This is a genomic window from Parolsenella sp. LCP21S3_E11 (genome assembly GCF_052118165.1).
Classification (GTDB): domain Bacteria; phylum Actinomycetota; class Coriobacteriia; order Coriobacteriales; family Atopobiaceae; genus Parolsenella.
Map to the genome: position 1 here is coordinate 112,886 of NZ_JBQKHS010000005.1, position 40,517 is coordinate 153,402.

Sequence of the window (40,517 nt, forward strand, 5' to 3'; positions counted from 1 at the left end):
CAACCTCACCTCGATGCGGCAGCCGAGGGCATTGGCAACAGACTCGAGTGTGGCGATGGTTGCGTTACCATTGCCCTGCTCGAGCCGGCTCAGGCTGGACTGGTGGATACCGCAGATCTTCGCGACCTCGCCCTGCGTGAGGTTGGCTTCAGCGCGCGCCTCGGCGAAGGTTCGCCCAACCCTGTACATCAGTTCATCATCTTTGTAACGTTTTTGGCTCATCGGTACTCACCAACCTTTCGTTGGTGCTGAGGACCGGCTTGCTTCGGGGAGCGCGAGGCCTTTGGCCAGCGACGCTCCCCCCCCCCCGCACTTTTTTGAATGAGCCTTCAAACCACACTAACAAGCAGGCCCTTCGCTTGTGGACCCACTCGCTACTCTTACGATATTTTACGCAGCGTAGCAGCGGTTGCGGACATTTATAAAAGGTGTCCATGTGCCGGCCAAATGTTCAATCCAACTCGGAGTCCACCTTCACGACGCGCTCGCCTCGCTCGTGAGTTCGTACTCGTTCTCGAGCTGTCCTCCGTTGCGCAGATACCGCGCCCGAACCGAAACGAGGTCCTTGCTCTCAAGGGAGTGGATGGAGTTCCTGACGGTCCCCTCGCTACACGAGAAGTCGCGAGCCAGCCCGTTGATGCTCAGGACATGCGTCCCGTCACCGTCCGCGATTCGCTTGAGAATCGCCAGCTCACGCTCATTGAGGCGCACACCCGCGGCGGCACTCACCTTGGCTCTCTTTGTCATCTCGCTTCCATCCAATCTCTGGTCGTCAAAAGGGGCCGTCGCCCGCATACCCAGGCGACGGCCCACAAGTTCTCTAGTGCTCGCGACGGCGCAGCGCGATGCCCGCGCCAAGTGCGGCGAGAGAGCCACTCGCGAGAAGGGCCGGGAGTGCCACGGACGTCGTGTCGCCAGTCTGGGGCAGCTTCTTGTCAGGCGTCTTGTTGCCCGCGTCCGGAGTCGTCTGAGCCGCGGGGTTCTTGGTCCACCTGCCGTAGAGCGTCATGGAACCAGTAAGCTCGTCGCCGTCATTCCACTTGGCGGTGCAGGCCTCGTCGGTGTACCAGCCGTCGAAGGTGTAGCCATCGACCGGCTGCTGGGCCTTGGCGGTATAAGCGCCAAGTTCGAGGCCGGTATCGGCGCCGGGGACCTTGGCACCTTCGGGAACGTCGCCAACAAACTTGTAGTCAACGTTCACGAGGCCATGGGCCGCCTTGAGGGCAATGGCACCCTTGATCGTGCCGGGCTGGGTGAGCACAACGTGCTTGGTCTCGCCATGCGCAGACCAACGCGAAGTCGCAGCGTCGTCATACCAGCCATCGATCGCATGGTTGCAATCGCCAAGCACCCAGTCGGCGCCCGTCGAGTCAAAGTAGATGGAGCCCTTGCTGCAGATGTCGTCGCCAGACTTGCCGGCGTGGTTGTTGTAGATGCGGGCATCGGAGGGAAGAGTAAGCACGCCGGTGACGTAGTTGAAGACACCGCCACCGTTACCCGGATCGTGGTTACCCATGATGGTGAGCTTGGAGTCCTCGTCGAACGTGAAGGTGCCCTTGTTCTCGAGGCCGTTGCGCTGGTTGTCGCAGACCTCGACCACCGCACCCGCGGCGACGTGGCCATTGGCGGTAGACGACATCGCACGGAGGCCGCCGCCACCCTTTTGAGCGTTATGGTTTACCTTCAGGGACGACGTACCGTCGACGCCCAGGCTGCCGGTGAAATAGACGCCCGAGTACCCGTTGTCGTTGCAGGTGACCGTGGAGGAGCCGGCGATGGTAACGTTGCGGGCGGACATGCCATGGCCACCATTGCCGCTCACGTCCGCGACGGAGCCGTTGCGAACGATGTAGTCCGCGCCGTTCGAGCCGTTACCGCGGTTGTTAGAATTCGTGAGCCTGGAGTCATCGACCGTGACCTGGATCGACGCGGTGATACCCGCTCCGTTGCCCGAGACCTCCAGCTTGGATCCGTCCAGGACGTTGATCTCCGTCGTATAGGGCGTCGTCTTCGCGTCGCCGGCGGCGAAGCCGTTGGTCTTGAATCCCTTCACGGACATACTTGAGTTGTTGAGCGTCAGTCTAGCGCCGTCGTGGAAATAAACGCCGGTGTTCAAGTTGCCCGCCGGCGAAAGGGTAACGGTGGAGTTGTTGAAGACGAGGTCGCAGCCGTAGTTGAGGATGACAGCAGCCCAAGCCGCCTGGTTGCCAGACGCCAGGGCAGTGCCCTCCACGGGAGCCATGTTGAGGGTGACGTCGTTGAAGGTGAGCGACGCGGGCTTGCCGCCCTTGAGGGCATACACGCCGCGCTTGTTGGCGGTGATGACGTGGCCATTACCGTTGACCGTGAGGGCGATGCCATTGATGCCGAAGCCCTTCTCAGTCACGACATCATCGAGGAGATCGATGGTGTCGCCGTCGTTGGCGTCAGCAACGGCATCGTCGAAAGACGCGTAGGTCTTATCGCCAATCTTGGCGACAGGGTTGGAGACCGGCGTCTCCGCACCTGCGGTGGGCTGATCATCAGCGGCGCCCTCTGCTGCAAGCGTGACAGGCGCAGCAGCGGCGACGACATCCGTGTCGGCCTCAGGCTCATCGGCAGCCTGGGCGGCAGGATCCTGCTGCGTGGTCGCCTCGAGCGTAGTCGCAGGTGCCTCATCGGCCACGGCGACGGAAGGCGCAAGCACACCGAGAGAGGCTGCAAGACCAGCCGCGATCACGGCTGCGGCTACGCGACCGCATCCCGCAGCGAGGTGCGATTTGTTCATCTTCATTTAAGGCTCCTCTCACCCATTAGGTGGCGGATTCCTACGTCGCGCTACTCATGCTCATGCGTTATGAGAAAGAAAGAAGGGCATCCCCTCAGTCAAAATTAGGTAAATCCGCGCGTAACCAGGCAAAATATCGCTTATATGCATATTTAGGGAGTGATAGCCCGGGTACCCGCTTTTTCCTGCCGCATGAGCGCATGCTCACAATGCGTGACATGTCTATTTATCGATTGCTAAGCATCGGGTGTTACGGTCTCGCGACATCGTGAACAAGCGCTACGCACCCGCGACCCGATACCAAATTGCGACTATTCGACGCCAAATCGTGCGTCTTTAGGACACCAGATTCTGGTTCGATATTTAACGGATAGCGAAGGTGAGCAGCCAAATTATCATGGGAGAAGTAGACGGCCATCTCAGCTCATTCTCACCTGCGGTTTTGCGGCGAAAAACTGGGGGTCTACTCACGCCGAGCCCGATTGGCTGCTCACTTTCGCTATCCCTCAATTTATGAGGCCCAACTCAGGCGCAAAATGAGAGCCCGGCAGGCGAAATGCCTACCGGGCTCGTGGTTCAAACGCTATTTGCGAGCTTCGAGGTTACTTCCTCTTGCGGCTCACGGTCACGCCAGCAGCAATGCAGACAACGGCGGCGACGGCAAACACGATGGGGAGCGTCGCGTTGTTGGTGTCACCCGTCTGGGGAAGCTGCTTCGCGGGCTGCTCGGGCTCGCTGGGCTTAGTGGCGGGAGCGGTGTAGCTGTTGGTGAAGGTCGGGTTATTGCCCTCGACGGTAGCCTCGAGCTGACCCTCGCCTTTGTCGGCAACCGTAATCTTGACCGTGTGCTCGGCGGTGTCGTAGGTCATGCCCTCGACGTCACCGGCGACCTCACGCATGGTGAAGGTGTAGGTACCAGCCTGCTTCAGGGTGAGTTCGCGGAAGGCGACGTTACCCTCGGCGTCGTTGGTGGCTCGATCCATGACGTCACCGTTGTTGAGGAGCTCGAAGGTGAACTGGCCATCAGAGAGATCGGCGCCCTCGAGGACCTTCGTGGCCGTGAGGTTCACGGTTGCGGGAGCGGCGGCGTAGGTGTTGTTGAACACGATCGCGCTCGCGCCCTCGGTGCTCGCGACAAGCTGGCCCTCGCCATGGTCCTCGACGTTCACGGTAACCGTGTAGGCCTCCGGGTCGTAGGAAACGCCAGCAGCGTTGCCCTTGGCCTCGCGGATGGTGTAGACGTGCGTACCAGGCTTGGTGTAGTTCTGGGCGCCAAAGACCACGGTGCCGTCAGCCTTGTTTTTAGCGGTGGCAACAACCTGGTCACCCTCGACGAGCTCGAAGGTGAACTCGTCCTCCTGGAGGTCGCGGCCCTCGAGCTGCTTCGTGACGGAAACGTTCTGAGACACGCTGAAGTCGACAGCGGCAGCGGAGTAGGTGTTCACGAAGTTGAGGTCACCCTCGGTCTTGGCGGTGAGGTTACCCTCGCCGTCATCGGTCACGGTGATCTTGACGGTGTGAGCGCCGTCGTTGTCGACGCCGGGCTTGGAGCCGCTCTCGGTAACGGTGTACTCGAACGTCTTGCTCATCTCGTCGCCAAGGCCAGCCTTGGTGAAGGTGATATCGCCGAAGTGGAAGTGGCCGTCGGCGTCGTTGGAGACGGTCTTCTCGGTCGCAACGGCGGGCATGGGGGCACCCTCGGTAACGGGGGCGAGGGTGAACCAGTAGTCATCACCATTGAGCGCCGGGGCGGTGAGGCCGTCGGTGGCGGTGACGATGGTCTTGGTGCCGGTCAGGGAAACCGTAGCGTCCTTCGCGCCGTACTCGTTGACGAACTCGAGGCCGTCCTCGGGAAGCTTGACGTTCGCCTTGAGAGCGCCCTGCTCGTAGGTCACGTCGATCTCGACGGTCTTGGGAGACGTCTTGGCGCTGACGCCAGCATCAGCAGGAATCCTGCTGGTGTCCTCTGCCACCTCGTAGAGATAGGTGCCCGTCTTGGTGAAAGTGATGTCGCCAAAGTGGAAGTTGCCAGCGGCGTCGTTGGAGACGACCGTCTCGGTCGCGTTGGCGGGCATGGGAGCACCCTCGGTCTTGGCGGTGAGGGTGAACCAGAACTCGCCGTCGCTCAGAGCGCGGCCGTGGAGCGTCTTGTGGCCGGCGAGGTTCACGGCACCGTCAACAGTGACGGACGCAGGAGCGGCAAGCGTAATCGTCGGAACCTTGAAGCTGGCCGTCTTGAGATCGGAGTCGATGCTGCCCTGACCAGTCTGCGTCTGGACGGTCTTGTACTCGACGTAGCTCGCAGCGTCCACGTTCGTCTCGAAGGTCTTAGACTTGCCAGCCGCAGCGACCTCAGCCTTGGCCACGTCGCTGGGACGGATGGTGAACGTCACGGAGTAGGTGACACCCTTCTCGAGCGTACCGAGTTTAGAAAGATCCCAGCTGAGGTTGCCGCCGTTGATGGTAATGGCAGTAGCGGAAGGAGCGTCGTCCCACGCCGCGTCGTTCTTGGCATAGCGGACGTTCTCGATGGAGCCGTCCGCGGCCGTGCCCTCGACATACCGCGTGAGCTGGTCGACGATCTTGACGTCCTTGTAGCCAGCAGTCTTGGTGATAACCTGGCCGATCTGCGAGAACGCATTCGCGAGGTTGTCAGCCGTGGTGCCGTCGAGGAAAGTGCCGTTCGTATCGGTCGCGAAGGACTGCATCTTATCGGCATCCTTGGCGACGCTCACGACGAACAGGTTGGCGCCGCTGCGGCGGTTGGCCTCAGCCTTGGCGGCGGCGTAGCAGCGGCCGTCGTCCGTATCGGAGTTTCCGAAACCGTAGAGATTATCGTTTTCCTTGTGGTCGACCTGGGGATAGTACTTCCAGCCGAAGAAGCCTCCCTCGTCCGTTCTGAACAAGCCTCCCTCGTCCGTTTCCGTATAGCCCATGGGGCTCACGCGGTACGTCGGGTTGCCGTCGGAGAGGAACACGATGTGCTTCTCGGCACCCTCGCGGCCACTCGTCTGGGCGTTCGCGAGCTTGAGGCCGCCCTCCCAGTTCGTGCCCTGGTTCCCCTCAGCAGCCGTCGGGACAGCGTTGGCGACGACGCTCGGATCGCTCGTGAAGCCCGTGGCAACCTGGGCGTTCGTGCCAAACGTCACGACAGAGACCTGAATCTGCTTGTTGGCGTTCTCGCCGGTGAGTAGGCTGTTCGCAAGGGTGGCAGCGGCATCGTGCGCGGCCTTCATACGGCTCTTGCCGCGCCAACCGCTCACCGTGTCGTTCATGCTCGAAGACACGTCCACGACGAACACGACGTCAACCGGCTTGGCGGACGAGGACTGCTCGGTGTCGCCGGTCACGGACAGCGTGAGGTCATACGTGCCGTCCCCGTTGTCCGTGATGGTCTTGCTGTGGGCGGGCGCCCTATCAACCACGCTGCCGGCGTTCTCCGCCAGCGCCGCGGTGGGCGTCGCGATCCCAAGCGCGAGCATGACCGTAGCGGCTGCCGCAAACAGACAGCGACGCCACGAGCGGCTCGCGTGGCCGTTCGATTTCATACAAGCTCCTCTCCCCAGCGCTTGCGCGCCGATCGCGCGGAGCTGTCAAACTACATTTACGGTGGCCCCGAAGGGCGTCAAATAGACAGCTCCGGTTTAAGTTTGCTAAAAGAAGCTATCTACCTGCGGAAATATAGCTTATATGCATATTTGGGGACAGAATGCCGCCTACAGTCATGCGCGGTGCGGATGATGGGCCACACGCAACGGCATGACACGCGCGTCACACGGTCCACGCCAACGCCGAGCCTCGATGCAAGACATAGCGGTGCCACCACGCCTCGCGTAAGGCCCGCGCCAACGCCGAGACCAGACACAAAAGAAAAGCCCGGCAGACGCAAGCCTGCCGGGCAAAACGCAACTCTTTAGTTATCGCAAGACAAGCGCGAGCACCATGGCTCCGCGCCAGGCGCGCGCCTAACTACACGCGGGCCTCGTCGTTCCACCAGCTTCCGAGCTGGGCGATGTTGCCGCGGATGTGCTCGCAGCTCGCGTGGAAGGCGGCCTGCTCGCGCTCGTCGAGCGGCAGCTCGAAGGTCTCCTCGACGCCATTCGCGCCCACGACGCACGGGATGGACGAGAAGATGCCCTCCTCGCCGTGCTCGCCGGTGAGCAGCGTCGAGCAGCAGGTCACGTAGTGCTCGTTGCCGAGGACGGCCTGGACGAGACGGACCGCGGCGTTGGCAACGGCGTACTCGGTGCACTGCTTGCCGGCGTAGGTGACGTAGCCACCGTGACGGGCCTCGGCCTCGCACTCGGCCTGGTCAAAGCCGAAGCGCTCGGGCTGCTCGGCAGCGAGGTCCGCGAGCGTCTTGCAGCCGAAGCTCACGCAGGACATGGCGGCGAACTGGGAGGCGCCGTGCTCGCCCAGCATATAGGCGTTGATGGAGTGCTGATCGAGACCGACGCGCTTGGAGATGGCGTTGCGCAGGCGACCGGAGTCCAGGGCGGTGCCGGAGCCGACGATGCGCTTGGGGTCACAGCCGGAAAGGCGCCAGATCTCAGTGCAGATGACGTCGCAGGGGTTGGAGATGGAGACCCAGACGCCCTCGAAGCCGGCATCGGCGACGCGGGCGATGAAGGTGCGAGCAATCTCGGAGGTGATGAAGAGCTCGCCGTCGCGGTCCTTGGCGGCGGCGGAGACGTCACCGGCGGCGTTCACGATGACGTCGCAGCCGGCGAGCTTCTCGTACTCGGCGCCACAGGCGACGATCTTGCAGTTGTGGGGGTAGAACGAAAGGGCGTCCGTGAAGTCCTGGACCTCGCTCGTCAGCTTCTGCTCGTTGATGTCGCAGAGATAGAGCTCGTCCGCAAGACCCTGCATGAGAAGGGAGTTCGCGACGTGCGCGCCCACGTGACCCTGACCGATGACGCCGACCTTGCGGATGTATGCCATGTCGTATCCTTTCGTAAGGGGCGCCCCCGCGCCCGAGTGTGAGTAGCTACGCTAACACTCTCGTTTTACCGGTATGTAACCAATTCGCCATTAAGGCGTTTTGCAGGATGAGGAGACGCATGGGGTTCAAGACGTACACCTGCCCGATCGCCAAGAGTTGCGGCGGATGCGAGTGGCTGGCAGTGCCCTACCCCATCCAGCTCAAGCGCAAGCGCGAGGCCATCGCCACGCTCTTCTCGGACATCCTCCCGGCGGACATCATCGATGGCCTCGAGGTCTACGGCATGGACGCGGACGGCAACGAGCCCGTTCGCTATCGTCACAAGGCGGCGACGCCCTTCGCCCCCGGCCCGCATGGACGTGTGCGCTCGGGCTTCTACGCGCGTGGCACGCACCGCATCGTCCCGTGCGCCAAATGCCTGGTCGAGGCCCCGCACGCACGTGAGGCTCTGAACGCCGTCGCGCGCGCGGCGGAGGACATGCGCATCCCCGCCTATGACGAGGACCGCGGGCGCGGGCTCCTCCGCCATGCCGTGGTGCGCATGGGCTACGCGACCGACGAGTGCCTGCTCACCGTCGTCACCAACGGCAAGGGCATCGCACATGAGAGGGAGTTCGTACAGCGCGTCCGCGCAAGGACACCCTTCGTCACGGCGATGGCGCAGAACGTCAACCAGCGACGCACGAACGCGATTCTCGGCCACGAGTCCCGCCCGCTCTTTGGCAGCGGAAAGATGGTCGATGAGCTGCTAGGCTGCGAGTTCGAGATTGGCCCCACGTCGTTCTACCAGACGAACCCCGCCCAGACCGAGGTCCTCTACTCCCTCGCCATCGAGGGCGCCGGGCTTGAGAGCGGCATGCGCGTGCTCGACGCCTACTGCGGCATCGGCACCATCGGCATGTGTGCGGCCCGCCAGGTCGAGGGCCTCGAGGTCGTGGGCGTGGAGCAGGTGGACGGCGCCGTTGGAGACGCGCGTAAGAACGTCCGCCGCAACAACCTCGAGGACCGCTGCCGCTTTGTCTGCGCAGACGCAACCGCCTACATGAAGGATGTCGCCCGCGGCGACCGCGCGGGCTTCGACGTCGTCCTCATGGACCCGCCCCGCGCGGGTTCGACTCCCACGTTCATCAACGGCGTCCTGGGGCTCGCCCCCGAACGCGTCGTCTACGTGAGCTGCAACCCCGTGACCCAGCGCCGTGACCTCGAGCAGTTCCTCGCCGGCGGCTATAAGGTGGCGCGGCTCGACGTGGTGGACATGTTTCCGCACACCAAGCACGCGGAGACGGTCGCGGTGCTCAGGCGCAGGTAGGGGGCGAACCCAGCAGGCGACCGCCAAGGCGCGGGGTTCCCGCGACGAAAGCTTAGGCTCGCCCATGCGCCAAACGCAGCGTTAAACAGAAGGTCCCGGCCACCCTCGAGCGAGGATTGGCCGGGACCTTATCAAACCAAGGGCAGCGTGACTGCGGCGAAGAGGACTCTATAAAGGCGGCGTGACCTCAGCGAGGAGGACCCTACGCCGGATCAATCGCCACGGTGTTGTTCTCGCGCACGCGGACGCGGCCGTCCGCGAGCCAGCCGATGACCTCGGGATAGAGCTCGTGCTCGATCTCGTGGATGTGGGCCTCGAGGGTGTCGACGTCCCAGCCCTCCTCAACCGCCAGCGCGCGCTGAGCGATGATCGGGCCCTTGTCGTACTCCTCGTTGGCGAAGTGCACGGTGACGCCCGTGACCTTCACGCCGCGGTCGAACGCGTCCTGGATAGCGTGCGCGCCACGGAAGCTCGGCAGGAGTGCCGGGTGCAGGTTCACGACGCGGTTGGGGAAGGCGTCGAGCAGCGACGCATGGACCATGCGCATGTAGCCGGCCATGATGATGTACTCGCAGCCACGCGCACGGAACATCCTGGCGATGAACTCGTCGGGATCGTCGTTCTCCTTGTAGAACTCCTTGGAGAGCGTGAAGGCTTCGACGCCCGCCGCCTCGGCGCGCTTGAGGCCGTAGGCGTCGGGACGGCTCGATATCACGAGCTCGACGCTCGCGCTGAGGCTGCCGTCATTGATGCGGTCGATGATGGCCTGCAGGTTCGTGCCGCTACCGGAGATGAGGACACCGATCTTGAGGGGCTCGCTCATGCTACCCCCTACTCGGCGTCGTCGCGGTAGAGGACCTCGCCGGAACCGGCGACGCACTCGCCCATGAGGAACGGGTAGAGGCCCTCGGCCTTGAGGGCGGCCGTCACGGCATCGACGTCCTCGGGGGCGCAGATGATGCTCATGCCAACGCCCATGTTGAAGGTCTTGTAGGCCTCGTCGAGAGAGAGGCCGGCAAGGCGGCTCACGTAGCCGATGATGGGCGGAATGCTCCAGGCGGGGCCAGCCTCGCCGCCGCGATAGACCAGTGCGTCGACGTCCGCGGGAAGCGCACGGTTGAGGTTCTCGGTGATGCCGCCGCCGGTGATGTGCGCCATGGCGTGGATGGGGGCACCGGCGCGGAGGGCGCGGATGAGCTGGCCGGCATAGATGGTGGTCGGGCGCATGACGGCGTCAGCGACGGACTCGCCGAGCTCCTCGTTATAGGCCTCGAGCTCCTCGACGGTCTTGCCCTCGATGGCAACCTTGCGGACAAGGGAGTAGCCGTTGGAGTGGATGCCGGAGCTGGCGAGGCCAAGGATGACGTCGCCGGCCTTGACCTTCTCGGGACCGATCATCTTCGGTCGGTCGACAACGCCCACGACGAAACCGGCGAGGTCATAGTCGTCCGGGTTCATGACGCCGGGGTGCTCGGCCATCTCGCCGCCAACGAGGGCGCAGCCACTCTTCTTGCAGCCGTTGGCGATGCCCTTAACGATCTCGGCGACGTGCTCGGCGCGGAGCTTGCCGATGGCGACGTAGTCAAGGAAGAACAGCGGCTCGGCACCGATGGGCACGACGTCATCGACGCACATCGCGACAAGGTCCTCGCCCACGGTGTCGTGACGATCGAGCAGCTGGGCGATGGCGAGCTTGGTGCCCACGCCATCGGTGCCGGAGACCATCACGGGGTCTTCCATATCCTTGAACGCAGCTGCGGAGAAGCAGCCGCCAAAGCCGCCGAGGCCACCGATGACCTCAGGACGGTTGGTCTCCTTCACGGCCGCCTTGATGGCGTCGACCGCGCGAGCGCCCTCAGCGGTGGAGACGCCGGCGTCCTCGTACGTCACGTGCTTTTCGTTGCTCATGTCTGTCCTTTCGCGGGCCTGGGACCCTCGAGCCTTCGATCGCACACCCGGCATCTTGCCGGGAGAGCGGCTTATCTACAGTTCCTTCTTGACGACGTCCTGGATATCCATCTGCGAGGCCTCGCTCGCACGGCTGAGGTTGCGCGGCTTATAGCCCTCGAGGAACTTGCCCTTCGAGAAGCTCGCGGGGATCTCGACGGGATAGCAGCCAGTGAAGCACGCCTCGCAGTAGCCGGAACAACCCTCGCCGCAGCCCTCGCACCCCGCGAGAGACGGGACGCAGGCGCGCAGGCCGTCGACGGAAAGGAAGCCAAGGGAGTCCGCGCCGATGAACTCGCAGATCTCATCGACGTCCTTGCGGGCGGAGATGAGCTGGTCCTGCGTGTCCGTGTCGATGCCGTAGAAGCACGGCCAGATGACCTCGGGCGAGTTGATGCGCATGTGGACCTCGGCGGCGCCGGCGTCCTTCAGCATGCGGACAATCTGCTTGGAGGTGGTGCCGCGCACGATCGAGTCATCGATGACGACGAGGCGCTTGCCGGCGACGTTGTCCGCAAGGGCGTTGAGCTTGAGGCGGACGCCCATCTCGCGCAGCTCCTGCGTGGGCTGGATGAAGGTGCGGGCGACGTAGCGATTCTTGATGAGGCCCTCGCCAAAGGGAAGGCCGAGCTCGTGGGCGAAGCCCTCCGCGGGCGGCAGGCCGGAATCAGGCACGCCAATGACGAGGTCCGCGTCGACCGGGCACTCGCGGGCAAGCTGGATGCCCATCTGATAGCGCATCGAGTAGACGCTCTTGCCGTGGAAGCGCGTGTCAGGGCGCGCAAAGTAGACGTGCTCGAAGATGCACTCCGCGCGAGGCTCGGGGTCGAGCACCTGCTCGCAGGAGATGCCGTCGTCGGAGATGCGGATGATCTCACCGGGACGAACGTCGCGGACGTACTCTGCACCCACGATGTCGAGGGCGCAGGTCTCGCTGGCGACGCACCAACCTTGCTCGTTAGGGAGCTTGCCGAGGCAAAGCGGACGGATGCCGCGGGGGTCACGGAAGGCATAGAGGGCGTTCTCGCGGACGAGCGCCATGGCGTAACCGCCCTCCATCATGGCCATCGCATGAGCGATACCACTACGGAGCTTGTGCTTCTTCTCCGTGAAGAAGCCGATGAGACGCGCGGCGACCTCGGAGTCGGTCTGAGTGCGGAAGGGAACGCCCATGTTGATGAGCTCGACGCGAAGTTGGTCGAAGTTCACGAGCGTACCGTTGTGGGCAAGCGCGATGATGACCTCGTTGATGGCGGAAAGGTGCGGCTGAGCACTCTCCCAGCCCTTCGAGCCCGCGGTGCCGTAACGGACGTGGCCCACGGCGACCTTGCCGGAAAGGGCGGAGAGGTCGGAGTCCGTGAAGACCTGCGTGACGAGGCCGAGGTCCTTGCGCACGAACACGCTCTTGCCGTCGCCAACGGCGATGCCCGCGCTCTCCTGGCCGCGGTGCTGCAGGGCGTGGAGCGCAAAGTAGGTCATGCGCGCGACGTCGCGGCCGGGGGCCCAGATACCGAAGATGCCGCACTCGTCATGGAGGGAGTCATCCCCCATGGTCGCCTCGAGACCAGCCGGCTTGTCACCGGAGTCGACGCCGACCACGTGGGTCGCCTCGCAGACGTCGATCATGGAGCAGTCAGACATTCGTTACCTTCCGCTTCGCTAGCTTTCGCTGTTCTGGTTGGGGTGGATCTCACTCTTGAGGGCGCACACGAGCAGGCCGCGCCCATTGCCTTTGCCAAAGTTGTTCTCGTAGTCACACGTGCAGAGCGTAAGCACCTTCGTGACCGAATTCACCGCCGAGTCGGCGTCCGTCGCGCTCGCGCTCGCACGGGCGAGGAGGCCCTTGAGGTAGGTGTGGAAGTCATCGTCAGACGCAAAGGCGATGGAGCGTGCCTCGGCCTCGGTTGCCGCGGCCTTGTAGAAGAGCAGGGGCTCGAGCTCGTAGGCGGCGTCAGGCGTGACGTACCAAATGGACGAGAAAGAATTCAGGCCGTCCTGGTTCGCAAACTCGTCGATATCCGCGAACATCGACCCGTCGTTCAGGTGATGCCCGTAGATGATGGTCTGGCGGTCAACGAGACCGGGGCGGGCGTTGTCGCAGTCCATGAAGATCTGGCCTCCGACGGAATACTCGCCAGACGCCGTCGTGCGGAGGTACTCGTTGTTGGTGTCGCCTTGGTAGACGGGGTAATCGACATGCGTGCCCGGGATGTACAGCCAGCCCGTGATGTCGTCGTTCACGGCTCGCAGGCCATCCCAGTCGACACTCACCGGGCAGCCATTGTCGGCCGGATCATCGGAGACGGTCGCATATGCGGCGAGCTTCTCGTTGTTGGCGGCGTTCGCGGCGTACTCCGCCTGGGCACGCGCGTAGAGCACGCCGGCGGTAACGAGAAGAGCCACGCCCACGATGAGCAGCACCGTGGAGAGCACGTTTCGACCCTTGCGCTTTGGTTGCCTCTGCTGCCGGGGAGCTGCCGCGCGACGTGAGGGCGACATCCTAGGACCAGCCGGGAGCGGCTGGACTGCGCCATGACGACGAGTCTGCATGGGCTGCGCGTCAGTCTTGAAGTGCTTTCCCCTCGATGCGTCTCTAGACACGAAGACTACCGCCTAGGCCTCTGCCATGGCACGCTTGAACTCGACCATCTTCTCGCGCCACTCGGGCATGGTGGCGCCGAGGATCTGCGTGGCGTAGATGGCGGCGTTCTTCGCGCCGTTGATGGCGACGCAGGCGACGGGGACGCCGGAGGGCATCTGCACCATCGAGAGAAGGGAGTCCATGCCGCCGAGGTCGCTCGTCTTCATGGGGACGCCGATGATGGGCAGCGGCGTGAAGGCGGCAACGACGCCACCCAGGTGCGCGGCCTTGCCGGCGGCGGCGATGATGACCTTGATTCCGCGGTCCGCGGCGCTCGAGGCCCACTCGTGGACCTTGTCGGGCGTACGGTGGGCGCTCGCGATCACGAGCTCATAGGGGACGCCAAGCTCTTCAAGCTGCTTGGTGCATGCCTCCATCACCGGCATGTCAGACTTCGATCCCATGATGATTCCAACAAGTGGCTGCACTGCCATGTGTCGCTCCTCTGGTTGGTTGTATGTGATGCGGGCTTGCCGCAAATTACTAGTATAACCACGATAAGCCCGATAGCGGACAAGCAGCGTGAAGGGCTATCCTGTGATGGCATTATTTAATTTGAGATTTGCGGCGCGTCGCCCAATCTCGCACGCGACCTACCTGGAGAGTCCATGACCTGCGCCCGCGACCTTGTCCTCTATGAACGTCGAGGTCCCGTCCTCCCCCGCGTCGCCGCCGTCCATGACTTGTGCGGTTACGGCAAGTGTTCCCTCGGCATCGCCATACCAGTGCTCTCTTGCGCGGGCATCGACGTGTGTGCCGTTCCCACCTCGCTCCTCTCGGCACACACGAAGTTCGCGGACTTCTACATGCATGACACCACGCCCTTGCTTGGCGCCTATCTCGACGCCTGGGCAAAGGAGGGCATCGAGCTCGACGGCATCTACTCCGGATTCCTCGGATCGGCGGAGCAGGTCTCCTACGTCCGCAGGCTCTGGCGCGAGCAGCCGGACGCGCTCCGCATCGTCGACCCCGTCATGGGAGACGGAGGTAAGAAGTACCGCACCTACACGGACGAGATGTGCGAGGCCACGCGAGCGCTCGTCGCCGGCGCGGACCTGCTCACGCCCAACCTCACGGAGGCATCCATCCTGACGGGCCTTCCCTACGAGGGCCAAAACGTCGACGAGGACTTCGTGGCCCGCATGGCGTCCTCCCTGCTCGAGATGGGCGCGAAGTGCGTCGTCATCAAGGGTATCGTGCGCGAGGGCGAGAGCGTCATCAGGAACTACGTCGCCTGCGATGCTGATGACACTCCCGTCGAGGTGACCGGTGAGCTCCTCCCCTACATGATCCACGGCACGGGAGACCTCTTCGCGAGCGCCCTCACGGCGGCGGTCTTCGCCGGCAAGCCCGTGGTCGAGGCCGTGCGATTCGCCGGCACGCTCGTCAGGGACGCCATGCGCATCACCCCGGCGCAGCCGGATTACGAGCTGCGCGGCGTCAGCTTCGAGTCTGTCCTCGGCGAGGTCACCGCGCTGCTCGATTAACGCCGGGGAACACCCGCAATGATACGTGGCCGGCGACCCGAGCGCGCCCACCGCGCACGCGCTCGGGTCGCGCGCCAAACTCAAGCGTCACACGCCCGCGCGCGAGGCGTCCCGGCTAACAAACAAGGCCGCCAGCGGATCATCCCGCTGGCGGCCTTCTCGTGTCTATGAGAGCCGGAGCTACTTGCTAGCAGCCTCGGTGGCAGCCTCCGTCGTGGTGGCTTCGGTCGATGCCTCGGCAGTCGCGGCGGCCTCCGTCGTCGCCGGGTTGCCGAGCACCGCGTCAAGCAGGTTGCCCTGGACCGTCACCTTGTCGCGGAGATTCTCGGCGGCGGCCTCGTCAAGACCGGTGATCATGCAGTTGAAGTTGAAGCCGCCATTGGGCGACGAGCTCTTCGTCCAGATGAAGGTCGCAAAGCGCTTGACGTTGCCCGTGGGCTTGAGGAAACCGAAGAAGCTAGACTGCTGGAACTTGCCGTTCTCGCCCACGTGCACGTCAACGTGGTAGATCACCTGCGTGACGTTGGGGTTGAGCAGGGCATTGACCGAGAGGGCCGCGGCCTGGATCTGGGAGCCGGCGAGGCAGGCGAGCTCATCCTTGCTCGCGGTGTCAACGACGGTGACCTCGATGCGGCCACTCTCCTCGTTTGCCTCGAGGACCGTGAAGTCCTCCGGGAACTGGGTGAAGCCGTCACCCCACTCGACGCCGTTGCGAAGTGCCGAGGTGACCGAGGCATTATCGACCTTGTTGGCGAGCTGTGCGGTACCGGCGCGGCGAATGACGCCACACGAGACCTGCGCGATGATCACGACGGCGAGCAGCGCCGCGACGACGAAGAACGCCGCGCGGGACATCGTCTTGCCAACGTTTGAGCCGGAGGGGTCATCGCCAGAAAGCGGGTCGACATCGACGGCAGCCTTCTTCTGGCGACGGCGGCCATGTTCCTTGCGAGCCTTGGAGGCGTTGGTGTGGCCCGTCTCGTCGACGTCGGCGAACAGGGCCTCGACCTCGTCCGGGGTGGGAGCAGTCTGCTTATTGTCCTTCTTTGCCATGAATCCATCTCCGCTTGGTTCGCCGCCGGGCGGCGCGAGTCAGTGGCAACCAGTATAAGCAGACCCCCATCTAGCCGGGCAAATTCCCCTCAAGCTACATATGGCGGAAGAGAGGACAAAAGCTACGCGCCGGAACCCGAACGGGATCCGGCGCGTCTCAAACGCATCTATGTGGCCGTAGCACCACTATCTACTCGGCCTTCGAGCCGAATTGCATGCGATAGTAGCTCGCATAGGTGCCATCGAGGGCCATGAGCTCCTCGTGCGTGCCGCGTTCCGCCACGCGGCCGTCCGCGATGGTGACGATCTCGTTCGCGTCGCGGATGGTCGAGAGCCTGTGGGCGATGACCAGCGTGGTGCGCCCGCTCGCAAGGCGCGCGAGGGACTCCTGGACGGCATGCTCGCTCTCGTTGTCGAGGGCGCTCGTAGCCTCGTCAAGCACGAGAATCTTCGGATTCTTGAGGAAGACGCGCGCGATGGCGATGCGCTGCTTCTGACCGCCGGAGAGACGGGCTCCGCGCTCGCCCACCTGGGTGTCGTAGCCGTCGGGCATCGCGCTCACAAAGGCATCCGCATTCGCGAGTCTGGCCGCCTCGCGAATCTCCTCCGCCGTGGCTCCGGGCCTGCCATAGGCGATGTTCTCCGCAATGGTGCCGTCGAAAAGGTAGACGTCCTGTTGAACGATGCCCACCGCCTCGCGAAGGCTCTTCTGCGCGACGGAACGCACGTCCTGCCCGTCGATCTCGATTGAGCCTGCCGCCACGTCATAGAAACGCGGGAGAAGGCTGCAGGTAGTCGACTTACCACCACCAGACGGTCCCACGAGCGCGATGGTCTCGCCCGGAGCGATATCGAGGTCGAGGCCGCGGATGACCTCCTCCTCGCCGTCATAGGAGAAGTGGACATCCGAGTAGCGGATGTGGCCGGCGCTCACCTCGAGCGGCTTGGCGTCCGGCGCGTCGACAATGTCGGGAACCGTCTCGAGGATCTCGACGAAGCGGCGGAAGCCCGCAATGGCCTTCTGGAAGGTCTCCGTGAAGTTGAGGATGTTCTCGATGGGCGTGGTGAGCATCGAGATATAGAGCGCGTAGGTCGCAAGGTCGGCGGCCTGCATCTGGCCCTGCGCGATCAGCCATCCGCCATAGACAAGGACGAGCGTGTTGAGACCGCCCATCATGCAGGAGATGGATGCCTGATAGCGACCCATCGCCCTATACATGTCGACCTTCGTGACGAGATAAGCGTCGTTGCTCTTGCGGAAACGGGCGCGCTCGACATCCTCCGCGGCGAAGCCCTTCACCACGCGGATACCGCCGAGGGAATCCTCGACGCGGGCATTCACGTTCGATATGCCCACGCGGTTCTTGGTGAAGACCGCCTTCATGTGCGCGTTAGCCCAAGCGTTGTAGGCCACGAGCGCAGCCGTGATCACCGCAAGGACGAGCGTGAGCGGCGCGTTGATGGTCGCCAGGATCACGAAGGCGCCCACAACCTCGACAATGCCGATGAGGAGGAACTCCGGACCATGGTGCGCGGTCTCGCAGATGTCGAAGAGGTCCGACACAAGACGGCTCATGAGGTCGCCTGACTTGTTCTTGTCAAAGAACGAGAAGCTCATGCGCTCGTAGGCATCGAAGAGGTCCTCGCGCATGCGGCTCTCCATGCGCGCGCCCATGACGTGACCCCAAAAGGCCACGAAGTAGCGGCACGCGAAGCGGATGGCGTACATGCAGACGAGACCCGCGGCGAGCATCCAAAGCGCCGCGAGAATGGCGTCGGACCCCTCACGGAAGAGACCCCTCGAAACCATCCTCAGAATCTGGGGGAACGACAGGTCGATCGCGGCTACCGCCAGCGAACAGACGAGGTCTGCCACGAAGAGGTGCATCTCCCCCTCGTAATAAGAGAGGAAGCGTGCGAAGAGGCTCTTGCCGGCCTCCTTTTCGCATGCGGCGTGGTCGCCAGAGGCGCTCGTCACGTCGTCAGTTGATTGCATTGCGTTAGTCCTCCGTTTTGACTTCGGGAGTGAGCCTGTGGGCGACGGCGTCGCACGCGAGCGCGCCGACGACGGTCTTCGCGTCCTCGACGCGACCGTCGAGGACGGCGTCCACAAGTTCGCCGAGCTCGACCATGTCAACGTTGATGAACTCGTCATCGTCCGGGTCGCTCTTGACGAAGGTAAGGTCCGTCGCCATGTAGAGGTGGATGACCTCGTCCGTGAAGCCGTCCGAGCTGGCGATGCTCGTGAGGTAGGCCATCTTGCCCGCGGCGAAGCCCGTCTCCTCCGTCAGCTCGCGATGGGCGGCGTCGAGCGGGTCCTCGCCCGGGTCGAGCTTGCCGGCGGGAATCTCGACCGTCACGCGACCAAGAGCCGTGCGGTATTGGCGCACCAGGCAGATGCGTCCGTCGTTCGTGAGAGCGACGATGGCCACGGCACCCGGGTGGCGCACGATGTCGCGGACAGACTCGCGACCGTCAGGAAGCTTCACGTGCAGACGGCTCACCGAGAAGATGCGGCCGGTCCAGGTCGTCTCCTCGCTGAGGGGCACCTCGGCGAGGGTGGCGTCACGCGGATCGTCATCGCCGCAGACGAAGTGGCGCGTCTCAGGCTCGCCGCTCGTGTGGTCATGCGTGCGGCGGGCACCGTCGAAGGTGAACGCCTCCACAGCTTCGTTAAGGCCCTCTTCCTTCTCGCCCATCGCTACACCTCCCACGCGTCGCGACCGCGAAGGGCGCGGGCGCCGATGTCGTGGCGCAGGGTCTTGCCCTCGAAGTCGATGAGCTCGCAGGCCTTGTAGGCGAGCTCGCGAGCGCCCTCAAAGCTATCGGCAACGGCGGTGACGTTGAGCACGCGGCCACCGTTGGTGACGAGCTTGCCGTCCTCAAGCTTAGTACCGGCGTGATAGACGGTCACGCCCTCGAGCGCCTCGGCGTCCTCGATGCCGGCAATCTCCTTGCCCTTCTCGTAAGAGCCGGGGTAGCCGGCGCTCGTGAGGACGACGGAGACGGCCCAGTCGTCATCCCAGCTGACATCAGCCTGGTCGAGCGTGCCGTTGTCGCAGCGGCAGAAGACGTCAACGAGGTCGGCCTTCATGCGCGGAAGCACGACCTGGGTCTCCGGATCGCCAAAGCGGGCGTTGAACTCGAGAACCTTCGGGCCGTCCTTCGTGAGCATGAAGCCGCCGTAGAGGCAGCCGGAGTAGTTGATGCCATCAGCCTTGAGCTGGGCGACGACGCGGCGCTCGATGTCGACCATGGCCTCGTGCTCCTCGGGCGTCACGAACGGCACCGGGGAGTAGACGCCCATGCCGCCCGTGTTGGGGCCGAGGTCACCCTCGAGGGCGCGCTTGTGGTCCTGGGAGCTCGCAAGGGGGATGACGGTCGTGCCATCAGTGAGGGCAAGCAGGGAGCACTCGGGGCCCTTCAGCATCTCTTCGACAACGACGGTCGAACCAGCCTCGCCAAAGGTGCCGGAGAAGCACTCACGAACGCCCTCGAGGGCCTCCTCGACCGTCTGGGCGACGATGACGCCCTTGCCGGCGGCGAGGCCGTCGGCCTTCACGACGCAAGGGCCGTTGAGCTCGCGGACATACTCCTCGGCGGGAGCCGCCTCGGTGAAGCTCTTGTAGCGTGCAGTGGGGACACCGGCGCGCTCCATGACCTCCTTGGCGAAGACCTTCGAACCCTCCATCTGGGCCGCCTCGCCGGAGGGGCCAAAGCAAGCGACGCCCGCAGCGCGGACGGCGTCAGCGACACCGGAGACGAGCGGAGCCTCGGGGCCAATCACGACGAGGCCGATGCCGTGCTCGGTCGCAAAGCCGGCGACGGCGGCAGGGTCGTTCTGGTCGATGTTCGCGAGCTCGGCCTCGGCGAGGATGCCGCCGTTGCCGGGGGCCGCCCAGATCTTGCCCGCGCGCGGGCTCTCGGCGAGCTTGCGAAGCATCGCGTGCTCGCGACCGCCAGCACCAAGTAGCAGGATGTCGATCGTGTCAGTACCGGACATGGGGCTCCTCTTTCCTGGTAAGTGTTCCAACTCTCTTATCGTAACGCGAACGGCCGGGTACATAGCCCCGGCCGCTCCATTTCTAGCCTGTCTTGTTTCGTTAGCCGCGATACAGCATCTCGGTGGGAACGCAGGAGAACGCCACGAGGCCGATGCCGGTATGCGTCGAGATGACCGGGCCAGCGCTATAAGTGCCCTGAAGGTCGACGATGATGCCTCGCTTCTCGATGGCTTCGAGGCACTCCTTGCAGCCCTCCTCGTTATCAGAGGTGGCAAAAGCCGCGGTGAGCCTAGCGCCCGTGCCGTACTTGGCCTCGACGATCTTCGCAAGGGCCTGGTACGCGCGCTGCATGCCGCGACCCTTGGCGATGGGCTCGAGGGCGCCCTCGTCAGTGACGTGGAGAACGGCCTTGATGTTGAGGACCGCGCTCATGAGTCCCTTGGCGCGGGAGCAGCGGCCGTTCTTGACGATGTTCTCGAGCGTGTCGAGCACGAAGACGAGAGAGGACTGCTCGCGCAGCTTCTCGAGATGAGCAAGGGTTGCCTCAAGGGTCTCGCCAGCGTCACGCATGTGGCAAGCTTCCTTGATGTAAATACCCTGCATGGACGTTCCGATCTTGGTGTCCCACACGTGGACGGGCACGGAACTGTCGTGAGCGGCAAGCGCGGCCGAGTTCGCGGTTCCGGAAAGCGCGCCGGAGATGTGGATGGACAGGACCTGCTTGGCGCCCGCCTCGGCAAGCTTCGCAAAGGCAGTGGCAAAGGCCGAGGTGGACGGCTGGGAGCTGTGCGGCAGCTCTTCCGCCGCCGCCATCTTGGCGTAGAACTCCTTGGGCTTGATCTCGATCTGGTCGAGGTAGCAACCGTCACCAACGAAGACGTGCAGAGGAACCATCTCGACACCGAGCTCGGCAAGCTCCTCAACGGGAAGATCGCACGTGCTATCGGTCACAATCTCGAACTGGTGGTCCATGCTGGTCCTTTCCATCTATCGGGCCGAGCAGCGCAGCCGAGTGGCGGCACGGGGGCTCGCTGTCTCGTGTTTACATAAAAAAAGGGCCCGCCACGATTGGCGGGCCCGGAATGCTTACTTCCAGTGGCGGTTGATCGTCTGCTCGCGATCGGGGCCAACGGCGATGAGGGAAACCCTCACGCCAGAGAGCTGCTCGATGAGGTCGATGTAATCCTTAGCCTCGCGTGGCAGGTCATAGAAGCTGCGGCAGCCGGAGATGTCCTCATGCCAACCGGGAACCTCGATGTACTTGGGCTTGGCGTGATAGAAGACGCTCTGGTGCTCGGGGACGGTGGTGTACTCGACGCCATCGCACTCATAGGCGGTGCAGATCTTGATGGTGTCGAGGCCGCCGAGGACGTCGAGCTTGGTGATCGCGAGGTCCGTCAGGCCATTGACGCGAGCGGCGTAGTTGACGACGACGGCGTCATACCAACCGCAACGACGCTTGCGGCCGGTGGTCACGCCATACTCGTGACCCTTCTCGAGAAGGTACTTGCCAACGCCCTCGTCCTCGGAGAGCTCCGTGGGGAACGGGCCAGAGCCAACGCGCGTGAGGTAGGCCTTGGCGATGCCGAGGACGCGATCGATGTTGGTGGGACCAACGCCCGAACCGGTGACGGCGCCGCCGGCGGTGCAGTTGGAGGAGGTCACGAACGGGTAGGTGCCGTGGTCGATGTCGAGCATCGTGGCCTGGGCGCCCTCGAACAGGATGTTCTTGCCGTCAGCGAGGAGGTCGTTGAGGAGCTTGGAGCTCTCGATGATGTAGGGGCGGATGCGCTCGGCATACGGGAGGTAGGTCTCGCAGATCTGCTCGACGGTGTAGGTGGGCAGCTCATAGACCTTCTCGAGGATCGGGTTCGTGTACTCGAGGGCAGCCTCGAGCTTCTCACGGAAGATCTTCTCGTCGAGCATGTCCTGAACGCGAAGACCGGTTCGGTTCATCTTGTCCATGTAGCAGGGCCCGACGCCGCGCTTGGTGGTGCCGATGAGGTTCTTGCCGAGCTTCTTCTCGTGGGCACCGTCGAGGTCCTTGTGATAGGGCATGACGATGTGGGCGTTGCCGGAGACACGCAGACCAGCGCAGTCAATGCCCTGGCCCTGGAGCGTGTCGAGCTCCTCAAGCATGACGGAGGGGTCGACAATGCAGCCGTTACCGATGACGGACAGGACGCCGTCATACATAACGCCAGAGGGAATCTGGTGAAGCGCGAGCTTGTGGCCGTTGGCGATAACCGTGTGACCGGCGTTCGCGCCACCCTGGTAGCGGCAGACGCAATCAAAATCACCGGAGACGAGGTCGGTGACCTTACCCTTGCCTTCGTCGCCCCACTGGGAACCAACCAGAACAGTTGCCGACATGAAGAGCTCCTTCTCTTACGGCTTAGCCAACTTGCTAAGTATACGACAGAAAAGGACCCCGGCTAAGCGGGGCCCTTCTTCTACACGTCGTCGTGATGGGTGTCGACCTCGAGAAACTTCGTCTTCTCGGCAAAGAAGGCCATGTCGATGATGCCAAGGGGGCCGGAACGGTTCTTGGCGACGACGAACTGCGTGATGCCGTAGTCCGGGCGGTCCTCGCGAGCGCCCTCGTCCTCCGTCATCGAACGGTCGAGTAGGATAACGATATCTGCGTCCTGCTCGATGGAGCCCGATTCGCGAAGGTCAGACAGCTGGGGGCGCTTGCCATGGTGACCCGTGCGGTCCTCGTTCTTACGCGAGAGCTGAGACAGCGCGATGACGGGAATGCCGAGGTCCTTGGCCATGATCTTGATGCCACGGCTCATCTCGGAAACCTCCGTCGCGCGCGAGTCCGCGCGACGATTGGGCGGAGGCGAGACGAGCTGCAGGTAGTCGAGGATGACGACGCCCTTTTCCTTGTTGCGGAGCATACGACGGGCCTTGGCGCGCACCTCGGTCACTGTGGTGCCAGGGGTATCATCGATCAGCAAATCGAGCTGCGAGAGGTCTTGCGTGGCCTGGAGGATGTCGTTCCACTGCTCGGGCGCGATCTTGCCGGAGCGGATGTTCTGGAGAGGCACCTGCGAATAGGTGGAGAGCAGGCGCTGGGCGATTTCCTCAGAGCTCATCTCGAGGGAGAAGAAGCAGACGCACGCGCCGCCCTGGGCCATCTGAACGGCAAGGTTAAGGGCGAACGACGTCTTACCGACGCCAGGGCGAGCGCCGACGACGATCATCTGGCCGGCGCGGAGGCCGAGGAACATACGATCCATCGCAGGGAAGCCCGTCTGGATGCCAACCGCCTCGTTACCAACCTGCGAAAGGCGCGAGAGCTCGTCATAAAGGGACACCATCGCGTCCTCGATCTTGACGTAGCTCGTCTTGATGTCGCGGTTGGTGACGTCGAGCAGCATCTTCTCCGCGCTGTCGACGACCTCCTTGGTGTCCTCCGGCGCGTTGGCGGCGAGCGTCGCGATCTTGGCCGAGGCATCAATCATCAGGCGGAGCGTCGAGTCGCGGTGAAGCATTTCCGCATGGTGGCGCCAACTCGCGATGGAGAAGGAATCCTCGCCAAGGCGCGCGAGGGCAGGCAGACCGCCGGCGCGCTCAAGCTCGCCGGTCGAAGTGAGGTAGTCTGCGAGGGAGATGGGGTCAACGGGGTTGCTGCGCTCGAACATCGTCCGCATGGCGGAGAAGATGATGCGGTTTGCGTCGAGGAAAAAGTCTTCCTCCGTGAGCTCGACAAGGGCGTTCTCGAGCACCTCAGGCGAGAGGAGCATTGCGGAGAGAACGGAACGCTCCGCAGCAACGTCTGAGGGCATGGTCTTGATAGAGGCGAACGCGGCCGGTGACGGCGCTGCGTCATACACGATCTCGTCCATGGTCCTCCCCTGTCATCTCAAGTTACGTTCATAGCGGTTGCGCCCGTGCATCTTAGCCCATGATCGCAATACTTGCAGCATGTTTTTTACACCATAACGTCTATGAACAGGGCATTGTTGAGAGCTTCCGGCGTTTACCCCTACGAATGCGAGTTTTCACACTTTTCAACAAATTTATCGTGATTCGGCGAAAGGTTATCAACATTGCAGGACACGTGTTCGCTTTACGGCCAGAAAACGAACAAGATGTCAGGAATTGGGCCTTCTTCCTCGTATTTTGTGTAATTGCGCAGGTAGATGCATGTATCTTATTTACACCATTTGGAAGGTGTCACCGCTCTCAACTGGGGTTTTGCAATTGATTGCTCAATCTCACCCAACAACAGAACGAATACCTGCACGTTTGCTGTCGAAAAAAGGACCCGCAGTCGAAACTGCGGGTCCTTGCTCATGCTAAGGCATGTTAACGCACCCAAGGTGCGCGGGAGGCTCGCCTACTCGGTAGCCTCGGGGTTCTCCTCGACAGCCTCGGTCTCGACGACCTCAGCCTCGGGAGCCTCCTCGACGACCTCCTCGACGGCCGGCTTGCCGACCTGGAGGTTAAGCTCAGCGGCGATCTCGCGGTACAGGCTCACCTTGACGGTGTGCAGACCGGAGGTCTTGATGGCGCGGTTGAGCTCGATGCGCTTGCGATCGACCTCGACACCGAGCTCGTTCTTGACGGCGTCGGCGACCATCACGTTGGTGACGGAGCCGAAGAGCTGGCCCTCATCGCCAACCTTGGCGTCGATGAGGACGGTCTTGCCGTCGAGGGCGGCCTTCAGGGCCTCGGCATCGGCAATGCGCTTCTCCTCGCGCTTGGCGATGTTGTGACGACGCTCCTCGAGCTGCTTCATGTTGCCCTTGGTGGCCGGCAGGGCCATGCGGTTGGGGAACAGGTAGTTCTCAGCGAACCCCTGGGCGACCTCGACGACGTCGCCCTCTCCGCCCTTGCCCTTGAGCTCACCCAGAAGGATGACTTTCATGGACACTCCTTACTTAGCTGCGGTCGCGACGGCCACCACGGCTGGACACCACGGAAACGGTGTACGGCAGAAGGGCCATCTCGCGAGCGCGCTTGATGGCGTTGGCGATGTCGTGCTGGTGCTGCGTGCAGGCGCCAGTGACGCGACGGGGCTTGATCTTGCCACGGTCGGTCATGTACTTGCGAAGGAGCTGAGTATCCTTGTAGTCGATGAACTCAGTGTTCTCCTTGCAGAACTGGCAGTACTTGCGACGCGGCTGACGCTGGTACTCAGTAGCCATGTCTCAAAACCTTTCTGTTGGCGTGCGGCCGGCTTGCGGCCGGACGCCGGTTCTCTCGGCGACGTGACCCGCGATGCGGGTACGCCAGCCACCTGGTGCTGGGACGATGCCCGGCCTGGGTGGCCTAGAACGGGATGTCCGCGTCGTACACATCCGCAGCGGGAGGTGCGGCGACGGGGACGGTGGCCGGCGCGGGCTGCGGAGCCTGCGGGGCCTGGTAGGGAGCCTGCGGAGCTTGGGGGGCATAGCCACCCTGCTGCTGGTAACCACCGGCGTTGCCGCCCTGACGAGAGCTCATGAATTCGATCTCGTCGATGACGACCTCGATCTTGGAACGCTTCTGACCGTCACGCTCCCAAGAGCTGTAACGCAGACGACCCTCGATGGCGACCTTGGTTCCCTTGGTAAGGTAGCGCTGGATCGCCTCGGCACGGGTGCCGAACATCACGCAGTCGATGAAGTTGGGGTAGTCCTCCCAGTTGCCGGTCTGCGGATTGCGACGACGATCGTTGACCGCCACGCCCAGGTGCAGCACCTGCGTGCCACCCTGCGTGCTGCGCAGCTCGGGATCCCTGGTCAGGTTGCCCGTAATGTTCACTCGGTTGATGCTCACGATACTCACTACCTTCCACGTGCGGACTGTACGCCCGCTTCCATGACTGACTTACTCGTTCTCGGGACGACGCACGATCATGTGGCGCTTCACAGCATCATTGATGCGGAGAACGCGATCGAGCTCGGCGATCTGCGTGGGGTCAGCGTGGAAGTTGACGAGGGTGTAATCACCCTCAGTGAGCTTGTCGATCTCGTAGGCGAGCTTGCGCTTGCCCCAGTTATCGACGTTGTCGACGGCGCCGCCGTTCTCGGTGATGGCGACTTCGATGCGCTTCATAACACCAGCGCGAGTCTCATCAGTGATCGTCGGGTCGACAAAAAACAGCAGTTCATAAGCCTTCATGTGGTCACCTCCTCTGGGCATGTGGCCTCGGGTCGTGAAGGTTTGCGCCCGAGACAGGAAAGGTTCGGTGGGGAATCATACCACGTCTGCGCCGCCTACAGTCAGGTGCGGGCACAAAACGCCCGTTTGTCCGCACACAGCGCACACATGTCCAGCTTTTGACTTGGCCCACGCTGACCCCTTTCTTGGGCCAAGGCTAACAGCCGAACCTGACAAATATGGGCATTCAAACCGACAGATACCTGACACCGCAGGTGGAAGCCGAAATCGAAAGCGCGAGATATTCTTGAGAACCTCTCGAAGGCAAATACCTACCACTCGCCGCAATAGAAGGCCCCCGAATGGTTCATCCATCCGGGGGCCTTGGGCCAAACGCTCTAGAAATAGCTACTGCTGCGGGGGATTGGTGGGGTTATCCGTAGGCGATGATTCCGAGGTTCCGGTTCCTTCTTCGGCTCTTGGGCGCACGAGGGGAACGATGACCTCGTCACTCGGCTGAGCCTCCGTCTCCGGCGCTACGGTCGGGGCAGGCGTCACGTTCGTCGATACGACGGTGGGAGCCGGCGCCTGGGTGGGCATGGGAACCTGAGCCGGAGCGGCTCCCATCTGGGCGGAGGCAGGCATTGACGCCTCGGGGTCCTGTGGCGACGGCACGGGAACGGTCGCGGGAGCCGTCGTCTGCTGACCTGCCTGCCCCGCCGGCGCCTGATACGGTTGAGTCGCAGGTGCCTGGTATGGCTGGCTCGTCGTCTGCTGATACGGCTGCGCAGCGGACGCCTGATAAGGCTGATTCGCAGGCGGCGCATACGTCACAGGCGGCTGCTGAACAGGGTAACCAGCACCAGCACCGGGCGTGGTCGGCGGAACCGTGGACGTGGGAAGAGAGGCGACCTGCGGAAGGGGATCGCTCGGGCCACCCCAGTGGGCAACGTCGAACTGCCTCATCCAGAGACCAACCGCGTTGTACGAGAGAAGTGAGGTCGCCACATTCACGACGGACGACAGGTATCCGGCAATCGCGGCAATAGGCATGACGATGCGAAGCATCGCGGTAAGGTGCCTGATAAACATGGCGTCATCAAAGCTACCCTTGGCGGCTCGGGCCATCTTGATGATTTCGGGCAGGACAGAGACGCCTCCCAGCAGCATAAAGAAAATCCAGATAGCGCTGACGATAAGTCCGCCGACGATCGGAATGAGGACGAAGAAGAACAGATCACCCGGCGCTCGCTTCACCATCTCGAGGACGCGAGATGGGTTGAGACCAGCAGAAATCTTGGTGTAGATTGCGGCACGGAGCACGGCGACATACACCACGAGGATGTAGAAGAGCTGGGCAAGCACAAGCAGGGAACCAATCAAGTTCGCCAGGGCATCCGGAAGCAAGACATCCGCAATGGAGTTCACGATGCCAGCCGCGAGCATCCAAACAAACATCCACACGAAGGTCACCACGAGAGCACGCCAGCCGGACGCCAGGCACTCCCCAATGCGCACGCCGCGCTGCTTCGGCGAAGAGTCAATACCCCACGCCGTGAGACGCGCCCATTCAAGGCCATAGCCCACGAGACCGATCAGTCCCACAAACGGAACGAAACTCGCAAGAGCAAGTAACAGGATGACCTTGATCCAGCCTTTGTCGCGCGTGAGCATGTCCCAGCTTCTCGAAATGTAATGCGGCTTTCCATCTGCGCCGTATGCCATGGCTACCTCCTGCGTATGTGTTATGCGCATGAGTATAACCGGGCACAGCACAAACAAAAAAGGGCCCGGCTCACAAGCGAACCGGGCCCTGCATTTTCTGGCGGAGAGGGAGGGATTTGAACCCTCGTAACCACAAAGTGGTTAAACGGTTTTCGAGACCGCCGCATTCAGCCGCTCTGCCACCTCTCCAGAATATGAGAGCGGCGCCCGCATAGGACGCCGCGAAAGATTCTGGCGGAGAGTCGGGGATTTGAACCCCGGAGACGCTTTAGACGCCTACACGATTTCCAATCGTGCGCCTTCGACCACTCGGCCAACTCTCCATTAAGCGCGGCGACTATTCTAACCTAAAAATATTGCCGAGCACAAGAGAAATTTCTCAGATTCTCAAAGGCAGTCATCAAGACGAGAAAATGGCTTACTTGTTCACGAGACCGGCGCGCACGTTGGCCTTCTTGCGCTCGATCGCGTTGAGGATGCGCTTGCGCATACGGATGCTCTTCGGCGTGACCTCGACGAGCTCGTCGTCCATGATGTACTCGAGCGCCTCCTCGAGGGAGAAGGTGCGCGGCGGGGTGAGCTGGACGGCGATGTCCGCCGTGGAGCTACGCTGGTTGCCGAGCTGTTTGGAACGGGCAATGTTAACGACCATGTCGCCAGGCTTGGAGCGCTCGCCCACGAGCATGCCCTCGTAGCACTCGTCGCCAGGGCCCACGAAGAGCTGGCCGCGCTCCTGCAGCGTGCCGAGCGCGTAGGCAACGGCCTTCTCGGTGGTCATGGAGATCATGGCACCGTTGTTGCGCACGCCAAGCTCGCCGGCGAAGGGGCCGTACTCGAGGAACGTGTGATAGAAGATGCCCTCACCGTGCGTGACGTTGAGGATACGGTTCTTGAGGCCCATGATGCCACGCGTCGGGATCTTGAACTCGATGTGGCAGATGGTCTCGCCCTGCTCCATGTTCGTCATGGTGCCGGAGGCGTTGCCGAACAGCTCGATGACCTTGCCGGAGTACTCGCCCGGGCACTCGACGACGGCCTGCTCGATCGGCTCGATGCGGTTGCCGTTCTCGTCCTTCTTGATGAGGACGCGGGGACGGCCAACCTGGAACTCGAAGCCCTCGCGACGCATGGACTCCATGAGGACGGACAGGTGCAGGATGCCTCGGCCGGCGACCTCGACGCCGGACTTGTCGGGGAGCTCCTCGATGCGCATCGTCACGTTGTTCTCGGCCTCGGTCATGAGGCGTTCCTTGAGCTGACGGGCACCCACGATGTCACCCTCGCGACCCACGAGCGGGCTCGTGCTGGCCTCGAAGACGATGGCCAGGGTCGGCGGGTCGATCTCGATGGGCTCGAGCTCGACGGGATTCTCGGGGTCGGTGTAGACGTCGCCAATGTCGGTGCGGTCGATGCCCACGACGGCGGCGATGTCGCCGGCGCCGACCTCGCTGCACTCCTTGCGACCAAGGTAGTCGAACGTGAAAAGCTGCTTGACGGTGGCGTTGGCGCGCGAGCCGTCGTTCTTCACGACGAGGATCTTGTCGCCGTCGTGGATGGTGCCGGAGTAGATGCGACCGATGCCGATGCGACCCACGTACTCGGAGTGGTCAATCGTGACGCACTGCATGGCAAGCGGGCCGTCAGGGTCAACCTCGGGCGCGGGCATATCCTCGACGATCATGTCGAGCAGCGGGTACATGTTGTCGTTGTCGTCGCTGGGGTCGAGGCGAGCAAATCCGTTCATGGCGCTCGCGTAGACAACGTGCTCCATGGCGAACTCGAGCTGCTCGTCGGTGGCGCCAAGGTCTGCCATGAGGTCGAGGCAGTCGTTGTAGGCCTTCTCGGGGTCGGCACCCGGGCGGTCGATCTTGTTGACGACGATCATGATGGACATGCCGGCGTCGATGGCGTGGCGCAGGACGAAGCGCGTCTGGGGCATGGGGCCCTCGAACGCGTCGACGAGCAGCAGAGCGCCGTCAGCCATCTTGAGGACGCGCTCAACCTCGCCGCCGAAGTCAGCGTGGCCCGGGGTGTCGATGACGTTGATCTTGACGCCCTTGTACTCGATGGAGATGTTCTTGGCGAGGATGGTGATGCCGCGCTCGCGCTCCTGGTCGTTGGAGTCAAGCACGCGGTCCTCGACCTGCTGGTTCTCGCGGAAGGCGTCGGTGGCGCGCAGGAGCTTGTCAACGATGGTCGTCTTACCGTGGTCGACGTGGGCGATGATGGCGATGTTGCGTAGGTGTTCCTGGCGCATGTTTATCCTCAATCTCGTGCGGCGCGTCGGATTACGCGCGATATGGCATGTGTGGGCCGAATTCTCGGCCCACGGCTTAGTTTAGCGCGGTGGACGGTAGGTTGCTTTCCTCACAAGCGCATCCATCGAGGTATCACGGTTGAGACCGGTCTCACTCGGATGGGTAAGCGCTGAGAATGGCGCAAGGGCTTATGGGCTTGTCGGGGGCGGGCTCATAACCGCCGTGGCGAGTCCTACAGCAGGCTCGGGGTCTCCCCGGCCGGGGCGGGATCGCTCCAGGCGAGATCATCGCCCGCTCCAATCCCCTCGACGAGCGAGAAGGCAGAGTAACCGCACTCAGCGCCACGCTCGCCAAACTCGAGGATGAGCGCATCTCGGAAGACGTCGTCCTCATCCGCAACCGCGCCAAGGTACGCGATGGCATAGCAGGCGGGCTTGCCAATGACTCGAGCGTTGTCCTCATCACGAGCGCCGTTACGAACCCACGTGCGGGCCGCTTCGAGGCACTGCTCGGCAGAATCATCGTCGAATTCGCAGGTCATACGCTGACCCTGAGAATCCGCGGCGGTGGCGACGACAGAGAAGTCCTCGCCAACAGCAAGTCGGTCGAGAGCCTCGCCCATGAGGGTGCTACCGAGCTCGTCGGTCTGAGCGGAAACGCCGCCGTTGCCGTGATTGTCCGCCATGTGTCACCCTCCGCGTTCGACGTGATATCGAAAAGATGGTAACGCATCCGCGCACGAGGTTGCGCGCTCCGCGCCAAAAGAGAAGGGAGCCGAGGCCGATTGACCTCGGCTCCCAGAGCACCGGGCGGGGATTGCGAAAGGAAAACGGGAGAAGCTTGACAAATCCGCCCGGTGGAAAGGAGCAGACCCTCGCCGGCGCGGCAATGGGAGGAGCCGCGCCGGCTTAGGTTTCTTTGGTCCCCTAACTCCTCTTGCCCCTCTTGTTCACAACGAGGGCGACGGCGAGGATGGCGACGCCGAGAACCGCGCTAACCACGATGGGTGCGGACTCGATGGGGTCACCCGTCTGCGGGATGAACTTCGTGGGCGGCGTGGGGGTCGAGGGCTTCGCGGGTTCCTCAGGCTTGGTGTACGTGTTGCGGAACACGCAAGCCGCGAGCTCCTCCTGGTTCACGCTCGCGATGAGGTTGCCCTGACGATCGTCTTCGACCGTGACGGTGACCTTGCGCTCCGCTTCGTCGTACGTGACGCCCTGCTGGCCATCGTTCACCTCGGAGATGGTGAACGTGTAGGTGCCGGCCTGCGTGAAGGAGAGCTCAGAGAACGTAACCTGACCGTTCGCGTCGTTCGTTGCGGTGAGCTCGACACCGCCACCGGAGAGCCTGAAGGTGAACTGGCCGGCCTTGAGGTCTGCGCCCTCGAGCACCTTGGCCGCGGTGAGGGCGAGCTTGGTGGGCTTGGCGGTGTAGACGTTCTCGAACTCAGCCTCATCCGCATCCACAAGCTTGTGGGTAACGCCGAGGGTTCCGTCCCCGTTATCCACGACGGTCGTCGTCACACGGTAGGTTGCATCGCTATACGTAACGCCATTCGCGGTGGTCCCGTGGCCGTGCTCGCGAATCGTGTAGTTGTGGACGCCAGGAGCTGTGTACTCGATGGCGCTCAGAGCCACATTGCCGGACGCGTCGTTCGTGCCAGTAGCGACGATACGCTTATCCTCGAGAAGCTCGAACGTAAAGTCGTTCTCATCGAGGGTGCGCCCGGTCAGGGTCTTGTGGACCCTGATCTGATCGGTGACGCTCGAAGTAGTGGGCGTGACGCCGTAGGAGTTCGTGAAGGTGAAGGCCGGGCCATCGAGCACGTTGCCGTCCGCGTCGACGCGAGCGACGGTGAGCTTGCCATGGCCGTCGTCCGTAACCTTGATGTTCACGACGCGCGAGGACTGCGCGTCATTCGTGACGCCCGCTGCCGAACCGCTCTCGGTGATGGTGTAGTGGTAGGTGTGGGAGCGCTCGCGAACGGGCTCGGTACCAGCTTTGCCATCGGTCGCGGCAGTAGCAGCGGTGTCGGAGACGACGCGCATCAGCCTGCGAGACCTACGCCAGGAAGCGGTGGCGACGCTATCCGCCTCAACGTCGTGGTTGGCAAGGGCCTGAGGTGCCGCCTCGGAAGTGGAGCCGGGCTCCGCGACGGAAGCGGACTCAGACGCAGCACCCTCAGACGGCGCGGGAGCGGCTTCCTGAGTTGCGGGAGGAGCAGCGTCGGGCTCGGAATCGACAGCGGGGTTCCCGGTCTCTCCCACCGCAGGCTCGTTGAGCTGCGCGTTAGGCGTGGGTGAGGATTCGCCCGGGGCGGCGGTGTCACCAGCCACGGCGCCCGCGCCTTCCGCCTCGCCAGCGGCGTCGTTGGTCTCGACGTTCTCGCCAAGGGCCTTCAGGAGGTCCTCGAGCGTAAACTTAATCGAGCCGAAGTCGACATTGCCGTTCGCATCGTTCGTAGTCGAGGTGCGGGTGGGCATGGGGGCACCAGCCTCGCCCTCGATGGTGAAGGTGAACTTCCCGGTGATATCGGTGCCATCAAGGCCTTCAGGCACGCTGAGCTGCTTGGAGCCCACAAGGTCGATAGAGACGGGCTCGCCCGTCGCGTACGTGTTGAGGAACGCGAGGCCACTCGTGGGCAGGTTCGCCGTGCAAGCCAGCGTTCCGTGACCGTTATCCACAACGGTCACGTTGAAGGAGAAGCTCGACGCCGTGGACGTCACACCCTTGTCGCTGAGACCGTCAGCCACCTCGTAGGCGACGTACGGGATGGTCCAGGCGTTGCCGGTGCGCGTGGCGAGTCCGTCGGCAACGAGGCCGGCGAGCATGGCGCTGTCGTAGGACAGGGTCCCAAAGTCCACCTTGCCGGAGACGTTCGTGGCGTTAGAGACGACCGCGTGGTCACCCGCGCCATAGGCCAGGCGGAACTTGAAGTCGTTATCGAACATGAGGCCGTTCGTCATGGACTTCGTGCCAACGATGGGGTCGGTCGCGCCGGCGGCGGCATAGGAGTTCACGAAGGAGACCTTCGCAGCGGCGTTCGCGTCGGAACCGGCAACGTAGGTGTACATGTTGTCGACACCAGACGTGCTCGTGATGTGCGTCGTTACCGTGAGCCTGGCGTTGGAAGCGTCATCAGCCGTGGTGATCTTGACGTTGTAGCTCGTAGCGTCATAGATGACGCCACCAAGATTGCCGCCCTTCTCGGTAATGGTGTAGGAGTAGACCTTCCCTACGTCTTCCTGGGTAAACGTGACGCCCGCGGGCGAGCTCACCACAAGGGCCTCGTCCCCGTCAGGGGCTGCGGAGTTGGCGTGCTCGCCAGCGATGCCGAGCTTGTCGCCGTCACGGCCGGCGACAACGTCGAACCCAAACTCTCCCGCGCTCATGGCACGGCCGTTCATCGTCTTCGTGACGCTCAGGCCGCCAGCGGCCGTGTAGTCGAGGCGAGAGCTATAGGTGTTCGTGAAGGCGTTGTTCTCGTTCGTCACGATGGCGCTCATCGTGCCGTTGCCTCGGTCAGCGACCGTTACGGTCACCGTCGCGGCATGCTTGTCGTCGGAGATTCCGGGGATGCCAGAAGCATTCTCGGTGACCTCGTATTCGAACGTGCGGGCGCCATCACGCACCATGTCATAGGTGAATGGGATGGTGCCAAACGTGAAGTCTGCCGCCTCGGTGGCGTCATGGACGGTCACGCTGGTGACTTCCTCGCCGTTGGCATTGACGGGCAGTGGCGCGCCGTCAGTCTTGGCGCTGATCGTGAAGGTGAAGCTGTCTCCCTCGCGCCACTCGCGGCCCTCGAGGACCTTGGAGAAGTGGGGTTTCACGAGCTGGTCAGACGGGATGCTGGAGTCATACGTGTTGACGAACTCCCTGTCACCGGAGATGCGGCCGGCGGTCGCCTCGAGCGTGCCGGTCTCCGTGTTGTCTCGCACGGTGACACGGAAGGTGGCGATGTTGTTGCTGTAGCTCATGCCACCGGCGCTTCCGCGCTCCTCGGTGACCCTGTATTCGTACTGGCCAGGCTGCGTGTACACGATGGAGCCAAAGTCGATCATGGCCGCGCCGTCGACGACGTCATTGGGGCTGACGGCGACGCTCGTGGAGGGAGCGCCGTCGTCACCCATGGGGACGGGAGCGCCGTTGACGCCCTCGAGTAGGAAGGCGAAGCTGTCGCCGTCCTGCCAGTCGCGACCCTCAAGGACCTTCGTCAGGCCGAAGTCCGCCGTGGCGAAGCTGGCATCCTCGGCATGGTACGTGTTCTCGAACAGGACCCTACGGCTGTCGTCGCTCACGACCTGGCCGTCGATCTTCGTCGTAACCGTCAGCGTACCGTCAAGGTTATCGATGACGAAGATGACTACCTCGTGCGTGTGGCTGTCATAGGTAACGCCGGGGACCTTGTCCTCATCGGCGGGAATGACTTCCGCCACGTCGAATGCGTAGGTCTTGTTGGCGTTCTCCGCGCTAAAGACCACGCCAGTCAGCTTCGCCATGTCCTCGACGATGCCGCTTGCGCGCTCCTGGGTGTTGGAGAAGCTCTTGTCGGAATCGGCGAGCAAGGCATTTGCCTCGTCAGCCGTCGCAGCAGTGGTTCCGGTCTCGGCGGTGGCATCCTTGCCCGTGATGGTGAAGGAGAACATGCCCATATCCATAGAACGGCCGGTGAGGACCTTGCTCACGGTAAGCCCGGGATAGTAGGCAACCTCGGTGGGCGCGTAGACGTTCGTGAAAGCCGCATGATCGGTGACGTTCTTGTCCGCATCGACCGCGGAGGTCGTGTTGTCGTAGGAGACGCTCCCGAGGGCGAGCGTGCCGTTGTTGTCAACGATAGTGACGGTTGCGGTGGCGGTGTGGCGGTCCCACGTGATGCCCTTGCTATCCTCAGTAGGGGCGTTCTCGCGAATGTCGAAGACGTACTCGCCAGGCTTGGTGAACGTCATCTCGCCGGACTCAAAGTTGACCACGTTGCCGTTGGTCTTGTGCTCGAGGGCCATGTCAGAGGCGACGCCGTTCTCGGGGCCAGAGACGAGGCTCAGGGAGAAGTTGAAGTTATCCGTATCGAGCATGTCTCGGCCAACAAGGTGCTTCTCACCCTTGATGACACCGGATCCAGTGAACGCCTGGGGCGTATAAGAGTTCTCGAACGCAGCCTCTCCATGGCTCTCGCTCTCGCCCTCGCGGGTATAAGTGGCGGAAACCTTGACGAGGTTCTCGCCGTCGACGGTCTCGTGGGTCACAGTCACGGTCGCGATCCAGACCGTGGTGTCATACGTCATGCCGGGGCGACGGTCGGCGGGGACCTTCTCGGAAATCTTGTACCGGTAGCTCTTGCCCACGTCCTCGCTCGTGAAGGTGATTCCCTCGAAGACCACGACGCCATGGGCATTGTTGCGGCCAACGAGCTCGGTCGCGTCGGCGGGCATGGGAGCGTTATCGACAGGCGTCAGGGAGAAGTCAAACATTCCAGTCTGGAGAGACAGCGCGCCGGATGCGTCGTTTAGCGTCTTCGTGGCGATGGGTGCCCACTCCTGCGAAGTGGCATCGAAGGCGTTCGTGAACCTCGCGGCGTTCGTCGCGGCGGCATCGGCGGCGACATCGGCACCGAGGTCGTCGTGGACGCGCGTAATCTCGGCGGTGGCGGCGAGCGTTCCGTCGTGGTTGTCCTCGACCGTGACGGTCACGGTGTAGAGGGCGAGCGAGGTCGACACACCGGGCGTCGTGGCTTCCTCGGCGGGCTCGTAAATCTGATAGGTGTAGGTGCCAGGCGCATCGTAGGCGATGTCACCAAAGTTGAAGGCGACAGGCGTGCCGGAGGCCGTGCCTTCGGGGCTCGTCGCGACCACCCTAGAGATGTCTCCCTCGGCACCCTTCGGCATGGGAGCGCCGTCGAGACCCTGGAGGATGAAGGTGAAGCTATCGTTCGCAAGCCAATCGCGACCGTTGAGGATCTTCTCGCCGGCAAGGTTCCCTTCGCCGGAGAGCTTTCCCGTAGCGGAATAGGTGTTCGTGAATTCCGCCTTAGCCTCGAGCCCGGCCTCGATCCTACCTTCTTGCGCGGTGGAGGGCGAAGTCTCGAAGCCCCGCGTGGCTTCCTCGGTCACGGTGTAGGCAGTTCCCCGAGCAAGGCCATACACGTAGAGAGTCTCTCCATGCTTGAGCGTGTGCGTGGCGTTGCCGGCGGCATCAAACGCAAGATTCCAGGACTCGTCACCGTGGACCGTCCCGTCCTCACCCTTGACGGTTGCCTTGAACGTCTTGCCGGCGGCGTTGGGGATCGAGATATTGAACGTGAAGTCGAGGTCGTTGTAGTGGGCCTCGTCGAAGCCAGCAGGAACGGCGACCATCTTGGAAATCGCGAGCGTCCCGGGCTGCTCGAGCGAGATGCGACCGTTGTTGCCGAGGGCGACGTTGATCGTCGTGCCGTTCCAATGGGGGTTGATGATGGTGGAGGCAGTTGCCGTTGCGTTGTTATCCTTATCAGTACGAAGCTCGTTGATGTAGGTGAGGCGGCGCGAACCCTTCTTCAGGACGAGATATCCGGATTCATCAGTGGCGATTGCACCCGTAACACCCTCGGCAACACTACCGGGGAAGGAGACCACACTCGAAGCCCTGGTCGCCTTTCCATCAGCAATGTCATACCAAGAACTCTCGTAGTAATACGTCACAGAGCCGCTCAGCGGACCACGAGCGCGCTGGGTGCACTCGGCATCGAGGTAGAGCGGGGCGTCTTCGGTGATGTAGTAGTACCTGTTACCCGTCGCGGGAGTGAATGCAGACATCGTGTCGCCATCCGCCCCACCGGAGTACGCGTTCGCGAGGAAGTAAACCTTCCCATCCTCATCCGTGTGGCTGGCAATGTAGTTCGCCATGGCCTCGTCGGGATTCGCGAGGAGGTCAATCGCCTCTTCCTTGAGGCTCGAGCCGTAGAACACGCGAATGGGGAACGTCGGCGTCACGTTGCCGGTTCCCGCGTCCTCATCGACGTTGAAATGACGAAGTGGAATGAGGGACGCCGGAATGGAGACGGTCACCTTGTCGCCAGTCCGGGCATCATCGGAGCGCTCGACGCGAATAACGACGTCGGCAAGGTCGCCTGCGGGATAGAGCACGTTACCGGCCGCGCCATGGAACGTGTAGGTATCGACATTGCCGGAGGTGGAGACATCGGGATTGGAGAAGACCTGGCTGGCAAAGACAATGCTCTCGAAGCTGTCTACCTTCATGTAGTCGCCCAGCTGATCGGTAAACGTCACGTAGCCAGACGTGTTCTCGGCACCTTCGACGACATGGGTGGGATGTCCCGCCGCGTTCGCGATTTCCTGCGAGATTCCGCTAAAGACATCCTTGAAGCCGTCGGCGCTTGTCGCCGTCTTATAGAAGTCGGAGTCAGTCGCGCGCGCACCAAGCTCGTCATACTTCGTTGCGGCGGGATAGTTGCTGGACACGGCGTGCAGGAATTTGTTCTCTTTCGTAGTGGTCCAGTCATTGGGATCAGCGGAGGGATTTGCGCCACTCTGGATGCCAACGGTGTAGATGGTGGTCCCACCATCCTTGAGGGCCTTGGCGGTGGAAACGGCAGAGTTGGCAACGGACTTGTTGAAGCTGTCGCTCTTAGTCGGCGTACCGTCCGTGAAGAACACAACGACCGTCTTGGCACCAGGGCGAGCGTCGTTCAAAGCCTTCTGTGCCTGGGACATGCCGTAGTCGGCACGAGTGGCTCCAGAGGGCTTGAGGGCATTGATTTGGGAGGTAATGGTCCCCTTGCCATCCTGCGTGCAAGCCGTAAGACCAATCATGCGCTGGCTGTAGTTGTAACCGCTGTAAGTGAAATCATTACCGACGCGATCGGTGGAGTCGCTTGCAAACTTCACGACGGAGACCCGATGCTGCATCGTCGGGTCGTCAATTCCTTCGTTAGCCTTAGCAATCTCATCGACGAAGGCATTCGCGGCAGCCTTAAGAGCGTCCATCTTTGTGGTGCCGCCCCAACCCATGTTCTCTTTCATGGAGCCCGAGGCGTCAAGGACGAGAACGACGTCCAAGGGTGTCGAGGACGTCGTTGTCAGGTTTGACGTCGATGAGATGGCGGAAAGTGACGTCAGGAAGTCCGAGTCACCCTTCTCGATCGTTATGGGGTCACCGGCACCTGTGAGGACGATGTCGCCATCCGAGACGGTCTTGTCAGTCCAAATGCGGCCGACGTTCTCCGTCGAATTCTCGAGACCCCAGTTGCGCCACGTTGTCGCGGACGAGGGGTCGGCGACCGTCTCGGCGCCGGCCGTGGCGGCGAGGGCCGAGACGGGTGCCAACGTAAGGAATATCGCAAACAACAACAGAAGCCTTAGCCGCTTCATGGTGACCTCCTCCGACGAAAGCTAGATAACCGAGCTTATCGTCAGTAAATCGAGGTCAATTCAATAGGTCACATGTGTGCCAAACTTGAGAACTCGCAGGTAGATTAGTCTGTTCCAAAAAACACCGTTTCCGCGAACGGTAAGGGAAAACAAAGCCGCGCGTTGGCCGCGGAGGCGCATGTCCGTCGATACGGAAGAGCGATTAAACGCCTCTGGTCTCTCTCGCCCTAGCCCCTCTCGCGAGTCTTGAATTCGTCGAACCAGGCATCGAATTCTCGATAGAGACCAACGCGCGTGGTAACTCCCGCCTTCTCATAAATGGCGGAGATATGCCTCTGCGCCACGCGGCGCGAGACGAACAGGCCATCCGCAATCTCTTGAACGCCGAGATCCGTCGTCAGGAGGGCCGTATACACTTCCCCTTCCCTCGCGGTAAGACCGATCTTCTCGGCGTATAGGATGAGCGCCTCTTCGCGGGATGGAAGGGCAGGCGCCTGGGTGGAATTTTCGCCGACCCCCCTCGCCTCGTCCAGGTTCTCCGTAATTCCCCACGCGATGTCGCGGACAAGGACGAGCGATGTCGCGGACAAGGACGAGAAGACAGACAACCGACAACAAGCATGACGCGGTCACCGTCACGACCACGCCCAGAGATTCAAAGAGAGGGCGTGCGAGCAGTGCGCCCAAGGCGCCCACAAGACAGCTGATGGCCCTTCCCATACTTGCAACGATCTCCGGGCAAGATGTCTTGGGCGCCACCCTCATGAAGCTCGCGCTGAGATACATGACATAGAAAGAGCCATATATTCCCGCGATAAAGGTAGCGGCAGGCATCCCCTCCGGCGTTTCCGCCGCAGGCACCGCCGCAGCAACAAGGAACATCGCGCATATTGTGATGAGGGAGCAAAGTCGGCCTTTCTTCAGGTCAAACAACACGCCAACGAGCGGGAGCGAAAGCGAGTAAACGATCTTGGAGAGACCGGTGCTGATGATATTCCCATTTGCATAGTTCCAGACAAGAACGCCGTCGAGAAGGCCATAGTCGAGGGTCATGGCGGCGGCAGCAACTGCAAGAAGGACGATCGACCCCCTGCTCACGCCGGATACTTGCTGCGGCGATGGCCGGTGATCGTATAGCCACCGCCTAGCGGGACGACCGTCAAGCCACAAAATGGCAAGCACACTCAGAATTACGCAAACCACAAAGACCATAGGCGTCATCCCGAGGGTCTCGACTAGATATTCGAGTAGGGAGGCAACGCCCATGCCAATCCCAAGCGCTCGTCCAGAGACCTCGTTCTCATACGACACGAGGCTAAACCCATGATGGACGGCGGCACCAAGGTAGCCAAGAGCCAGAATCGTCGTGCAGCTCGCGATGAGGAAACCAGGAAGGCGAAGGGTTGCCACCATCCCAATGGCTCCGGTAACACAAAGAGACATTGCGGCGGCGACAGCGGTTCTTTTCTCCATCGAACCGGGAAGATAGGCTCCCGCAACCCAGAATAAGACGTAACCAAGCCCCGTAAAGGCGAGCAGAATCGCATATACGTTCCCTATGACACCGGGATCCGCAAGGCGAGGAGTACGCTCCAGCGTTACGGACATGCAGAGCTTCCAGGTGAAGAAGTAGAGGGAGAAGGAGGCAGCCTCAATGATTAGCGACGGGGAGAGATAACGGGAGGGAGCAATATGTTGAAGCTTTCTAGTTGCGCGCACGAGTCGCCCCCCTTCGTCACACCATGTATCTTCGCACGATTTTCGATAGGGGGGGCAATAAAAACGGCGACATAAGTCCCAAATTATCAGAGGCTTCGGTAGTTTGTGTGACAAGGGGCTAGCCTAGGCAGCAACGCTCTTCGCTCCCTTCACGCCCTTCTTCCTCGCCTTCACCGGGCGACCCGGGAGCTGGGGCTGGC

General features: G+C 62.5%; 28 protein-coding genes and 2 tRNA genes (1 of these 30 cut by a window edge). 2 read left to right on the top strand and 28 right to left on the bottom strand.

Annotated elements, in window-relative coordinates; genetic code table 11:
• From ACTQ1Z_RS06210 to ACTQ1Z_RS06230, 5 genes are all read right to left on the bottom strand, one after another.
• Positions 1-189: the 5' portion of a helix-turn-helix domain-containing protein gene (locus ACTQ1Z_RS06210; RefSeq protein ID WP_293814827.1), read on the bottom strand. The gene continues 27 nt to the left of window position 1, outside the view; 189 of the gene's 216 nt are visible here — the first part of the coding sequence; it begins with the start codon at positions 187-189; its stop codon lies beyond the left edge, outside the window.
• A gap of 285 nt (positions 190-474) precedes the next feature.
• Positions 475-747, bottom strand: coding sequence for a hypothetical protein (locus ACTQ1Z_RS06215; protein WP_441859616.1), 273 nt, complete (start codon positions 745-747; stop codon positions 475-477).
• Between the two features lie 73 nt (positions 748-820).
• Entirely contained in the window at positions 821-2,773 is a 1,953-nt protein-coding gene (locus ACTQ1Z_RS06220) for an InlB B-repeat-containing protein (RefSeq protein ID WP_441859618.1), read from the bottom strand.
• A 596-nt stretch (positions 2,774-3,369) separates the two neighbouring features.
• Positions 3,370-6,315: a Spy0128 family protein gene (locus ACTQ1Z_RS06225; protein WP_441859620.1), complete on the bottom strand. Its 2,946-nt coding sequence runs from the start codon at positions 6,313-6,315 to the stop codon at positions 3,370-3,372.
• Positions 6,316-6,736: 421 nt separating this feature from the next.
• Complete coding sequence (locus ACTQ1Z_RS06230) at positions 6,737-7,711, bottom strand: L-lactate dehydrogenase (RefSeq protein WP_441859622.1); 975 nt, start codon at positions 7,709-7,711, stop codon at positions 6,737-6,739.
• 38 nt (positions 7,712-7,749) lie between these two features.
• Between ACTQ1Z_RS06230 and rlmD the strand changes: the two genes are divergently transcribed.
• Positions 7,750-9,021, top strand: coding sequence for a 23S rRNA (uracil(1939)-C(5))-methyltransferase RlmD (gene rlmD, locus ACTQ1Z_RS06235; RefSeq protein WP_441859624.1), 1,272 nt, complete (start codon positions 7,750-7,752; stop codon positions 9,019-9,021).
• 202 nt (positions 9,022-9,223) lie between these two features.
• Here rlmD and purN read toward each other — a convergent pair whose 3' ends face one another.
• From purN to purE, 5 genes are all read right to left on the bottom strand, one after another.
• Positions 9,224-9,844 (bottom strand): phosphoribosylglycinamide formyltransferase, encoded by a 621-nt coding sequence (purN, locus tag ACTQ1Z_RS06240; RefSeq protein WP_441859626.1) that lies wholly within the window; start codon positions 9,842-9,844, stop codon positions 9,224-9,226.
• Between the two features lie 8 nt (positions 9,845-9,852).
• Positions 9,853-10,929, bottom strand: a complete 1,077-nt coding sequence (gene purM, locus ACTQ1Z_RS06245) for a phosphoribosylformylglycinamidine cyclo-ligase (protein WP_441859628.1) — start codon at positions 10,927-10,929, stop codon at positions 9,853-9,855.
• Positions 10,930-11,004: 75 nt separating this feature from the next.
• Positions 11,005-12,519, bottom strand: a complete 1,515-nt coding sequence (gene purF, locus ACTQ1Z_RS06250) for an amidophosphoribosyltransferase (RefSeq protein WP_441859658.1) — start codon at positions 12,517-12,519, stop codon at positions 11,005-11,007.
• 108 nt (positions 12,520-12,627) lie between these two features.
• Positions 12,628-13,401, bottom strand: coding sequence for a class B sortase (gene srtB / locus ACTQ1Z_RS06255; RefSeq protein ID WP_441859630.1), 774 nt, complete (start codon positions 13,399-13,401; stop codon positions 12,628-12,630).
• Between the two features lie 180 nt (positions 13,402-13,581).
• On the bottom strand, positions 13,582-14,043 hold the full coding sequence (gene purE / locus ACTQ1Z_RS06260) for a 5-(carboxyamino)imidazole ribonucleotide mutase (RefSeq protein WP_320679973.1): 462 nt from the start codon (positions 14,041-14,043) through the stop codon (positions 13,582-13,584).
• A gap of 174 nt (positions 14,044-14,217) precedes the next feature.
• On the opposite strand from purE, the gene ACTQ1Z_RS06265 reads away from it, so the two are divergent.
• Positions 14,218-15,096 (top strand): PfkB family carbohydrate kinase, encoded by an 879-nt coding sequence (locus ACTQ1Z_RS06265; RefSeq protein WP_441859632.1) that lies wholly within the window; start codon positions 14,218-14,220, stop codon positions 15,094-15,096.
• Positions 15,097-15,276: 180 nt separating this feature from the next.
• Here ACTQ1Z_RS06265 and ACTQ1Z_RS06270 read toward each other — a convergent pair whose 3' ends face one another.
• The 18 genes from ACTQ1Z_RS06270 to ACTQ1Z_RS06355 all read right to left on the bottom strand — a co-directional run bounded on the left by ACTQ1Z_RS06270 (position 15,277) and on the right by ACTQ1Z_RS06355 (position 39,206).
• Positions 15,277-16,149, bottom strand: coding sequence for a hypothetical protein (locus ACTQ1Z_RS06270; protein ID WP_441859634.1), 873 nt, complete (start codon positions 16,147-16,149; stop codon positions 15,277-15,279).
• Positions 16,150-16,339: 190 nt separating this feature from the next.
• Positions 16,340-18,145: an ABC transporter ATP-binding protein gene (locus ACTQ1Z_RS06275; protein ID WP_441859636.1), complete on the bottom strand. Its 1,806-nt coding sequence runs from the start codon at positions 18,143-18,145 to the stop codon at positions 16,340-16,342.
• A 4-nt stretch (positions 18,146-18,149) separates the two neighbouring features.
• Positions 18,150-18,848: an NUDIX domain-containing protein gene (locus ACTQ1Z_RS06280; RefSeq protein WP_293836929.1), complete on the bottom strand. Its 699-nt coding sequence runs from the start codon at positions 18,846-18,848 to the stop codon at positions 18,150-18,152.
• Positions 18,849-18,850: 2 nt separating this feature from the next.
• Positions 18,851-20,152: a phosphoribosylamine--glycine ligase gene (purD, locus tag ACTQ1Z_RS06285; protein WP_441859639.1), complete on the bottom strand. Its 1,302-nt coding sequence runs from the start codon at positions 20,150-20,152 to the stop codon at positions 18,851-18,853.
• A 100-nt stretch (positions 20,153-20,252) separates the two neighbouring features.
• Positions 20,253-21,125 carry a DegV family protein gene (locus ACTQ1Z_RS06290; RefSeq protein ID WP_441859641.1) on the bottom strand — a complete coding sequence of 291 codons (873 nt, stop codon included), beginning with the start codon at positions 21,123-21,125 and terminating at the stop codon, positions 20,253-20,255.
• Positions 21,126-21,239: 114 nt separating this feature from the next.
• The gene (locus ACTQ1Z_RS06295; protein WP_320679963.1) at positions 21,240-22,526 is read right to left on the bottom strand and encodes an adenylosuccinate synthase; all 1,287 of its coding nucleotides are present in this window, start codon (positions 22,524-22,526) and stop codon (positions 21,240-21,242) included.
• A gap of 80 nt (positions 22,527-22,606) precedes the next feature.
• Positions 22,607-24,007 (bottom strand): replicative DNA helicase, encoded by a 1,401-nt coding sequence (gene dnaB, locus ACTQ1Z_RS06300; protein ID WP_293814854.1) that lies wholly within the window; start codon positions 24,005-24,007, stop codon positions 22,607-22,609.
• 494 nt (positions 24,008-24,501) lie between these two features.
• A complete protein-coding gene (rplI, locus tag ACTQ1Z_RS06305) occupies positions 24,502-25,032 on the bottom strand; it encodes a 50S ribosomal protein L9 (RefSeq protein ID WP_441859644.1) in 531 nt (176 codons plus the stop codon).
• A 13-nt stretch (positions 25,033-25,045) separates the two neighbouring features.
• Positions 25,046-25,312: a 30S ribosomal protein S18 gene (gene rpsR / locus ACTQ1Z_RS06310; protein WP_293814857.1), complete on the bottom strand. Its 267-nt coding sequence runs from the start codon at positions 25,310-25,312 to the stop codon at positions 25,046-25,048.
• Between the two features lie 124 nt (positions 25,313-25,436).
• A complete protein-coding gene (locus tag ACTQ1Z_RS06315; protein WP_293814858.1) occupies positions 25,437-25,925 on the bottom strand; it encodes a single-stranded DNA-binding protein in 489 nt (162 codons plus the stop codon).
• A gap of 51 nt (positions 25,926-25,976) precedes the next feature.
• On the bottom strand, positions 25,977-26,270 hold the full coding sequence (rpsF, locus tag ACTQ1Z_RS06320; RefSeq protein ID WP_293814859.1) for a 30S ribosomal protein S6: 294 nt from the start codon (positions 26,268-26,270) through the stop codon (positions 25,977-25,979).
• Between the two features lie 387 nt (positions 26,271-26,657).
• A complete protein-coding gene (locus tag ACTQ1Z_RS06325) occupies positions 26,658-27,974 on the bottom strand; it encodes a DUF4013 domain-containing protein (RefSeq protein ID WP_441859647.1) in 1,317 nt (438 codons plus the stop codon).
• A gap of 98 nt (positions 27,975-28,072) precedes the next feature.
• Positions 28,073-28,163: transfer RNA gene (locus tag ACTQ1Z_RS06330), tRNA-Ser, on the bottom strand.
• Between the two features lie 43 nt (positions 28,164-28,206).
• Positions 28,207-28,297, bottom strand: a tRNA-Ser gene (locus ACTQ1Z_RS06335).
• A gap of 95 nt (positions 28,298-28,392) precedes the next feature.
• On the bottom strand, positions 28,393-30,231 hold the full coding sequence (gene typA / locus ACTQ1Z_RS06340) for a translational GTPase TypA (RefSeq protein WP_441859649.1): 1,839 nt from the start codon (positions 30,229-30,231) through the stop codon (positions 28,393-28,395).
• Positions 30,232-30,464: 233 nt separating this feature from the next.
• On the bottom strand, positions 30,465-30,917 hold the full coding sequence (locus tag ACTQ1Z_RS06345; protein WP_441859651.1) for a hypothetical protein: 453 nt from the start codon (positions 30,915-30,917) through the stop codon (positions 30,465-30,467).
• Between the two features lie 241 nt (positions 30,918-31,158).
• Positions 31,159-38,598 carry a Spy0128 family protein gene (locus ACTQ1Z_RS06350; protein WP_441859653.1) on the bottom strand — a complete coding sequence of 2,480 codons (7,440 nt, stop codon included), beginning with the start codon at positions 38,596-38,598 and terminating at the stop codon, positions 31,159-31,161.
• A 227-nt stretch (positions 38,599-38,825) separates the two neighbouring features.
• Positions 38,826-39,206 (bottom strand): LuxR C-terminal-related transcriptional regulator, encoded by a 381-nt coding sequence (locus ACTQ1Z_RS06355; RefSeq protein WP_441859655.1) that lies wholly within the window; start codon positions 39,204-39,206, stop codon positions 38,826-38,828.
• Positions 39,207-40,517: the final 1,311 nt, after the last annotated feature.

Coding starts and splice junctions, on each gene's coding strand:
- ACTQ1Z_RS06215 (WP_441859616.1), bottom strand. CDS start 747: ATGACAAAGAGAGCCAAGGTGAGTGCCGCCGCGGGTGTGCGCCTCAAT.
- ACTQ1Z_RS06220 (WP_441859618.1), bottom strand. CDS start 2,773: ATGAAGATGAACAAATCGCACCTCGCTGCGGGATGCGGTCGCGTAGCC.
- ACTQ1Z_RS06225 (WP_441859620.1), bottom strand. CDS start 6,315: ATGAAATCGAACGGCCACGCGAGCCGCTCGTGGCGTCGCTGTCTGTTT.
- ACTQ1Z_RS06230 (WP_441859622.1), bottom strand. CDS start 7,711: ATGGCATACATCCGCAAGGTCGGCGTCATCGGTCAGGGTCACGTGGGC.
- purN (WP_441859626.1), bottom strand. CDS start 9,844: ATGAGCGAGCCCCTCAAGATCGGTGTCCTCATCTCCGGTAGCGGCACG.
- purM (WP_441859628.1), bottom strand. CDS start 10,929: ATGAGCAACGAAAAGCACGTGACGTACGAGGACGCCGGCGTCTCCACC.
- purF (WP_441859658.1), bottom strand. CDS start 12,519: ATGGGGGATGACTCCCTCCATGACGAGTGCGGCATCTTCGGTATCTGG.
- purE (WP_320679973.1), bottom strand. CDS start 14,043: ATGGCAGTGCAGCCACTTGTTGGAATCATCATGGGATCGAAGTCTGAC.
- ACTQ1Z_RS06265 (WP_441859632.1), top strand. CDS start 14,218: ATGACCTGCGCCCGCGACCTTGTCCTCTATGAACGTCGAGGTCCCGTC.
- ACTQ1Z_RS06270 (WP_441859634.1), bottom strand. CDS start 16,149: ATGGCAAAGAAGGACAATAAGCAGACTGCTCCCACCCCGGACGAGGTC.
- ACTQ1Z_RS06275 (WP_441859636.1), bottom strand. CDS start 18,145: ATGCAATCAACTGACGACGTGACGAGCGCCTCTGGCGACCACGCCGCA.
- ACTQ1Z_RS06280 (WP_293836929.1), bottom strand. CDS start 18,848: ATGGGCGAGAAGGAAGAGGGCCTTAACGAAGCTGTGGAGGCGTTCACC.
- purD (WP_441859639.1), bottom strand. CDS start 20,152: ATGTCCGGTACTGACACGATCGACATCCTGCTACTTGGTGCTGGCGGT.
- ACTQ1Z_RS06290 (WP_441859641.1), bottom strand. CDS start 21,125: ATGGACCACCAGTTCGAGATTGTGACCGATAGCACGTGCGATCTTCCC.
- ACTQ1Z_RS06295 (WP_320679963.1), bottom strand. CDS start 22,526: ATGTCGGCAACTGTTCTGGTTGGTTCCCAGTGGGGCGACGAAGGCAAG.
- dnaB (WP_293814854.1), bottom strand. CDS start 24,007: ATGGACGAGATCGTGTATGACGCAGCGCCGTCACCGGCCGCGTTCGCC.
- rplI (WP_441859644.1), bottom strand. CDS start 25,032: ATGAAAGTCATCCTTCTGGGTGAGCTCAAGGGCAAGGGCGGAGAGGGC.
- rpsR (WP_293814857.1), bottom strand. CDS start 25,312: ATGGCTACTGAGTACCAGCGTCAGCCGCGTCGCAAGTACTGCCAGTTC.
- rpsF (WP_293814859.1), bottom strand. CDS start 26,270: ATGAAGGCTTATGAACTGCTGTTTTTTGTCGACCCGACGATCACTGAT.
- ACTQ1Z_RS06325 (WP_441859647.1), bottom strand. CDS start 27,974: ATGGCATACGGCGCAGATGGAAAGCCGCATTACATTTCGAGAAGCTGG.
- typA (WP_441859649.1), bottom strand. CDS start 30,231: ATGCGCCAGGAACACCTACGCAACATCGCCATCATCGCCCACGTCGAC.
- ACTQ1Z_RS06345 (WP_441859651.1), bottom strand. CDS start 30,917: ATGGCGGACAATCACGGCAACGGCGGCGTTTCCGCTCAGACCGACGAG.
- ACTQ1Z_RS06350 (WP_441859653.1), bottom strand. CDS start 38,598: ATGAAGCGGCTAAGGCTTCTGTTGTTGTTTGCGATATTCCTTACGTTG.